This is a genomic window from Pseudogemmobacter humi (genome assembly GCF_900609055.1).
Lineage (GTDB): Bacteria > Pseudomonadota > Alphaproteobacteria > Rhodobacterales > Rhodobacteraceae > Pseudogemmobacter > Pseudogemmobacter humi.
In genome coordinates, this window is the sequence record NZ_UXAW01000119.1 from 1 (window position 1) to 51359 (window position 51359).

The window sequence follows — 51359 nt, forward strand, 5'->3', positions numbered from 1 at the left end:
CACGAAGGTGATCACGATGAACAGAAGCAACGGAAGAACAAGAAGAAACGCGCGGCGGCGTGAACGCGACTGCGCCCGCGAAAGCGCAAGACGCAGAGGCACATCTTGTTCCGGGGCCATGCTGCGTGGAACCGCGGTGGCAGTGAGGTCAGCCATCTGAGTCTCCGGGCGAAAATGAAGGCAAGGCCGGAGGGAAGCCCCCTCCGGCCGGTCCGGCTCAGTTCAGGACAAGCCAGGCGTTGAGGCGCTCATTCAGTTCGGCGTCGCGATCGACCCAGAACTCCAGCGAGGTTTCCAGCGCATTGGTCCGGTTTTCAGGCGCGGTCGGCAGGTTCGGCCCCATAACGGTGCTGCCGTCCTTGTAAATGATCTCCACCGCATTCGAGGAATGACGCGGCGGGCCGTAGGAGATGTATTTCGCCTGGGCGGCCAACCCTTCGGTAGAGGTCGCGTATTTGATGAATTCGAGCGCCTCTTCCAGATTGGGTGCGCCTTTCGGAATGACATAGGTGTTGAGTTCCGAGATCTGGCCGTCCCAGATGATCTCGAAAGGCTTGCCTTCATCGATCCGGGCGTTGAAGATCCGGCCATTATAGGCCGTGGTCATCACCACCTCGCCATCCGCAAGCAGTTGCGGCGGTTGTGCGCCGGCTTCCCACCAGACGATATCCTTCTTGATCGTATCCAGTTTGGCGAAGGCGCGGTCCTGGCCCTCGGCGGTTTCCAGCAGCGCATAGACCTCATCCGCCGGCACACCATCGGCCATCAGCGCAAGTTCCAGGACCGCCTTGGCGCTTTTCTTCAGCCCGCGCTTGCCGGGGAATTTCTCGGTGTCGAAGAAATCCGCCGCTTTCGAGGGCTTTTCGCCGGTATATCTGGAACCGTCGAAGGCGATGACATTCGCCCAGAGATCGGTCCCCACGGCGCAGGCCGTCAGGCCGCCCGGAAAGAAATCCCCGGCCGCAGGCGTGCCGTCTGCGCCGTCGGGCAGGATCGCCGGGTCGATCGGCTCCAGAAGCCCTTCATCGCAAAGGCGGATCGCATCGGCGAGTTCGACCGAGGCCACGTCGATGGTGATGTTCCCCGCTTCGACCTGGGCCTTGATCGGGCCGGCGGCATTGTCGGTATCGACCATCACCGTCCTGATGCCGGTCTTTTCGGTGAAGGGCTTCAGATGGGCCTCGTTCTGTGCGAAGCCATAGGCTCCGCCCCAGGACATGACCGTCACATCTGCCTGGGCGGCAAAGGCCGCACAACCCAAAGCGGTGGCAAGCGCCAGTTTCTGCATTGCTGGTTTCCCTGTTTTATTGGTTTGAGTTATGATCGTCCGCGCCCGGACGGATCGGCGCAGCGGCTGGTGGTCATATCGCGTCGAGCGCACGCGCATCCTGGGGATGCCAGCCGATCTGAATCTGTTCGCCGGGTGTGAAGCGCCGCTGGTCAAGAGAATTGCGGCATTTCACCACGAAATCGTCGGTGCCGGCGACGCGCATCCGGGTGCGCAGGATGTCGCCCATATAGATGACCTCCAGCACCTCGGCCTCCAGCGTATGGGCGCCCGCGGGCATCAGTTCGGGCTTGAACTCCACCCGCTCGGGGCGGATCGAGACCAGCGTCTTCTGGCCCTTTTCCGTCACATTCACCGGCGTCGCGTCGATCAGCTCGCCGGTCGCAAGCCGCACCAGCGCCTTGCCGCCCGACAGGTCCTCGATCGTGCCCGGCAGCTTGTTGTTCTCGCCGATGAACTGCGCGACGAAGCTGTTCCCGGGCCGCTCATAGAGATCGGCGGGCGGGGCAAGCTGCTGGATCCGGCCGTCGTTGAACACCGCCACGCGGTCCGACATGGTGAGCGCCTCGCCCTGGTCGTGGGTCACGTAAACCACGGTAATCCCAAGGCTTTCGTGCAGGTGCTTGATCTCGAACTGCATATGTTCGCGCAGTTGCTTGTCGAGCGCGCCGAGCGGCTCGTCCATCAGCACGAGCTTCGGATCGAAGACCAGCGCCCGGGCGAGCGCGATCCGCTGCTGCTGCCCGCCCGAGAGCTGCGCCGGACGGCGGCTGAGGAAAGCGCCCATCTGCACCATGTCGAGCGCGCGCCGGATCCGCGTCTCGCGCTCGTCCCGGCCCATGCCGCGCACTTCCAGCGGAAAGGCGAGATTCTCGCCCACCGTCATATGCGGGAACAGCGCGTAATTCTGGAACACCATGCCGATGCCGCGCTTGTGCGGCGGAACCTGGTTGATCGGACGACCGTCCAGCCGGATCTCGCCATGCGTCGCCGTCTCAAAACCGGCAAGCATCATGAGCGATGTCGTTTTACCGGAACCCGAAGGCCCCAGCATGGTGAGGAATTCGCCCCGACCGACCGTGAGATTCAGATCTTTGACAACCAGCGTTTCTCCGTCATAGCTTTTCTGGACGCTGTCGAAAGTCACATAGTCATTGTGCTGAAAGGATGCATTCATCCGATATCTCCCTGTTCTCCCGGCTTTTCGCCGTTGTATTGTTTCAGTGCCGCGCCGAAGAAAATAAACTGCCGCTCCATTTCCTTCCCGCAGTCATGAAATCACCCGAGATGCTCAGGCTTTTTTAAAGAAGGTGGCCTTGCCGGGACGGGCAGCAGCTTTTCCGCCCAAAGCGCATGGGAAAGAAGTTTCTCATCCTGATTCAGCCCCGCCAGCAACTGGATACCGACCGGCATTCCGGCCGGGCCGGTAAATCCGGGCAGGGTGATCGTGGGCAGATGCAGCAGACTCCAGAGCCGGCTGAAGATCGGATCGCCGGTTGCGTCCAGACCTGCCGGAGCCTCGCCCGGCGCGGCGGGGGCGAGCAGAAGATCGTATCGGTCGAAGACACCGGCAATGCGGTCGCGCAGATCCGCCGCCTGCCGCAGGTTCTGCCGGTGGTCGGCGCGATCGGTTTTCATACCCGAGGCGAGCATCGCGCGAAGAACCGGGCTCAGGCCCTCGGGCTGCGTGGCCAGCTCGGCTGCGAGCGTCTGCGCCGCTTCAAAGGCCATGATCCCGGCATGAAGCCGCGCCCCTTCGGCAAAGGCGGACAGATCGATGGTTTCGACCAGGGCGCCGGCCGAAAAAGCCTTTTCTGCCAGCGTCATGACATCCCGCGTTGCAGGCTGGGCCTGGTCCCACCACGGCGTTTGGCACAAGCCGATCCTGAGGGGTGGTTGTGCCCCGGAAACCGGCGCTGCGGGCACCGGACCTGCCAAAACCGAATGAATCGCCGCCGCTGTGGTGACATCCTTGCTCAACACCCCCAGGGTATCGAACGAGGGCGCGAGGCCACCAGCGCCTGCAAGGCTGTAGCTGCCGAAGCTCGGTTTGAATCCCACTACGCCACAATATGAGGCAGGCCGGGTGATCGAGGCAGCGGTCTGCGAACCGAGCCCGGCGTCGATGAAACCCGCCGCCACGGCCGCGGCCGAGCCGCTGGAGGATCCGCCCGGGGTGCGGGCCGGATCATGCGGGTTGCGGGTCGGGCCGGGCGAGAAGAAGGCGAATTCCGTGGTGACGGTCTTGCCCATGACCACCGCGCCCGCAGCGCGCAATTGCGCCACCGCCGCGGCATCCCGCGCCGGCCGCGTGCCGCGGTGCAAAGGCGATCCGCTGCCGGTCGGATAGGGCAAGGCGTCGATGATATCCTTTACCCCGAGCGCAAGCCCGGCCAGCGGCGTCTTTTCCGATGTCTCGCCGATGCGGGAGAGCTGTTCGTGCACATCTTCAGCGTCATATGCCGCGAAAGCGCGGATATCCGGCTCGTATTCCGCAATACGGCTGATATATTCCCGGATATGCCGATATGCAGACTGGCTGGCGCAGCTCATGATTGCGGATCTTTCGCTATATTCTGCATGTGATTTACATCTTGCGAGACGTGCCGAAATAATTCCGTCAGCACTGCGGAGCGGGATTTGACTACCAGTTCCCGGTATTGGGCATTGAAATCCACGGCTCGGCCGGGGGCAGTTTTTCGCCTCTTTGCAGAAGCTCGATGGAAATGCCGTCGGGCGAGCGGATGAAGGCCATATATCCGTCGCGCGGCGGCCGGTTTATCGTCACGCCCGCCGCGGATATCCTGCGGCAGGTCTCGTAGATATCGGCGACCTCGAAGGCGAGATGGCCGAAATTGCGTCCGCCGCTATAAGTCTCGGGATCCCAGTTCCAGGTCAGTTCCAGGATCGGCGCATTGCTCTGGCGCGCCGCGTCCAGATCCTCGGGCGCGGCGAGGTAGACGAGCGTGAAGCGCCCCTCGGCCGAGTCGCGGCGGCGGACCTCTTGCAGGCCGAGGATGCCGCACCAGAACCGCAGCGCCTCGTCGAGGCTGGCGACCCGGACCATCGTGTGCAGATAGCGCATGGCGTTCTCCCTCAGCGGCCCGTGGTGAAATCGGCGGCGCTGGTCGCCACGCAGCCGCCGCCGACGCGGCCATGGCGGCCAGAGCCGTCGATCATCCCCAGGAGGATCACCGGACCCTGGCCGGTGGCCTGCACGCGGGCGGCGTCGGTCGCGGCGGGGCTGCCGAAGCCGTCCAGCGGGCCGTGCAGGAACTGCGCAGGGCGGGTGAGTGCATCGGGCGGCAGATGGGCGGCCAGCGCCGCGCGCACCGGGGCTGCGCTGGCGAGGATCTGCCCGCCGAGCCCCATCACATCCACGATGGCGCTGTCACCAAGGGCTGGCAGCGGCGCGGCATCCGTGAGGCGCGGATCGGTATCGCCGCGGATCGCCGGGGCGGGGGCCAGGTGCCAGCGGCCGGGATCGCCGGCGAGGCGGAAGCCGAACTGCACGCCGTTGCCGCCGGCATGGGTGACGAGCGTCGCGTCCGGCACCCCCTCGGCGGCGCCCGCGATCAGCCCGCACATCGCCATCCAGACGTTCAGCGCGAAGGCGGGGGCTGCGGCCAGGAACGCCGTCACCGCCTCATCCGCCGCGCCGCGCTGCAACAGCGCCGCGACCAGCAGCTCCGAGCCCGCGAGCGTGCGCGAATGGCAATCGTCCTCGCGGGCGATGGCCTCGCGCAGCAGCGGAAACAGCGGCAAAGGCGATGCGGCCAGCCGGTCCGCGATCCAGGGCGCGAGCTCCTCGTCCAGCCAGCGCAGATGGCGCGGCAGATCGGGGTGCAGGATGCCAAGCCTCGTGCAAAGCGCCATGCCCTCGTTCAGCGGGCTGTAAGCCGCCCGCCCGGTGGTGCGGTCCCCGACGGCGATCAGCTGCGCCGAAGGGCCCGCCGCGCCCGCCAGCGGGATGAAGACGGCATGATCCTGCGCGGGCTCGATGGCGATCCCGCCTTTGGCCAGCAGATCCAGCGCGCTGGCTTCATCGGGCGCCCAGCCTTCCCGCAGCACCACATTCACCAGCGAATTGCGCACCGCGACCGGGATCGCGTCGAAGGCGGTATGGGCAGGGCCGGCGTGCAGGATGACCCGGCGCTCCAGCCCCGGCAGGCTGCCGAGGCGGCACATCCCGGCCCAGACCGGATCGACCGCATTCATCCTGCGAAAGGCGGTCTCGTTCGGATTTGGCTGTGACATCGGATGTCCCCTGGCTGGTTTGCTGCGGGTGGGTGCGTCAGGCGCGGATCCAGGACTCGCTGTGCGCGAGCGCGGCGGATTGCGCGCGGCGGTCGAAGAAGTCGCGCTCGACCGTGGCGCCGGGCAGCGGCCTGCCATCGAAGGTGATCGAGGCCGAAGTGGCGGGCTGGAACACCGAGAACATCTCGTGCCGTCCGGTCTGGCTGTCCTGCGGGGGCTGGGCGACGGCGAACATCTCCTGAAGGCCGGACCAGCGCATTTCGACCCGATGGCCGTCGAACTGAGCCACTTCGGTGACGTGGCGGGGATAATCCGCCTCGACCGAGAAGACCGCGCCGGAGACGATTTCCAGCGCGTCGATCGCGGCATGGGCCGGGCGGAACAGACCGAATTTGCGCACGAAATCGTCCAGCAGATACCGGGCGAGCGGCGCGTTGTCGGTGCAGCACAGCCGGATCGGATTGGCCACGCCCCGGTCATAGGGGTCTTCCAGCACCAGGGTCATGTGACCCCGGCCAAGGTCCGAGCCGTTGATGCGGAAGAACAGCGCCAGCGTGGACCACTCGCCCTGCGGGTCGGTCTTGAGATAGATCGGGGGGTTGTCGCCGGTCCAGTCGACCTTGCCGGTTCTGACGTAATCCATGCTTACACCTTTTCCATATCGTCGTGCCGGGTTGCGGCATGGGCCGCGCGCAACTGCGCGAAATCCGAACCGGGCGCCCAGCCGAGCAGCCTGCGCGCCTTCGCGTTGCTGAAGACCGAGGCGCGCGGATCGGATTTGTAACGCGCGCGGTCGAGCGTTTCCGGCAGCGCGCCGAGGATCCGGGCGGCCCAGTCCAGCGTCGGCTGCGGGTGCGAGCTGTCGTCGGCGCCGATGTAAAAGCTTTCGCCGCTGATCCCCGGCACTTCGGCCGCGGCGCGGAAGGCGCGGGCCAGATCGCCTGCGGTGACGTAGTAGAACAGCCAGTTGCGGCCCGGCGCATCGACGAAGTCGATATATTGCCCCAGCGTCTCGGGCAGCACGACCGCGAGCGGGCGCAGGCTGACCACCTCGATGGTGCCGCGGCGGGCGAAGCTCTGGCCCATCAGCTCGGCGATCTGCTTGCTGACGCCATAGGCATAGACCGGGCGGTTCTCGTGGCGTTCATCCACCGGCAGGCTTTGCGGCTTCCAGTCGGGCCGCATCTCCTGCAAGCCGCAGATCGAGATCGAGGAGCACAGCACCACCCGGCGGACGCCCGCCTCCTCGGCGGCCTGAAGCACATGCCAGCTGCCGCGGGTGTTGACGTTGATATAGGCCTCGTCCGGGCAGCCCCAGTCGTAATCCAGGCCCGCCAGATGGATCACCACATCGGCGCCGCGGAAGGCCTGGCGCAGATCGTCCATCTGCATGATGTCGGCGCGGATATAAGTCGCCCCGCAGGCGGGCGCGTCTTCGGCGGGCGGCGCGAGATCGGCGTTGATCACCTCATGGCCCGAGGCGAGGCAGGTGATGACATGGCGCCCCACCCGGCCCGAGCCCCCCGTCACGACGATTTTCAGTCTTTCCATATCCGCTGTCCCTAGATGTCGAGTTCGAGAACGTCGCCGCAGGCGCGCGAGACGCAGACCATCATGTAGTCGCCCTCCTCGCGCTCTTCGGCGCTCAGCACGCTGTCGCGGTGGTCGGGCGTGCCCGCCAGGACCCGGGTCTCGCAGGTGCCGCAAACCCCGTCGCGGCAGGAGCTTTCCACCTTGATCCCGGCCTGACGCAGCACCTGAAGAAGGCTCATGTCCGCGGGCACATGCAGCCGCTTGCCGCTGGCGCGGCAGATCACGTCGAACGGCCGGTTCGCGGATGCCGGGGCCTGGGGCGCGGCGGAGAAACGCTCGATCCGAAGCTGCCAGGGCGCGCCCTCGTTCAGCTTTTGCAGCGCATCGAGCAACGGCCCTGGCCCGCAGGAGTAAACCGTGGTCTGCGCCCCGAGGAACGACAGCAGCTTCGGCAGATCCAGCATCCCCGCCTCGTCATCGCAGTGACAGCGGATGCGGTCTTGCGGCAGGGCGGCCAGTTCGGCCAGGAACGGCAGCCGCCCCCGATTGCGCGCCGCGACGATCAGTTGCCAGTCGCGACCTTCAGCCTGTGCACGGTGCGCCATCGGCAGAACCGGCGTGATGCCGATCCCCCCGGCGATGAACAGGGTCTTCTCTCCCGGGGTGAAGGGAAAATGGTTCCGCGGCGCGCTGACCGCGATCTCGTCTCCAACCTGAAGCCGGTCGTGGATCCAGGCCGAGCCGCCGCGGCCATCCGGCTCGCGCAGAATGCCGAAGCGGTATTCCGTCAGGTCCGCCGGATCGCCGCAAAGCGAATATTGCCGGATCAGCGGCTCACCGTCCCGCCCGGTGCCGGGCAGGATCAGATCGACATGGGCGCCCGGCTCCCAGGCGGGGAAACACTCGCCACCGGCGGGCACCAGCACCAGCCGGAGGATGCCGTCTCCGGCTGCCTCCAGCCGGGCGACCCGGGCAGCGATATGTTGCGTCGCGCCCATCATTCTGCCGCTTGGACCGTCGCGCGGGCCCGGGCCTCTTCGGCCGCATATTTGCGCACGAGCCAGGTCTGAAGGCGCTTGATCACCTCTTCCTCGGGCGCCAGCGGGCCGCGCGCCGAGAAGCTGGAGTTGTAGCCCTGCTGGCAGCTGCGCCAGGCGTAGAGATCTTCCTCCATCACCGGGCCCAGATCCTTCACCTCACGCTCGTAATTCTCGCGGAAATCTTCGCGGGCGAGGGTGGATTCGGGATACATCCAGCTGACCGCATAGAGCGATTTCTGCGCCCCCACCGGCAGCCAGAGGAAGTATTTCACCTTGTCGGGCATGGCGACGATCAACAGGTTCGGCGCCACCGTCACATAGCTGAGCTGGGTGCGCTCCTGATCGCTCAGCCCCGCGATCGGCGGCTGGAGGATCGTTTTGGTATGGGTGGGCGCCGCATCGCGATGCGTGCTGCACAGGTTGTAGGAAATGACCCCCTTGTCGAGATCGTTGAACTCGACCGCCTCGTCCAGGGTCTGGCCGCGGCTGAGTTCATACATATCTCCCCAGGAACTGGAGTGGAGATACATGCAGTGGTAGCATTCGTCGTTGAAGATCTTCCAGTTCCAGTCGAATTCTTCGAGATGGAGCGGAGCTGCCCCGCGCAGCGAGGCCATATCGTAATTGCGCAGCTGCTGACCCAGCTTCGCCAGCCGCTCGCCAACCGGCGGCAGGCTTTCATCCATGGTGATGAACACGAAACCTTCCCAGATCTCGGTGCGGATGCGCGGGATGCAGACATGGGCGACGGATTCGCCATCCGCCCCGCCATCGGTCAGCCCCGGAGCCCCGATCAGCTTGCCCGACAGATCATAGGTCCAGGCATGAAGCGGGCAGCGCAGGCGGCGCAGATTGCCGCGCCCCTCGACAAGGATCATCCCGCGATGCTGACAGACATTGGCCAGAACCTGGACCTTCCGGTCCCGGTCGCGCAGCACGATCAGCGGATCCTTCCCGACCCGGATCGTATAGTAATCCCCCGGGTTCGGAATCTCGTTGGCGTGGCCCACGCAGAACCATTCATGCCGCCATACGGCGTTCATTTCAAAGTCGAAAAATTCACTGCTGGAAAAGACGCTGGCTGGCAACGCAATGACAGTCTCCGCGTCCAGCGTGCTGGAATGCAGGTCTTCAAGCGGGACGGGAGAGGTGAGAAGAGGCTGATTCATATGAAAACCCTCATGGCTATGTCACTGGACGACCTGTTCGCTTGAGGTATGACTACAAGTCAGATGCATCTTTGAGAAACATCGATAATTCAGCGATAGATGAGATTTTCTCACCGATCTTCACATCCGGGCGCTTGCGATGCCGCCGCGGCGCAGGCAGGATGATGCGGGATCGGACCAGATGCGCCGCCTATGGCGGCCGGGCAGGAAACGGGGCAACGGGATGGCGGCGGGCAACCTCATGCACCTGAACGGGCTGCGGGTCTTCACGATCGCCGCGACCCATCTGAATTTCGTGCTCGCCGCGAAAGAGCTGAATGTCTCACCCTCGGCGGTCAGCCATCAGATCCGCACGCTGGAAGAATATCTCGGAACGAAGCTGTTCCTGCGCGAAGCGAGGCAACTGGCGCTGACCCAGGAAGGGGCGCATCTCTACCAGCGCCTGAGCGGCCCGTTCCGCGATATCGGCTCGGCGATCGAACAGATCCGTCAGCAGAGCAATTCGCGTCAGGTCACGCTGATCTGCCGGCCATTCTTCTCCAGCTTCTGGCTTGCTTCGCGGCTGCAATCCTTCTGGGCCGAGCATCCCCGGATCTCGCTGAATCTTATCCATCAGAACTTTCTCGCGCCGCACGACTTCGATCGCGCCGAACTGGCGGTGGTCTGGGGCAAGACGCCGCTGGACAGCATGTCTTACGTTCCCCTGGTCGTGGGCGGGCTGTCACCCATCATGCATGTCTCCCTGGCGGGGCGGATGGGTGTGCCGCAAACCCCGGAAGACCTGAGGAACTTCACGCTGCTGCATGAGGAAAACCGGCTGGGCTGGACGGAATGGTTCGAATACGCCGGGGTCTCGAAAACAGAGGGAATGCAATCCTATCTGATCGACGACACCAACGTCCGCTACCAGAGCATGATCAGCGGCCAGGGAATCATGCTGGGTGCCGCGCGGCTGTTGCGGCCGCAGATCGAATCGGGCGAACTCATCCAGCCCTTCGATATCGTGCTGTCGGACTACCGATACTGGCTCGTCTGGCCAGAGGGCCGGGCCCTGAGCACGCGCTGCCGGCAACTGATCGACTGGCTGCAAAAGGAGGCAGCCATGACAGGCGTCCGGGGCGCGCCATAGTTTGCGACAGACCACGCGGGCGGCGGCCTTTGCTTCCTCAGCGCCCGCCTTCCCCGAGCGCGGCGAAGTAGCTGATCGCATGATCGGTGAACCGCCGGGTTATCGGTCCGCGATGCATGCCATCGCGCGACGCCAGCACGATGCGCAGGGGGCGAATGTCATTTTCGATGCGCAGGGCACGGATCTCGCGGCGATCGTAGGTCAGGTTCGAGGGGGGCTGCATCACCAGCAGGGTGAAACCAAAGCCCGAGGCGACCGCACTGCGCACGGCCTCCATCGAGGTCGATACATAAGAGATTTGCGGCGTAATCCCGCCCTCGGCCAACAACTCCACAAAGTAGCTGCGGCTGCCCGGCCCATCCAGCAAGACATAGGGTTCGTCCGCAAGGTCATGTAAATTCACGGATTCGCGCGCGGCAAGGGGATGATCCGCCGCGAGCACGACCATCGGCTTCGGGGCGGCAAGTTCGATCAGCGCCATGTCGCTCAGTTCGGCGCCGCGCTCATAGGTCAATGCAAAGTCTATGGTGCCGTCGCGCAATGTATCTGCAAGGCTGACCAGCGACATTTCCTGATGCCGGACCACGATACCCGGCAAAATTGTGTGGAAACTGCGGATCAGCCCGGCGGCATAGAAGGGAGACAGGGTCCAGAATACGCCCAGCCGGATCTCACCCGCCCTTTCCGCGGCCAGGGCTGCGGCCTCGCGCTCAACCTGTTCAGCCTGCTGTAGCAGACCCTCGACATGCTTCAGGAACATCCGCCCTTGCAATGTCAGGCTCAGCCCCCTGGCATGGTGCCGGTCGAACAGCATGAGGCCGGTCATATGCTCAAGCTTTTCAATGGCCTGGGCGACGGAAGGTTGCGATATGTTCAGGATTCTCGCCGCTTGTGCGATGCCGCCATGTTCCGCCACGGCGCGGAAATAGGCACATTGACGAAGGGTGAAGCGAACCATATTTTTCCTTCTTTAATCCCCATATATATGAGTTTTCATATTTCCTCAGAGCAGTTCAAGCTGCTTCTTGTCACGACCTGCGGCAGACGCCGCATTCCTGGCAATAAGATGGATCTGAGAGTCAGCGATGTCGCCAGCCCAATCCCCAGCCGAACTGTTCACTGCTGCGAGCCGCCGCCCCTGGGGCCCGCGGATGTGGCGGTTGCCCGTCTCCGCAAACTCACGTCTCGCCGCCCTCCCGACGGGGCCGGCTTCTCCGATGAGTGCGGTCGCCTTTGCAGACCGGGACCGCCTCCGCCCGGCCCGGAAGGCCGGCTGCCTGGATCGGATCTGGGGCCCGGGGCATGATCTGACCGTTCGGCCTCTCGAACCGGATGGATTGCAGACTGATCAGCCCGACTGACCGGGTCTTCTGCAACGGCGCTCTTTGCATCACTCCGGGCCGGGATTCGCCCCCTGCAACTTTAAACATGATTCCGCCGATCAGACTTCGGGTTTGATCGCTCTGTCGTCTGCACCATGGAGAATCGCGATGGCCTTTGAACAGGTGCCGATGGCGCCATGGTCACCCAGGTGGCCTTTCCCGATCACAGCGGAGCGGGGGTGGGTGCCGGTTGCGCGCCGGATCATATCCTGCGCGATCTGACCGAAATCCGGTCGCTGACCTAGCGCGCGCCCCAGGTGTCCGAGAGCCGGTAACCGCCGGGCCAGGGGTCTGACGGGTCCAGCATGTGCTGATGGATCCCGGTGATCCAGCCGCGGCCCGAAATCTCGGGCCGGATCGCCGGGATCTCGCCCACCGTGGTGGTGCCGAGGATGCGGCCGGTGAACTCCGACCCGATCAGCGACACCGCCGTCAGCCGGTCGGCCTCGGTCATCTGCCCGCGCGCGTGCAGCACCGCCATCCGGGCCGAAAGCGCGGTGCCGGTGGGCGAGCGGTCGACCTTGCCGGGCCGGATCGCCACCGCTGCGCCCGCGCGCAGATCGTTGCCCTGGCGGGCGACCGGCCCGGCGAACAGGCAAAAGGAATAATGCGTCCAGTCCGGGTTGGTCGGGTGGCGAAAGCCAAGCTGTTCGGTCCCGGCGTCCGAGATCCTGACGCCGAGCTTCGCGATGTCATGCGCCTCGTCCGGCGTCAGCGAGAACCCCAGGCTGCGCGCATCGACGAAGACGAAACTGTCGCCGCCCCAGGCGGTGTCCACCGTCAGGGTGCCCAGCCCCTCGACCTCGATCCTCGCGTCCAGCCGTTCGGCGAAGCTCGGCAGGTTTTCGACGAAGATCCGCTCGGCCTTGCCGTTCCGGCATTCCGCGCGCACCCGCACCAGCCCGCCGGGGGCCTCCAGCACCATGCGGGTTTCGGGCTCCTGCATCGGCACGATGCCGCTGTCGAGCAGCACGGTCGAGACGCAGATCGAGTTCGAGCCCGACATCGGCGGCGTGTCCTCGGGTTCCATGATGATCCAGGCGGCGTCGGCCTCGGGGTGTTTCGGCGGCACCAGCAGGTTGACGTGGCGGAACACGCCCCCGCGCGGCTCGTTCAGCACGAAATTGCGCAGGGTGTTGTCTTCGGCGATCCAGCGCGACTGTTCCCAGATCGTGTCCCCGGGCGGTGGGCGGACGCCGCCGACGATCACGTCGCCGACCTCGCCCTCGGCATGGGCGGAAATCACATGGATCGTCTTGACGCTGCGCATGGGGTCACTCCAGCCAGGGGGGAAGGGTCTTTGCGGCGTGGCCGCTGAGCGCGGTCCGGGCGCAGTCGGCCAGGCTGCCGAAGCGCAACGCGCGCCCGGAGAGCCCCGGCCCGTAATGGGCGTATTTGCCGGAATTGGTCATCAGCGCCCTTGTGGCGGTCGGGAACACCGGCTCCGAGATCGAGCACCAGCACAGATCGGGCAGCACCTGGACACCGAACTGCTCCAGCCGCGCGAGCGTGCCGTCCGCGCGCAGCCCGGCGATCACCTGGCGGCCGGCGGTGATGATGGTGGGGATCGCGACCGGCCCCGCCAGCAGACCCGCGAAGGCGCGGCATTCCTGGTGCGAGGCATGGGGGCTGCCGATGGCGATCAGCTCCACCTCTTCCGGCCCCTCGTTCAGGATGCGCCAGGCCTCAGCCATATCGTCGCGGGTGATCCGGGCATGGTCGGCATCTTCGCGGATCAGATGCGCCTCGGGGGTCACGCCTTCCACATGCAGCATCGGCGCCGCCGAAGTGGTGCCGAAGGCCGCGCAAAGCGCCTTCAGCGCCTCGGGATCAGGGGCGGCCTGCGCCAGCCCACGGAGCAGCGGAATCCGGTCGGGTGAGGCCCGCCCCGCCAGCCAGCCGATCAGAGGCCAAAAGGCGTCATCCGCGCCCTCGGGCATCCCGATGTCGATCACCCGCGCGGCGCGGCGGTGCTCATCCAGATAGACCCCCGCGAGCGGCGCGCGGCCCGTCACCGCGATGCAGAGGTCGAGGAAATCCGGGTGTTTCGCCGTGCGCGCGCCCAGCACGGTATTGGCATAGATCACCGCGTTCGATTCCGCCCAGGCGATGGTCTCGCCCTCGGCCGGCGCCGTGTCCAGCAGATAGGGTGAGCAGGTAAAGCTGTTCCTGCACCCCATCCGCACATAGGCATCGGCCAGCCGCGCCGCGGGGCCGCCGAACGAAGGCGGCACGCCCTGCGCCTGCCAGTTCTCGCGGTCGACCGAGATCGCGTTCATCGTGGTCGGCACCCGCACCTTTGCCCCCAGATCCGCCATCTTTTCGGCGAAGGTCAGGTTGGCGGGGCTGGCGTAGATGCAGCCGTCGATATGGGCCTGGGTCACGTCGATCAGCCGCGCGGCGCCCTGATTGGCCGCCATCGCCACGATGATCCGCATCGCCTGGCGGGTGGCCTCGCCCTCGGCGCCATTCAGCATGGCGCGGTCCGCTTCGGTCAGCTCCAGGTCTGACGCTTCCGGCGGGGCGACCGGCAGGGTCAGACCGGGGGCCTCGATGGCCGCCGGGCTGACGGCTGCCTCGGGTTCCTGCGCCAGCCGCTGCCAGTCGCCGGGCTCCAGCCGCAGGACCGGCAGGGGTTTCCCGAACATCTCCGCCGCGATCAGCGCGCCCAAAGTCACCACATCCTCGGGCTGCGAGAAGATGATCGCCGCCGGCGCCCGCCCGTTCAGCGCCAGATCGAGGATCACCCCCGATCCGGTGCACGACCCCCGGGTCGAGGGCATCATCAGGACCGATCCGGCGATGCTTTTCCCGTGCAGAGGGTGATGCACGTCGATCACCCTGCCGGTCGCGGGATCGACACCGCCCCAGAAGCTGAGCGGCTCTTCGGTCGCCAGCACCGGCCCCCGCGCGCTGCCGGTCAGGATGCTGCGCGCGGCGCTCATTTCACCACGAATCCATGGGCATAGGGGTCGCGGTCGTCGATGAAGATGGTGTTGATCCCGGTCTGCCGCGCCCATCCTCCGATGGAGGGAATGATCGCAGCTTTCCCGCCGACCTCGGCCGCCGCCTCGACCCGGCCTTTGAAGATCGAGCCGATGATCGATTCATGCCAGAACTCATCCCCGACCTTCAGCTTCCCCTTCGCCGCCAGCTGCGCCATCCGCGCCGAGGTGCCAGTGCCGCAGGGCGAGCGGTCGATGGCCTTGTCGCCGTAGAACACCGCGTTGCGGGCATGCGCCCCCTCGACGGTCGGCGCGCCGGTCCACTGGATATGCGACAGCCCGTTGATCCGCGCATCGCCCGGGTGGGTGAAGTCGTATTTCTCGTTCAGCGCCCGGCGCAGCTTCGGCGAGAAGCCGATCAGCTCTCCGGCGGTGAAATCGGCCATGTCGCGGAAGTTCTTCTGCGGCTCAACAATCGCGTAGAAATTGCCGCCATAGGCCACATCCACCACGATCTCGCCCAGACCCTCGACCTCGGCCGTCATCCCCTCGGCGTAGAGGAACGAGGGCACGTTGGTCAGCCGCACTTCCTCTACGAAGCGGCCGTTCTGTCGGTATTCGATATCGACCTTGCCGGCAGGGGCGTCGATCGACAGCTTCCCCGGCTCGCGCGGCTGGATCAGCCCGTTCTCGATGCCCATGGTGATGGTGCCGATGGTGCCGTGACCGCACATCGGCAGGCAGCCCGAGGTCTCGATGAACAAGACCGCCACGTCGCAATCCGCCCGCGTCGGCGGGTAGAGGATACTGCCCGACATCATGTCATGGCCGCGCGGCTCGAACATCAGCCCGGTGCGGATCCAGTCGAACTCGCGCAGGAAATGGGCGCGTTTCTCCAGCATGTCGCGGCCCTCAAGCCGCGGGCCGCCGCCCGAGACGAGGCGCACCGGATTGCCGCAGGTATGGCCGTCGAGGCAGGAAAACGTATGGTTGGCCATGGGTCAGAACCTCTGCGGAGAGAACGGGGTCAGGTCGATTGCGGGCGCGGTGCCGGTCACCAGATCGGCGACCAGACGCGCGGTGCCCGCCGATTGCGTCAGGCCGAGATGGCCGTGGCCGAAGGCATGGATCACCCGGGGGGACGCTTTGGAGCGCCCGATGGCGGGCAGGCTGTCCGGGAGCGAGGGGCGGAAGCCCATCCACTGCACGCCTCCCTCGGGGTTCAGCCCCGGCAGGAAGGCGCGGGCCTTCTTCAGCATCGCTTCGGAGCGTTTGTAGTTCGGCGGCAGGTTCAGCCCGCCCAGCTCCACCGCACCCCCCACCCGGATGCCGGTGGACAGCCGGGAGATCACGAACCCATGGCCGCCGAAGGTGACCTGGGTGCGCAGATCGAAGGCGTTCTGCGGCAGGGTGGTGTTGTAGCCGCGTTCGGTCTCCAGCGGGATGCGGTCGCCCACCGAGCGGGCGATCCGGTGCGAGAAGGCCCCGGCGCAGATCACCGCATGAGCGGCGCGCAGGCTGCGGATCCCCGCCACCGCCTCGACCCCCTCGGGCCCGGCGTTCAGCGCGGTGATCTCCGCGGTCTCGATCCGGCCGCCATTCGCGCGGAACCGCTCGGCCAGCGCGAGCGTGTAGAGCTTCGGGTCGCTGATCGAATACCAGCCGGGGGTGAAGGTGCCATGGGTGAACCGCGGCGACAGGCCCGGTTGCAGCTCGGCCATTTCCCCGGCCCGCAGATGGCGAAACTCGATCCCGTGTTCCGCCCGCGCCTGCCAGCCGGGCAGCGAGGCGTTGAGTTCCGCCTCGCTCTCATAGACCTGGAGATTGCCCTTCTTCTCCAGCATGTCTGAGGTGCCGGTGGCGGCCAGAAACGGCTCCAGCTCGGCTTTCGACAGATCCATCAGCGCGGTCTGCGCCGTGGTGGACTGCGCCACCCGCGCGGGCGAGCAGGCGCGCCAGAACCGGAACATCCAGGGCGCGATCTTCAGCGCATAGGCCGGCGGCACCGACAGCGGCCCGAGCGGGTCGAGCAGCCATTTCGGCGCCTTCTTCAGGATCCCGGGCGAGGCCAGCGGCAGGATATCGGTGAAGGCGAAGGCCCCGGCATTGCCGGCCGAGGCCCCGGCGGCCGGCCCTTCGCGGTCCACCACCGTGACTTTCAGCCCCCGCGCCTGCAACGCGAGAGCCGCGGAAAGCCCGACGACCCCCGCCCCGATGACGATCACATCGCTCATCATGCCCTCAATGCGTCGCGGCCAGGAACTGCCGCAGTTCGGGATCTTTCGGCGCGTCGAACAGCTCTTCGGGCGGGGCGATCTCGGCCATCACGCCCTTGTGGAAGAACGCCACCCGGTCCGAGACCTCGCGCGCGAACTTCATCTCATGGGTGACGCAGATCATCGTCATGCCTTCCGAGGCCAGCATCCGCAGCGTGTCCAGCACCTCGCCCACCAGCTGCGGGTCGAGCGCCGAGGTCACCTCGTCGAACAGCATGTAATCGGGCGACATCGCCAGCGCGCGGGCAATCGCCATGCGCTGCTGCTGACCGCCCGACAGGCGCGAAGGATAGACCGAGAGCTTGTCGCCCAGCCCGACATGTTTCAGTTGCTTCTCGGCTTCGGCCCCCGCCTCGGCTTTCGAGCGTTTCAGGACCTTGACCTGCGCCAGCATCACGTTTTCCAGCACCGTCAGATGCGGGAAGGCGTTCCATTGCTGGAACACGATGCCGATCTTCTGGCGCAGCTTGTTCAGATCGGTGCTTTTGGCGTGGACCTCGATCCCGTCGACCAGGATCTTGCCGGAATCGATAGGCTCCAGCCCGTTGATGCAGGTCAGCAGCGTCGATTTCCCCGAGCCCGAGCCGCCGATCACGGTCAGCACCTCGCCCCTGGGCACCGTCAGGTTGATGCCCTTGAGGACTTCCAGCGGGCCAAAGCTTTTGCGGACGTTTTCGATCTCAATCATTGGACCACCGTTTTTCCAGATAGCCGCCGAAACGGGCAATGGGGAAGGAGATGACGAAGTAGAACATCCCGCAGATCATCAGCAGGAACAGCGGTTCCTGAAGGCGGGTGATCAGGATCTGCGTGGATTTCAGCAGCTCCACCACCTGGACGATATAGACCAGCGCCGAATCCTTCATCACCCCGAGCGCGAGCCCGATCCAGGACGGCAGCGCCACCCGGGTCGCCAGCGGCAGAACGATGTTGCGCATGTCCTGGCCCCAGCTCATGCCCAGCGACCGCGCGGCGCGGCGCAGGGTCAGCGGCACCGATTCGATGCCGCCGCGCACGATCTCGGCGCAATAGGCGGCGGTGTAGAGCGAGAGCACCCCGCAGGCCACGGCAAAGCCCGACATCTTCAGTTTCAGCACCGCGGTCAGGAAGGCATTGGCCAGCACAAGCTGGATCAAGAGCGGAATCGAGCGGAAGATATCCAGCACGAAGGTCATCGGCGCGGCCCACCACGGGCCGATCTGATAGCGCACCACCCCGAAGACGATGCCGAGGATGGTGCCGAAAAAGACCGAGATCGCGGTCACGAGGAGCGTCATCCCCGCGCCTTTGGCGAGAAGGATCAGGTCGTTGACGGTCAGAGCGGTATCGAACATCGCGGGCCCCCTCAGTAACGGAACAGCCGGGCCGCCAGCAGGCGGGCCGAGAGGGTGATCGCTTTGGTGAGCAGGTAGAAGATCACCGCCGCGATGGCGAAAAGCTCGAAGGTGCGGAAGCTGCGCGCGTTCAGTTCGCTGGTCACTCCGTAGAGGTCGGTGTTCATCGCCACCACCGCGCCCAGCGAGGTCATCAGGATCGCCCAGACCATCTGGTTGGTCATCGGCAGGAAGGCGATGCGCAGCATCTGCGGCATCACCACATTGGTGAAGGCCTGGCCCGAGGACATGCCAAGCGACCGCGCCGCGCGGGTCTGGGTGTCGGGAATGGCTTTCAGCGCGCCGCGGAAATTCTCGGCCAGGTAGCCTGCGTTGTTGAAGGCGATGCCGATCAGCAGCGACATATAGGGCGACAGGTGGATGCCGAAGCCGCCCAGCCCGAAATGCACCATATAGATCTGGAACAGGGCGGGGGTGTTGCGCGCGATCTCGACCCAGGTGGTGGCGATCGCCGAAAGGAAGCGGTTGCCCGACAGGCGGAAAACGGTAAGCGTGATCGCCACGGTGATGCCGATCATCATCGACAGCACGGCGATCTCGATGGTCACCAGCGCCCCCTCCAGCATCTGCGGAAGCGAGTTGAACGCCTGATTCCAGCGGAAATTGTAGTTGAACATGACCGCCTCACATCTCGAAAACGGAGAAGCGGCGCGGGGGCGTTACCCCTCGCGCCGCAGGGAAGGCGGAAGGTTCAGCGGTAGACGCCCGGGATCGACAGGTTGGCGGGCTCGCCGTCGCCGACCCATTTCTTGTAAAGCTCGGCGTAGCGGCCGGTGCGGACCTGCTGGTTGATGAACAGATCCATGTAGTTGATCAGGCCGTATTCCTCGCGGAGCGTGATCAGCGCGACGTAATCGGGCACCATCGGCGCCTTGTCGGCGATCGAGATGCCGGGGAAATTGCCCGATTTCACGTTGGCCTCGGCCACTTCCATGGTCGAGACGGTGGCGTCGAGCTGGCCCTGCGACAGGGCAAGGAACACGTCGGCCTGGTTCTGGTAGGGACGGAACTCGCCCTCGCCCCATTCCTTGACCTTGCCTTCCAGCCAGATCGCCTCATAGGTGCCGGCGGTGGCGCCGACGGTCTTGCCCTTCATGTCTTCCCAGCCGGTCAGCCCGGCCTTCTCGCTGGTGACCACGGCGTTCTCGAAGGCGTAATAGGGGATCGAGAAGCCGACGGTCTTGGCGCGCTCCAGCGTGTCCGAGGTCGAGGCGACGGCCACATCGACATTGCCGGACATCAGCGCCGGGATGCGCTCGGGGAAGGTGGTCTCGACGATCTCGGCGGTGACGCCGAGCGCGGCGGCCAGATCGTTGCAATAGTCGACATCGAAGCCGACCGGATTGTTGTCGGCATCGCGCGAGCCCATCGGCGGGAAGTCCAGCACCACGGCGCAGCGCAGCTTGCCCGAGGCGATGATGTCATCGAGTTTGTCGGCCAGTGCGGGGCCTGCCATCACGGTGGCGGCCGACAGGCCGAAGGCAAGGATTCCGGTTTTCATTCCACTCTCTCCCTGAGCTGATGCTGGACGTCGATTCACGTCGCTTCACTATCCGGTGTCAAGCGCGCTGACGCAAATCAAAAATACAATTAGTATACAAGCGACCTGAATCCATGGCGATTAAAAGGCGGATTGGCTGCCATATGGCGCCGTTCGGGCGATATTCCTGCATGCTTTCGTCGCATGATCGGTGAATGGCAGGGTTTTTCCGTGTTCTGCGGTCCGAATGACTTCGCGTCACCCCCGCCCCGGGCGGGGTTTCGCCGTGGCTGCGGCAGAATCGTCTGTGCCGCGGCCGGGGTGGTTGACCATCCGCAGGCCCTGGAGGCATGTCATTGGGGGAACAGTCAGAGGAGGGGCCGCGGATGTCGGGCACCACATATAGCGTCGCGGAACTTGAGGCCCGGATCGGGGCGATTTTCCGGGGCGTCGGGATGAACGGGGTGCAGGCCGGCGCGATGGCCCGGGTGCTGACCGCGGGCGAGCGCGATCATTGCAAATCGCATGGTGTCTACCGGATCGAGGGCACCCTGCGCACGGTGAAGGCGGGCAAGGTCAACCCGCAGGCGATGCCGGTGCTGGCGCCCGACGACGGCAGCGCGCTGGTGCGGGTCGATGCGCAGGGCGGTTTCGCCAATGCGGCCTTTGAACTGGCGCTGCCCGCCCTGGCGGCGCGGGCGGACAAGCTGGGCATGGCGGCGATGGTGATCAACGACTGCACCCATCTGGCCGCGCTCTGGCCCGAGGTCGAGGCCGTGACCGCCCATGGCCTGGCCGCGATGGTGATGTGCCCGAGCTATGCCACGGTTGCGCCGACCGGCGGCACCGAACCGCTTCTGGGCACCAACCCCTTCGCCTTCGGCTGGCCGCGCGCGGACGCGGATCCCTACGTCTTCGACTTCGCCACCTCGGTCGCGGCACGGGGCGAGGTGGAACTGCACCGCCGCGCCGGGAAGGAACTGCCCGAGGGCTGGGCGCTGGATGCCGAAGGCCGCCCCACCACCGACCCCGAGGCGGCGCTTGCCGGAGCGATGCTGCCCTTCGGCGGCCACAAGGGCTCGGCGATCTCGACCATGATCGAACTGCTCTCCGGCATCATGATCGGCGATCTGACCAGCCCCGAGGTGCTGGATTACCTCGGCTCCACCACGCTGGCGCCGCGCCATGGCGAGCTGATCCTCGCCTTCTCGCCGCGGGCCTTTGCGCGTGGCCGCGACGGCGATCCCTTCGCCCGCGCCGAGGTTCTGTTCGGGGCGATCCTCGGCCAGGGCGCGCGGCTGCCGTCGCAGCGCCGGTTCCGGGCGCGGGCGGAAGCCGCGGCGCAGGGCATTACGCTGAGTGCCGGGGAAGTGGCGATGCTGGACCGCTTCCTCGAACAGGGTCTGGCGGCGGTCTGAGCCGCGTCTGACTGCGCGGAGACACTCAGGCCGCGCCGGGAAAGCCCGCCCAAAGCGGAGCATATCCCTGATACCGGAAACTGTGAGGCGCTCATTCCGCCCCACGGATCGGCATCGTCTGATCCGCGCAGGGATCAGAGCGCGCAATGGTCGCCCGGGCTTCCTCAGAAAATCCGGCAGCGGTTTACGTGCAGGGGGAAAACTGGTCGGCAATGACTTTACCGAACCGAAGATCGGCCGTAGATTCGCGACGATCAGGTGCTCAGGCATATTAATGCATTGTCTTTCAGACGGATGGAGTTGTGATGATCCGGTTTTTCCTTGCCGCGCTTGCAATAGCGGCACCCTTCATGGCGCAGGCGCAGAGCCTTTCGGCGCAGGACATTCTGGCCCAGGTGGACAAGAAGGTGGCCTCGGGCAACGAATATCAGGCGTTGCTGGCCGATCCTGATCCCGCGCGGGCGCTGGCGGCGATGCAGATCATGCTGGCCTCGGGCGACGCCGACCTGGTGCGGATCGCGCTGAACGCCGGGCTTTACAGCCCCAATCCGACCGTGCAGCGCACCGCCTTCGAGGCTTTTATCCAGACGGCTCCGGTTATCAACATCTATGTCGACGGAAAATCGGCTGGGGATGCTGATCGCTTTCGCGGCTGGATCGAATACTATTCCGGCACGGTGAACGACAAATCCGTTGGTTTCATAAGCCAGAAAGTGAGCGACTACGACAAGTACGGTTCCTGCTATACTTATTCGGGATCCAACGCATGCCTGTTCAGGATCTCGGATGATGGCATCAGCATCAGGATGTGGGATTCGTGGAACATTCTACGCCTCAACGATCAGGGCGAATTAGCTGGACTTGTTAAGGTATCTGATATCGCGGCACCGCTGCCGATCCGTATTCCGGTGACGAACTAAGCCACTAACGAAGCCGCACCTTCTCCGGTGCGGCATCTTCCCTCAATGGAAACTCACCGCGTCGATCCCGACCGGGGCCTCGTCCCAGGCGCTGCGGATGGTGACATAGACCCAGCGGGCGCTGGTGGCGGCGCCGGTCAGTTCCAGCGTGCCGTCCGGCCCCATCACCCCCATGGCGAAGGGCCGCGCGCGCTGGCCCGCGCCGTCGGCGGCGACCTCGACGGTGATGTCGCGCGGGACGGCGAAGCCCTCCTCGTCTGTCGCCCGGATGCGCACCCGGCTGAGGATCGCCGCCGCCTCGCCCCGGACCCGGAAGGCGATACGGTTCGGACGGCTGAGGCTGAAAGCATAGAGGCCGGGGCCGGTCAGATTGGCCTCGCCCTGGTCCGGGGTCAGCGGTGGCAGGATCGCCGAGACCGCCTCAAAGGCGAGGCCGACGCTGTCGGGCGCCTCCGGCGCAGACACCGCGCCCCCGCCCGCCGCGACGGGCGCGGCCTGGCGCGAGATGCGGCGGGCGATATTCTGGCCGATCTCCTCGATGCGGATGAAACGGCCCTCGGTCGGGGTCAGCGCCTCGGTGATCATGCCGATCGGGCGGTCGCCCTCGAACAGGAAGGCGCCGCTGCTGCCCTTGAACAGTTCTTCGCCGGGTTTCGTCACCATCGCCTCCAGCGTCAGGTAGTCGGTGCGGGTGATCTGCATCGGGATGCGCTCGACCTCGCCCGAACTGCGCAGGCGTTGCAGATGAACCTCTCCGCCTGTCCCGGCCCTGACCTCGCCCGAGATCAGCGGCAGGCCGGCGGTGCAGCGCTCTTCCACCGCGCCGCGCAACTGGCCGATGGCAAGGTCCATACCCTCCCAGAACGGTGTTTCGATCAGGGCGGGGGAATGGACGACCGGCGCGCCGGAAAAGACGGTCACCCGGCGGCTGTCGCCCGCGACATGGCGCGGCAGGATCACCCAGCACAGGCCGGCATGGTGGATGAGGAAGCCATGCCCGGTCTCGCCCGCGCTTTCGATCCGCACGGTCTGGGCAGCAATAAAGGTTCCATTGCCGGCGGCGGCGGCTACTGTCACAACCAGCAGGCAGGTTCGGAGGATGCGCATGTCGGCGAAGGGGCTCCCGTTTTTCATTCTGCTGCCATTTGCGGCGCTCGCGCAGGAGGTTAGCCCGGTCGCGCTGACCTCTCAACCTTTCGACGAAATCTGGCGCCCTGCGGCCGAGATTTCCGGCGCGGTCGTGGTCGGCTTTGCCGCCGCAGCCGCCCCTTTCGCGGGCGAAAGCGATCTGAGCGTCAGCGCGATGATCCCGGGCGACTGGCGCGGCACGGATCTGTGCCTGCGGGTGACCAGCGCCGATGGCCGCTATGAATCGCGCAACAGCTACCACGTCAGCGAAGACTGGCAGGGCGGCGCCATCCCGCTGCCCTATCCCAGCCCCGATCCCGCGCGCCTGATCGACCTGCCCCCGGGCGAGGTGACGGCCGCGCTCTGGCAGGGCGATTGCGACGGGAGCAGCCTGGAAATCGCGCTGGTCCGGTGGCGGGGCGGCACCGAGCCCTTGCTGATGCTGAACACCTCGCGCGCCGATGAGACCTTCCTTCTGTTCACCAGCCATCCCGACTGGCCGGAGGTGACCTGTCTGCCCTCGGCGGCGGCGGGGCGCATCGCGTTCGACACGGTTTGCCCGCTGCCTGTGGGCGCGCTCGAACAGCCGAAGCTCGATGTGGTGGTGATCCCGTTCCGGGGCGGCGAGATGGGGCGCGAAATCGCGCTGACCCTGCGCGGCCCGGCGGGCTGAGATGGAGCGCCTCACCAACCGGATCCTGCCCTTGGCGGGGCTGTTGTTGCCGCTGGCGACGATTGGCCTGCTGGCGGTGCTGCTGGCGGATCCGTTCCGCGCCCGGCGCAGTTTCCTGATCGAGGCCGATACGCTGGCCGCCGTGATCACCTTCGAGGGCGGTACGAGCCACTGGGATCTGGGCGAAGCGATGCTCTGCCGTCCGCTGGAGCGCATCGATCTGCGCGCCGCGCCCGGCAGCGGCCCATGCGACAGCCGCCGCTTTGCCGGCAGCGTCGGGCCGGTCGCCCTCGCCTGGAATGACGGGGCGACGGTGGCGATCACCGATCGCGGCGCGCGCGGCCTTACGCTGCGGATCACCGGGCTTGCCGGGCTGCCGGATGGCAGCCTGGTCGTGCTCAGCCATGAGCGGCTGGCGGAACTGGGGGCGCTCAGTTTCGCAGGCCATCTGGTTCTGGGGCGCAGCGCCCTTTCGGGCGAGAGCGGCCTGCTGCTCTCGGGCAGCTACGAGGCCCGCGAACGCCCGCTGCTGAGTTCTCAGACCGAGACGGTGAAGAGCGGCGTTCTGCGCAGCGGCGACAGTGTGCGGATTCTGGAAGACGGGGAGTCCGCGCTGACCTATGGTCATCTGACGCTGCCCGAAGACCCCGATCAGCGCGGGCTTCACCTTGTCGGCGTTTCGGCGCCGGGGCGCACGGCGCTTGAGGTCAGTTATTTTGGCGGTCGCGCGCCGAACCTGATCCGGCCGAACTGGGTGGATCGTGCCCTGACGAGCCCCTTGCTGATCGCGGGCCTTTTCCTGATCTCGGCAGGGGCCGGACAGATCCAGCTTCTGATCGCCAGCGTGGCCCGGCTGACCGGCGCAAAAGGCATCGCCGGACAGCAAGCGGCCCGGTCCCCCGCGCGCCCGGCACGGCGGCCCCGGAAGAAAGGCCGCCTGCGCCGGTGGAGACAGTGAAGATCATCGGCCGGTCACGGGACGGCAGGCCCGCTCTTTGCTTCAGCGCTGAGATTGCCTTGCGCAGCCTGGGCCAATCCCGGGAACTGCGGCATGTCCTGTTCCAGGCGGCACGGGTCGCCGCCTGTCATGATCCCGTCCGGCGGATGAACCCGGTTGCCCCGGCATGGCAATCCGCCTGCGGACCTGCCCCGGTGGCCCGCTAAAGGTCACCGCTCAGCGGGAGGGTATTTCGGTGAACCCCGGTCAGATGCGCGCGCAGGAGCTTTGTCGCCCGCTCCGCGTCGCGTGACTGGATGGCCTCGTTGATCTGCTCATGCTCGGCCTGGTAATGCGCCCATTTCTCGGGCGAGAAGCTGCTTGCCTTCAGCATCTGCCAGGCGCGCTGCGAGCGCAGCAGCAGGATCTGCTGCCCCAGGCTGCGAAACATCTGATTGCCGGTGCAATCGAAAAGCAGGCCATGGAACCGGGCATCCGCCGCCTCGGCGCCGATCCAGTCGCGCACCTCACGCCCTGCGATCACCGCATCCGCCAGCCGCTGAAGATCTGCATTGGTGGCCGCGAAAGAAACCAGCCCCACGATTGCGGGTTCGATCACGACACGAAACCCCACCAGCTCGGCCGGTGAGCAATCGGTCAGAGGCCAGCCCTGCGACCGATCCGGCAGGGCGGGCAGAGCAGCCGGGCCATCGCCGGCCCCCGCCGCCGCGATATAGGTGCCGCGGCCGACATGACGGGTCAGGATCCCGCGCCGCTCCAGCTCGGCCAGGGTGTCGCGCACGGCGCCGCGCGACAGGCCGCTTTCTTCGGCCAGCCTGCGCTCATTGGGCAGCCGGTCGCCGGGGCGCAGCCTGTGATCGGCAAGGGCGCTGGTGAACTGCAAAAGCAGCGCCGCCTTGTCCAGGACAGCCTCGGGCAGCCAGGTCACCTCCGGCGTTCCGAACGCTTCTTCCTTATGATCGCTTGTGATCAAGATATACCTTTCGGACCAATATGCTTTTGCAAGACGCTTAAAATTACCCCTTTACGGAGATTTTCATTGGTGTTTAGCCTGAAGTCAACAGATTCTGGTGGACTATAGCTTAAAATGGCGAACCAATAAGTCCAAGTTTCATGCAATAGTCCGACCAAAAACGCCGGGTCGCAGACGCGATCATACCCTTGCAGGAGTGGAGATGTCAGCTTTGCCCAAAATCCCCGCCGCCGAATTTGCTGCCCGCCGCGCGGCTGCCCGAAACCTCTGCAAGGCCGCCGGGCTTGACGCGCTGCTGGTCTGCGCGCGCGGCGGCGGCACCGTCGACCGTTATGCCGATGTGATGTATCTGGCGAATTATTACACCTCGTTCCCCTATACGCCCGACCATCCCGGCGAATGGTCGGGGCGCGCGCATACGTTCATCGTCCTGCCGGTAGAGGGGCGGCCGCGGCTGATCATCGACCTGCCCGATGACGGCTCGGCGCAGTTCGACGATGGTGAGGTGATCTATACCGATTTCGTCATCGAGGCGGTGATCCAGGCCCTGAAGGACAGCGGGCTGGAAAACGCGCGGATCGGTCTTTGCGGCGAGGATGTGCTGCCGGTGCGCTACTGGCGCCAGATCACCGGCGCCATGCCTGCGATGACATGCGAGCCCGCGGATCACATCCTGACCGGATTGCGCTCGGTCAAGTCGCCGGCCGAGGTCGACATGCTGCGCCATGCGTCGAAAATCGGTTCGCGGATGCTGGATGCGATGCTGGTCGCGGCGGTGCCGGGGGCGACCCATGGCGAGATCCTCAGCGCGGGGATGCAGCTTTTGCTGCCCGAGCGCGGCATTCTCTACAATTCGTTCATGGCCTCGGGGCGCGGCGGTGACGAGCCGACCAATTCGCGCAGCAATTTTCCGACCTGGGCCTCTCCCGAACCGCTGCGCGAGGGCGACTGGTTCCGCGCCGGAATCTCGGGGATGCTGGGGGGCTATGTGTTCGACCTCTCGCGCTCCTGCCCGGTGGGGGCGCCGACCAACCGGCAGATCGACATGTTCGAGGCGGCGATCTCCTGCGTCGAGGCCGCGGTGGAGGCGACCCGGCCCGGTGCCCTCGCGGGCGATCTCGCCGATGCGGGCCTTGGCAAACAGCGCGCGCTTGGCTTCGGGCTCGACAGTGTTTTCTCGGGGATGGGCCATGGGATCGGGCTGGGCTGGGATGCGCCCTGGCTGACGCCGGGAGAGCCGACCGAACTGGTGCCGGGCATGGTGCTGTGCCTTGAGCGCACGGTCAGCCAGGACGGCTATCTGGGCGATTTCGAGGAAACGGTGCTGGTGACGCCCGACGGGTTCGAGCGGCTGACCGATGCCCGCACCCGCTATTGGTAGGCATGGCCGCAGGCTGTGGTCGCAAAGGACAGGAATATGATGACTGGTGCCCGGCCCTATGACGAAAGCCTCTGGCGTAAAGAGGCGCGGACGCCCGCATTCGCCGCGCCGCCCTTTGCCGCCGGGCAGGCGGATGTGGCGATTGTCGGCGGCGGCTTCACCGGGCTGAGCGCCGCGCTGCATCTGGCGGAACTCGGGCGTGAGGTGGTGCTGCTGGAGGCGGCGGATATCGGCTTCGGGGCCTCGGGGCGCAATGGCGGCCAGGTCAATCCGGGGCTGAAATACGATCTGCCCGCGCTTGAGGCGAAGTTCGGCACCGAGGCCGGCTCTGCCTTCTGGCGCATGGGGCAGGAGGCGCCGGATTTCCTGGCGGCGATGATCCGCCGGCTGAACCTCGACTGCGATCTTGAGGAAAACGGCCTGTTGCGGCTGGCCCACAATAAAGCCGCGATGGCGGCGATGTGGAAAGCCGCCGATGCGCTGGAAGCGGGCGGCCTTCCGGTGCGTCGCCTGGCTGACCGCAGGGCCGTCGAGGCGGAAACCGGAACCGCCCGCTACGAGGCGGGGTTCGTCGACCCGCGCGGGCGTTCGGTGCGCCCCCAGGACCTGGCCTCGGAACTTGCGCGCGCCGCCGCCCGCGCCGGGGTCCGCATCCATTGCCAGAGCCCGGTGATACGCCTGAACCAGAACGGCAAAGGCTGGGAGGTTGCGACCGCGCAAGGGGTGATCCGCGCGCGCGAGGTCATCGTCGCCACGAATGGCTATACGGATGGCCTTGTCCCGGGCCTCGCCCCGAGCCTTTTGCCGGTGAACAGTTTCCAGATCGCCACCGCCCGCCTCGACGAGGATCTGTCGCGCCGGATCCTGCCCGGGCGGCAGACCGTATACGACAGCCGGCGCCTGATCCTCTATTTCCGCAAAACCAGCGACAACCGCGTTATGATCGGGGGCCGCGCCTCCTTCTCCTCCAGCCGCAAGGCGGGAGGGCGCAGCCCGGATTACTCAAGGATAGAGCGGGTGCTGCACGGCATTTTCCCGCAACTTGCGGGGCTGCCCGTCGAAATGCGATGGGCCGGGCTGGTCTGCATCACCCGCGATTTCCTGCCGCATTATCATGTGCCCGCGCCCGGCCTGCATGTCGTGACCGGCTATAACGGGCGCGGCGTCGCACTCGCGAACCGGGCGGGCGCATGGATCGCGCGCCATTTGTGCCAGGCCCCCGATACGGTGGCGATGCCGGTGGTTCCGATCACGCCGGTTCCCTTCCACCGCTGGCGCGAGCCTTTGCTCAATATTGCGATGAAGGGCCAGTATCTTCTGGATCTGGCGGGGCGCTAGTGTTCAGGAAAATTGAAATTACCTTCAGAACATTGAGATTGTTTTACAATGTCGCCGGACGCTTAATTCTTCTGTGCGGGAGCGAACCCGGCGTCACAACGTCGCTGGCTCACCCCCCGGAGCAAGCAAAAAACGGAGAGACGAATGTTTTTCGCCGATGGTCTGAACTGCAGCAATTTCGACCGCGCTGTCTTTCAGGAACTGGTCGATGGCGGGCTGGGCTGTGTCACGGTCTGTCTTGGCTTCTGGGAGGATGCGGTCGCCTCGATGGATGCGCTTGGCCGGTTCCGCGACCTTGTGCGCGCTAACAAGGATCTGGTCGCCATCGCCCGGACCGGCGCGGAAATCGAGGCCATCGCGGGCTCGGGGCGCTGCGCGCTGGTGATCGGCTACCAGAACACGGCGGTGCTGAACGGCAATATCCGCTTTCCCGAACTCTTCGCGGATATGGGGCTGCGGGTTCTGCAACTGACCTATAACAACCAGAACGAATTCGGCGGCAGCTGCTATGAGCCGCAGGACAGCGGCATCAGCCGTTTCGGCCGCGAGATGATCCCCGAGCTGAACCGCTGCGGCATCCTGATCGACCTTTCGCATGTTGGCGAACGGACCTCGCTGGATGTGGTGGAGCTGTCGGAGCATCCGGTCGCGATCACCCATGCCAACCCGGCGACGCTGGTGCCGCATCTGCGCAACAAGAGCGATACGCTGATCAGGGCGCTGGCGGCCAGGCGCGGGGTGATCGGCCTTGCGACCTATGCCAATATCTGCGGCGAATACGGGGCCTCGCCGTCGAAATGGGCCGATATGGTGGCCTGGACCGTGGATCTTGCCGGGATTGGACATGTCGCCATCGGCACCGATCACGGGCGCAACGTGGGCATGCCGGATCTGACCTGGATGCGCCAGGGCAACTGGTCGCGCATCATCAATTACGGCGCCGGCAATGCGGCGCGTCCGGGCAAGGTGGCCGAGCCGGGCTGGATCGACACGATGAAAAGCTTCGGTGCCATTGCCACCGCCCTGGCGGCGCGCGGCTTCTCGCAAGACGAGACCGCCCTTCTGATGGGTGGCAACTGGCTGCGCCTTTACACCGAGGTGTTTGGCGAAACCGACGCGCAGAAACAACTCGCGGCGTGACCCTGATCACCCTGCGGGCCAGGGCCATGATCCGCAGCGGGCAACGAAAATGGCCCCCATAAAAACGACCAACAGTGGAGAATGAACATGAACGGGATTCCGAAAGACAAGACGCCAGGCGGTCTTCTCACCCGCCGCGGCCTGCTGTCTGGTGCGGCGGCGGCGGGCGGGGTGGCGCTTGCCGCCCCTTACTACATCCGCCCTGCCGGTGCACAATCCGCGGGCCGGGTGATTTACGCCACCTGGGGCGGCTCGTGGGAGGAGGCGATCCGCAAGGCCTGGTTCGAGCCCTTTACCGCTGCAACCGGGATCGAGGTGGTCACGGCGCAGGACAATACCTATGGCAAGTTCCAGTCGATGGTCGAAAGCGGCACCACCGAATGGGATGTGGTCGAGGTCAACCCGGATTTCACCTTCATCGGCGCGAAGCGCGGACTGCTGGAGCCGCTGGATTTCACGGTGATCAACCGCGAGCCGATCATGGAGGGCGAAGGCTTCGTCACCGAATATTCGGTGCCGCAGGTGCTGTGGTCCTATGTGCTGGGCTATAATACCGATCTTCTGAAAACCGCGCCTTCGGGGGCGGTCGACATGTTCAACCTGACCGATTTCGCGGGCAAGCGGTCGATCTACAGCAATCCGAACTCCTCTGCTCTGGAAACGGCATTGCTGGCCGATGGCGTCGCGCCGGGCGATCTCTATCCGATGGATATCGACCGCGCGCTGGCGAAACTCGACGAGATCCGCAGCGATCTGATTTTCTACGAAACCAATGCCCAGGCCCAGCAATATGTCAGCGACGGCACCGCCGCCATGCTGATAATGCCCGATGGCCGCGCGATGTCGGCAATCGAAAGCGGCGCTCCGGTTGCGATCCAGTACAATCAGAGCTTCATGACCTGGTCCTCGATGGTGGCGCCGAAGGGCTGCCCGAACCGCGAGAATGCGATGAAGCTTCTGGCCTGGACCATGACCCCCGAAGCCCAGGCGGCGATCGCCAATGCCTATACCTATGGGCCCGTCGTGCCCGCCGCTTTCGATATGATCGACGAGGCGCGCGCGAATATCCTCTCGGGCGGGCCGCAGCAGCAGGGCAAGTTCATCATGCTCAATGCCGAATGGTGGGCCGAGAACTACGAGGATGCGACCGAGCGCCTGACCGAATGGCGCCTGATGTAAGACCCTGTGACCCGAGGCCAGAGCCTTGTTCACATCCTGGCGGCGGGTCCGGTCCCGCCGCCTGCCCCCGTTCCGGCTGCGCCCGCGCGCCCGTAAGGAGCAGTTCATGGCCTCAGGCTTCCTGCGACGTCATTCCGCCAGCCTGATGCTGGCCCCCGCAATGCTGCTGCTTGCGGTGTTTTTCCTCTGGCCGGTGCTTGACCTGGTGCGCGGCAGCTTTGCCCATCCCGATGGCAGCCTTGGCCAGTATGAGCGCGTGTTCAGCCGCCCGGCCTATGTGCTGGTCTTGCAGCGCACCTTCCTGATCAGCGGGCTGACCGTGCTGATCTGCGCGGTGATCGCCTATCCGGTGGCCTACCGGCTGGCGACGGCCAGCACCACGGGAAAACTGGTGATCCTTGCGGTGATCCTGATCCCGTTCTGGACCAATCTCCTGGTGCTTTGCTACGGCTGGCTGATCATCCTCAGCCCGACCGGCACCCTGAACAAGGCCCTGACCGGGATCGGCCTGATCGACAATCCGCTGCCGCTGAGCGGCAATATGGCCGGTGTCCTGATCGGGATGGTGCAGACGATGCTGCCCTATATGGTGCTGCCGGTCGCCGCCAACATGGCCCGGATCGACCCGCGCATCCCTCAGGCCGCCCGCAGCCTCGGCGCGCCGCCATTGCAGGTTTTCCTGCGCACCTGGCTGCCGCTGACCATGTCCGGCGTCATCGCCGGGGGGCTTCTGGTCTTCATCATGAGCATCGGCTTTTTCATCATCCCCGCGATCCTCGGGGGAACCAAGGACATCTTCATCGCCCAGCTGATCGAGATGAACATCAACAAGGTCCTGAACTGGGGCTTCGCCGCGGCGCTGTCCACCGTGGTGCTGGTCACGACGCTGGTGCTTTACGGCGTGGGCGTGCGCTGGTTCGGGGTCGACGCACTCTGGGGGCGGCAGTGAAACAGGCACGCGGACTGAATTTCGCCATCACGCTGAGCGTCATCTTCGCCGCCGTCATGATGATCCTGCCCAATGCGGTCATCATCCCGGCCTCGTTCAACGGCGAGAATTACATCACATTCCCGCCAACCTCGCTCAGCACCCGCTGGTATGAGACCTTTCTGACCGATCCGGTCTGGCGCGGCGCCACCTGGAACAGCCTTGTGGTCGCCGTGCTGACCGCGATGGTCGCAACGGTGCTGGGCACGCTGGCGGCGCTTGGGCTGATGCGGCTTTCGGTGCGCGCGCGCAGCCTGCTGGTCAGCCTGTTCCTGCTGCCGACCATCGTGCCGACCATCATCAGCGCGGTGGCGCTTTACGGTCTGCTCGCGCAGATGGGCGGCCGCGGCGGGCTTCTCGGCATCATCATCGGCCATACGATCATCACGCTTCCCTTCGTGGTGGTGAATGTGGTGGCGGCGCTTCAGCAGATGGATGTGCGGATGGAACATGCCGCGCGCAGCCTCGGGGCTTCGCCGCTTCGCGCCTTCTGGCATGTGACGCTGCCGGTGATCTGGCCCGGCATCGCCGCCGGCGCGGTCTTTGCCTTCCTGTGTTCCTTCTCCGAGATCGTCATGTCGCTGTTTCTCAGCGGAGCCGGCTCGATGACCCTGCCGGTCCAGATGTGGAGCGGTATCCGTTTCGAGATCAACCCAACGGTCGCTGCCGCTTCGTCGGTTTTCGTGGTCCTCTCCTGTGCCATCGTGGCGCTGATGGGCTTTTTGCGGCGCAAGCAGGGGAAGGCGATGAAATCATGAGCGCGCTTCTGCGGCAGAATGATCGGGCCCTTGTGGGGGCCTCCCCGATTTTTGAGGAAAGAGAGGCAGGCATGAACGGCCCCGGGGTCAGCACGAAACCGAAAATGGGCGCCGGAATCACGGTGCGCAATCTCTCACGGCACTACGGCACGACAAAGGCGGTGGATGACGTTTCCTTCAGTGTAGAGGCGGGCGAGTTCCTGACCCTGCTCGGCTCGTCGGGATCGGGGAAATCGACCACGCTGATGATGATCGCGGGCCTTGTGGAGCCAAGCGCCGGGCAGATCCTGATCGACGGCAAGGATGTCTCGCAGCTGGTGCCCGAAAAGCGCAATCTCGGCGTGGTGTTCCAGTCATATGCGCTGTTCCCGCATATGAATGTCTTCGACAATGTGGCCTTTCCTCTGAAAATGCGGGGGATTTCGCGCGCCGAGATCGAGCGCCGCGTGAAGGCCACGCTTGAGATGGTCGAACTGGACAGCCGCCGTGGCTACCGGGTCGGCCAGCTTTCCGGCGGCCAGCAGCAGCGGATCGCACTGGCGCGCGCGCTGGTGTTCGAGCCGCCGGTTCTTTTGATGGATGAACCGATGGGCGCGCTTGACCGGCGGCTGCGCGAACAGCTTCAGCGCGAGGTCAAAGAGATCCAGCAAAGCCTTGGCATCACGGTGATCTATGTCACCCACGACCAGGAAGAGGCCATGCTGATGTCGGACCGTGTCGGCATCATGGCCGAGGGCCGCATGCAGCAGATCGGTGCGCCGCGTGAGATTTATGAGGCCCCGCGCACGCCCTTTGTCGCGGCTTTTCTCGGGGAATCGAATTTCCTCCGGGTGCGCCAGACCGCCACGGGGTGGGAGGTTTGCCCCGATGGCGCCGCGAACAGCGCGGGCAGCCTGGAGGCGATGGTCCGCCCCGAGGATCTGCATCTTCTGTCCCCGGGCCAGACGGCCGCGCTCTCGCTTGAGGGGGTTGTGCGGTATGTGGAGTTCCCGGGCGGGGCGATGCGGCTTCTGACCGACACACCGGCGGGCCCGGTCGAGGTGAGGCTGCACCGCCACGAGGCCGGCACCCTGCGCGAGGGCGAGCGGGTCACCCTGGGCTGGTCCGACCGCGATATGGTTCTCTTCGGCGCCGAAGGCAGGGCTCGCCAGGAGACGGCGCCATGAACCGCCGTGCAGATCCCGCAGGCCAGCCGGTGGCGGTTGCCCTGCGCCCCCCTGCCGAGGTCATGCACCTGTCGCGCCTTGCCTCGACGCATCTGTCGCGTCTGAGTTTCTCGCGCAGCCTGATCCGCACCGCGCGCGCCGGCGGCTGGAAGATCGACCGCATCGCCTTTGACCTTGATGGCGAGGGCTATGGCCATGCGATCTACCGCGTCGATATGGCGGGGCATGTCGTCAGCCTTGTCGCTTTCTCGCATTATCTGCCCGCGGATCAGCGCATCGACCGGGTGATCGCCACCGCCTGGGATACCAGCTATGTGCTTTATGACGGCGTGCCCGACGCAGACGAAATCGCGCGGCTGAATGCTGCGGTCCCCCGCCAGGAGGCGGGCCGCTACACCGCGCGCGAGCTGATCCTCGCGCGGGCCAACCGCAGCGTGCGGGTCTTCTCGGAAACCGTGGATGCGCTGGCGGCGGGACGGCAGCCCGACCAGACCATGATCCGCGAGATCGGTTATTTCCTGCGCACCAGCGCGGTTTACGGCAACGGCAAATTCGGCATCGCCGACCGCGCGCAGGTCGCCGCCATTCCCGGGCTTGAGACCGCTTTCGCGGCCGAGATGCTTGCTGTCTGGCTGATCCGCGCCTTCTCGGCCGATCTGGTGGAACATTGCGCCAAAGCGCGCGCGCCGGAAACCGCGGTGGCGCTTGACGCCGGGCTTCGGCGCGACATCGGCATCGGCAATTCAACCGGGCTTGGCATGGCGCCCTTCCTGATCCGCCATCCGGTGTTGCTGGATGCCTGGATCCGGGCGCGCGAAACCGCACTGGCGCTGATCAGGGCGCAGCCCGCCCTCTCGGATACCGCGCGCGCCGCACTGCTGAAATATGCGGCACTGTCGCAGCAGAAGGCAGGTTTCTGGGTGACATCGGACCCTGCGCAGCAGGCGGCGATCCTGGGCCTGCGCGCCGATCTCGACCGGCTGATGGTGATGATTGCCAGCGCCCCCTCGCCCGAGGCCCTGTTTCAGAGCGCCAGCCGCGAGCTTGGCACCGAAGCCGCCGAACTGACGATCTCGCTTCTGATCGACGCCCATCCGGCGCTTTCCGACGATCTGCCGCCGACGATGGCCGTGCCCGAAGAGGATGCCATGGCGCTGCCCGGCGCGATGACCGTCGCGGGCGCCCTCGACCTGATCAGCGCGCGCTTCGCCTGGGCGCTGGCCCTCGATTTCTCGGACCCGCGTGAACATGCGCGCTTTTGGTATGTGTCCGAGGAAAAGCTGGAGCCGCGCATCGGCTGGCGGGGCGATGACGAGGGCGAGGCGCTGGCGCAGCCGCTCGGGGTCGGCTGGGAGATCCGCCAGCTTGCCGACCGTCTGGCCAGACTGCCTGCCGACCAGCCGCTCTGGCAGGTGGCCCGCGATCACCCGGATCTGCGCCACAGCCTGCGCCGGGTCGCCATCGCGGCAAGCCATCCTTACGGTGAATTGCAGGACAATCTGCTGGGGGCGACGCTCAGGCCCTCTGATCTGATGCGCTGCAAACTGGCCTTCCTTGGCTGCGAATTCTTCGATCCCGCGTCGGACCTCAGCGTGAAGGTGCGGTTTTTCCATGGCGCGCCTTTCCCCGACGATTTCTCCCAGGAGGCTGGCGATGGACAGTGGTGACATGCTCGACCTCTCGCTCAACGAGGTCGAAAACCTTGCGATGAAGGCCGCGCGCGGCGCCGGGCTGAGCTGGGGTCAGGCCGAGGATCTGGGGCGCGCCGCGCGCTGGCTGGCCGGGGAAGGCTGTGACTGGGCGTCGGATCTGCTGGCGCTGCTGGAAAGCCCCGATCTGCATGATCCGGACCGATGCGCGGCCACCGCCGGGCTGGGCCTTGCCGACCGCCTGCCCGCCCTTTCGCCGGGTGAGGTGATCCGGACCGGGCCGCTGTCGATGCCACGCTGGCTTTTGCCGACGCTGGCCCATGCCGCGATCGCCCATGGGGCAACGCTTTCGGGCGAAGTGGGAGACCTGGCCTTCAGTTGCGACGCGGGCGGGCTGCGGCTTTCGGCGCCGCTCGCCAGCCTGCCGCACGGCGTTTGCGAGGCCCGTCTCTGCCGGACGGCAAGGGCCGAACCGCTGGCGCATGGCCTGCTGCGCCAGCCGCGCAGTGCGACGCGGGCGTCGGTTCTCGCGCGGCTTGAGCACTATATTCACCGCACCTATGTTCCCAACAGTGAGAAATCCCGCCTGCGGGGCGCAGGAGCGCCCGGAGGAATTGCCGGTCAGGCTGCGGGTCTGCCCGCCGGTCAGAGCTGAGCGCCGGACCCGGACTGCGCGGACAGATGCTCCCCCCTCGTTTTCCGTCAGAAGCTGGCGCCTGGCTCGATATATTCGTATTCGAGCCTCTCCGCCCGCTCACGCACCACCTCGCGCATGAAGGCTGCGAAGTTGCGGGTGGCGCGCTGTTGCGGCCGGTTGCGGCGGCTCAGCATGCCGACCACCCGGAATGCGGTCGGATCGTCCACCGGAATGAACGACAATCCACTGGTGCCATGACGGCACAGCCGCGGCAGGACGCTGATCCCGACATTCTCGCGCACCATGCCGATCAGATTGGTGACGCTGGCGGCGACAATCGGAGAAGGCGTTGCGATCCCGAGAAAGGCAGGGGTGCGGATCGTGCCGTAGCTGTCGTTATGGATGAAACGCCAGGGGGCCAGGTCCTCCCATTTCAGCGGGCGGGGCAGGCTTTCCAGCGGATGGCCCTCGCAGCAGACCACGTCGAGGCGGTCGCGAAACAACGGCTGGAAATTCACCTCTTCGGGCGGGTTGAGCCAGGTGGCAAAGGCCAGATCCACCACGCCTTCAAGAATGGCCTGGTGCGAGCGGACCGAATCCATCTGGCGCAACTGGACGGTGAACCCCTGGAATGTGTCGCACATCCTGCGGATGGCCTCGGGCAAAAGCGCGACCGAAACCGAGGTCACCGCGCCGATCCGGCTATGGCCGACAAGACGCTTTGCGAAAGCATGCATCGCGGCCGAGGCACCATCGAAATGGATGAGCACCTCGCGGGCCTGTTCCAGCACCAGCTCTCCCAGCTCGGTCAGCACATTCTTGCGGTCGCCGATGAAAAGCGGTGCGCCCAGCTCCTCCTCAAGCTGTTTGAGCGACATGGAAACCGCCGAGGGCGTGCGGTTCAGCCGCTCGGCCGCGGGCCGGATACCGCCGCATTCCGCCGCCGTCACAAAAACCCTGAGCGCGTGCAGGCTGAGCATCCGTCTCTCCATTCGCGGGATCAGAGCGCCGCCGCCAGCGGGGCGGCAACCGGCGCAAGGCACCGCAGCACCATCGTCAGCCGGGCGTCGGCTGTAAAGCCCCGCAAGGGGTGGCATCGTGCGAACGGGTCCGCTGCACCCGCGCGCCGCAGAGGAAGGATCCCGCGATGACAGCAGATTTTCCGGATGGAACGCGCCGGGTGACGCATGCCGGTGAGGCGATGATCGCCACCTCGCATCCGCTTGCCAGCGCCTCCGGGCTGCGGGTTCTCAGCGAGGGCGGCAGTGCGGCGGATGCGGCGATTGCGGCCTGCGCGGTGCAATGCGTGGCCGATCCGCTGATGACCGGGATCGGCGGCGATTGCTTTGCGCTTTACGCGCCCGCGGGCGGGCCGGTGCGGGCGCTGAACGGCTCTGGCCGCGCGCCCGCCGCTGCCGATCCCGAGGCGCTGATCGCCGCGGGCCTGACCGAAATCCCGCGCCGCAGCCCGCATGCGGTGACCATTCCCGGCGCCCTTTCGGCCTGGGCGCTTTTGCACCGCGATCATGGCAGGCTGCCGTTCGACCGCCTCTTGCGCGATGCGATTGGCTATGCCGCGGATGGCTATCCGGTGGCGCCGCGTGTGGCATGGGACTGGGCCCGCAATGCGGCCTTCATCGGCGAGGATCCCTGCGCTGCATCGGTCTATCTGCCCGGCGGGGCGCCCCCGGGGGCGGGTAGCCGCCACAGCCAGCCTGCGCTGGCGCATACGCTGCGACGGGTCGCGCAGGAAGGGGTGGCGGGCTTTTACGAGGGGGAAGCCGCCGCCTCGATGGTGCGCTTTCTGCAAGGGATCGGCGGGGTCCAGACCGAGGCGGATTTCGCCGCCGCCCGCGATGCCGCCTTTTGGGACAGCCCGATATCCACCCTCTATCGCGGTTATGAGGTGCTGGAATGCCCGCCGAACGGACAGGGGCTGGCGGCCCTGATGATCCTGCGCATTCTCGACGGGTTCGACCTTTCGCCCGATCTGCCGCCCGCGGCCCGGATCCATCTGCATGCCGAGGCAACCAAACTCGCCTATCATCACCGCGATGCGCTGCTGGCCGATCCGGCCGCCTCTGCGGGGCTTGCAGACAAGCTGCTCTCCGATCCGGTGATCGCGGCCTTGCGCGCCCGCATTGATCCGTCCCGCGCAGGCCGTCCCGCGCTCTGGTCCGAACCCGAGCACCGCGACACGATCTGCCTTGCCGTTGTCGACCGCGACGGCAATGCGATCTCCTTCATCAACTCGATCTTCAACCCGTTCGGCTCGGGCCTGCTGGATCCCGGCAGCGGGGTGTTGTTCCACAATCGCGGCTGTTCGTTCCGCCTGGCCGGGGGGCATCCGAATCGCCTCGCCCCCGGCAAGCGCCCGATGCATACGATCATCCCCGGCATGCTGCGCGACAGGGGCGAGGTGATCATGCCCTTCGGGGTGATGGGCGGGCATTACCAGGCAGCGGGCCATGCGGCCTTTCTCTCGGGCATGATCGACTGCGGGCTCGATCCGCAGGAGGCGATCAACCAGCCCCGCAGCTTTGCTTTTGGCGGCGTGCTGGAGGTCGAGGCCGCGATCCCGGCGGGGGTGCGGGCGGACCTCGGCGCGATGGGGCACCGGACCCGGCTTGCGCCCGCCCCGATCGGCGGCGCGCAGGCGATCCTGATCGACCGCCGGCAGGGTGTTTTGCTGGGCGGATCCGACGGCCGCAAGGATGGGCTGGCGCTTGGCTGGTAACGCAGGTGTTCAGCTTTGCTTAATAACGCTTCACATCTTCTGGTTTGACTGAACAGAGCTGTCTTTGCCACCCTGGGAAGGACAGCGTGCCCGCTCTGACAGCCATGCCCCGCGGGGCGCGATCCTGACGGCGGGAAATGACAACAGGATAAAGACGATGATACTCGACAAATTCTACATCGACGGGGCATGGGTCCCGGCCCGCGCGTCGGAGACCGCCCCGATCCTGAACCCCGCGACCGAGGCTGTGATCGGCACCCTCGCCATGGGAGGGGTGGAAGATGTCGATCTGGCCGTCGCGGCGGCGCGGCGCGCTTTTACCGGCTTCTCGCGCAGTTCACGCGAAGAACGCATCGCGATGCTGCGCCGGATCGAGACCGCCTATGCCGCGCGCCAGGATGAGATGGGCGATCTGATCTCGCAGGAAATGGGCGCGCCCCTGGCCTTTGCCCGTGCCTCTCAGGCGGGTTCGGGCCTGTCGCATCTGAGCAATATGATCCGCCATCTCGAAAGCTACGCCTTTGAGACCCCGCGCGGCACCACCATGGTGCGGCGCGAGGCCATCGGCGTGGTCGGGCTGATCACGCCCTGGAACTGGCCGATGAACCAGATCGCCTGCAAGGTGTTTCCGGCGCTTGCGGCGGGCTGCACCATGGTTCTCAAACCCAGCGAGCTTTCCCCGCTGAGCGCGCAGCTTTTCGCGGAAATCCTGGGCGAGGCGGGGCTGCCGAAAGGCGTGTTCAACATGGTGCAGGGCGCGGGGCCGGTGGTCGGTCATGCGCTTGCGGCGCATCCGGGTATCGAGATGATCTCGCTGACCGGCTCGACCCGCGCCGGGATCGCGGTCTCTGAGACGGCCGCGCGCAATGTGAAGCGGGTCGCGCTGGAACTTGGCGGCAAGGCCCCCAACATCCTCTTGCCCGATGCCGATTTCGAGACCGCCGTTGCGCGCGGCACCGAGGCCTGCATGCGCAATGCGGGCCAGTCCTGCTCGGCGCCGACCCGGATGCTGGTGCCGAAGGCCGAAATGGACCGCTGCGCGGGTATCGCCGCGCGCGCGGCAAACGGGCTGAAGGTCGGCGCCCCCGAGGCCGAGGATACCAATATCGGCCCGGTGATCAGCGCGGCGCAATTCGACAAGGTCCAGCGGCTGATCCGTTCCGGCATCGACGAAGGCGCACGCCTCGTTGCGGGCGGCCCGGATCGCCCCGACGGGCTGACGGCGGGCTGGTTTGTCCGCCCCACCGTTTTCGCGGATGTGACGCCCGGGATGACGATTGAGCGCGAAGAGATCTTCGGCCCCGTCCTCTCGATGATCGGCTATGATACGGTCGAAGAGGCGATTGAGATCGCCAATGACACCGATTACGGGCTGACGGCCTATGTGCAGTCTCAGGACATCGGGGCCGCGCGCGATGTCGCCCGCCAGCTGCGCGCCGGCAGCGTGCTGATCAACTATGCGCCGGTGGATATCGATGGCCCCTTCGGCGGGTTCAAACAATCCGGCAATGGTCGCGAATATGGCCTGTTCGGGCTGGAGGAGTTCCTCGAAGTGAAAGGCATGGTCGGCTACGGCTGAGCCTTTCCGCCTCTTAATGTGATATGGGCTGCCCGTGCCTTGATATACTTGGCCGGGCGGCCTCGCCCGAAGCCCTGTCCGTACTGCTTCAGATCTGAGCCCGCCCCTTGGCCCGGGGCGGCGTCACTGTTCAAATCACTGCTCTTCGCTGTGCCTGCATAGCCGCCCGAGCCGTGCCGGCCAACGCCGCGATTGCAGGCCCGGATGTCTTTAAACGAGGCAGTCCGCAAGCCCGGCTTCCAGCGCCGGACGATCCAGGTTGCGGCCGATGAACACGATCAGGCTTTCTCGCGGCCCCTTGGGCCAGGGGCCGACCACATCGCCTTCGGCCAGACCCTGCACACCGTGGAAGGCGAATTTGCGGTCCTCGCCCTCCAGCCAGAGCACCCCCTTGATGCGCAGGAGATCCTCGCCGCTGACCGCCATCAGCCGCCGGATCAGCCTGGAGAATGCGGTGAAATCGAAGGCCCGGGCATAGCGGAAGCTCAGCGAGACGATGCCGGCGTCGTGCCGGGGCGGCGGAGCGTAGCGGATTCGCGCGGGAAGACCGCCGATCTGCCAGGCCTCCAGCCCCGTCAGATGACGGTGGGATGGCGAGTCCGCCGACGAGGTGAGGAAGTCGGCCTGGGGGTTCAGCCGGCGCAGATCGGCAAGCAGGCCGTCCGTCTCGCCGGGCGGAACAAGGTCGGTCTTGGTCAGGATCAGCCGGTCGGCCAGCGCGATCTGCCGCAGCGCGATCTCCTCGCGCGCGATCTGCCCGCGGATATGGACCGCATCGGCGAGGCAGACGATGCCGTCCAGCCGGAACGCCTCGGCCGGGCCGTCGCCGATCAGGAAGCTCTGGGCCACCGGAGCGGGATCAGCAAGGCCGCTGGTCTCGATCAGCAGCCAGTCGAATTCGGCGCGCCGCGTGGCGAGGCGGGCGCAGGTCTCGATCAGATCGCCGCGCACGTTGCAGCACAGGCAGCCGTTGGAGAGCTGGATCACATCGTCCTGCGAACTGGCGATCAGCCCCCCGTCGACCCCGAGCGCGCCGAATTCGTTCACGATCACCGCAAAGCGCCGCGCCCGGTCGGACCGGATCAACGCATTGACGAGGCTGGTTTTTCCTGAACCCAGGAAGCCGGTCAGAACCGTGACGGGACATTTCTGCTGATCGTTCATCGCGTCTTTTCCTCTGGGCCGCCGCCGGCGCGCGGGCCTTCCTCCGTTTGAAACCATACATTTCAAAAATACCTATTGACAGACATAAATCGTCCAATAGTGTATTCCATATGTCATATTAAGCACTAATAATGTGACATATGGACGGAATCAGATCACGGGGTGGCGAACCATCCCTTCCATATCGACGGGGAGTCGAAACATGAACCTGCGCTTTGCCGCGGTGCTGCTGGGCAGCGCCATGAGTTTTGCCGTGCCTGCCGCAGCCGAGGACTGGTTTCCGGTCCAGGTCACCAGGACCACCGACGGGGGCAGCGAGCCCGCGGAGTTCACCCCCGTCGCAAAGGCCGGCGAGCCCTGGGATATCTGCGCCAGCCTGCCCCATGTGAAAGACGCCTATTGGGTGGCGGTGAACTATGGTCTCGTCGAGGAGGCGCGCCGGCTGGGTGTGCGGCTGACCGTCTACGAGGCCGGCGGCTACACCAACCTGAACAAGCAGATCTCGCAGATCGAGGATTGCGTCACCGCGGGCGCCGATGCGGTGCTGATCGGCGCGATCTCGGGGGCCGGGCTGAACAATCTGATCGCCGACATTTCCTCGCAGGGGGTGAAGGTGATCGACTTCATGAACGGGGTCAGCTCGGACAAGGTGGATGGCCGTTCGCTGGTTTCCTTCGATCAGATGGGCCATTTCGCCGGGAAATATCTGGCCGACAAGCATCCCGCGGGCGGCGAGGGGGTGAAGGTCGCCTGGTTCCCGGGGCCGGCGGGGGCAAGCTGGGTCGAATCCGGTAATACCGGCTTCCGGGCGGCGATCGAAGGAAGCGGGATCGAACTGCTCGACACCCGTTACGGCGACACCGGCAAGGAGGTGCAGCTGAAGCTGGTCGAGGATGCGCTCCAGACCTATCCCGACCTGGACTATATCGTCGGCACCGCACCCACGGCCGAGGCCGCGGTCCAGGCGCTCCAGGCGCGCGGATTGCAGGACCGGGTGAAGATCATCTCCTATTACAGCACGCCCGAGGTGCTGAGCCTGCTCGGCTCGGGCGCGATCGAGGCGGCGCCGACCGACAAGCCGGTGATCCAGGCCCGGATCGCGCTGGATCTGGCGGTGGCGGCGCTTCAGGGCGACGGCGAGGCGCAGCATCTGGGGCCGGTGCCCGAGGTGATCACCGCTGAGACTGTGGCCGGCTTCGACGCCTCCTCGACCGTGGCGCCGGGCGGTTTCTCGCCGGTCTTCTCGGTGGAGCCCTGAGCCGGTGCAAGACGGATCGGAAACCGCCCCCGAGGTGCTGCGGCTGGACCGGATCACCCGGACCTTTCCGGGCGTGACGGCGCTGAAGGATTTCTCCTTCACGCTGCGCGCCGGAGAGGTGCATGTCCTCCTGGGCGAGAACGGCGCGGGGAAATCGACGCTGATCTCGGTGGTTTCGGGCGTGTTGCCGCCCAGTTCGGGCGAGATCCGGCTGGATGGCCGGCCGGTCAGCTTCGACTCGGTGGCGGCGGCCGGAAGGGCCGGGATCAGCGCGATCTATCAGGAATTCTCGCTGATCCCGGAACTGACCGTGGCGCAGAACATCTTCCTGGGCCGCGAGAGGCGCCGCCGCTTCGGCCTCGCCCATGGCGAGATGCGGCGCGAGGCGGCGCGGATCCTGGCGGATCTGGGCTTCGACGTGGACCCGGATGCGCGGATCTCGACGCTGAGCCGCGCACGCCAGCAGATGGTGGAAATCGCCAAGGGCCTGCGCGAGGACCAGCGCGTCATCATCTTCGACGAGCCGACCGCCTCGCTCACCGACAGCGAAAGCGAGCGGCTGTTCCAGCTGATCGCCCGGCTGCGCGACCGTGGCGTGGGGGTGATCTACATCACCCACCGCATGGCCGAGATCGAACGGCTGGCCGACCGGGTGACCATCATGCGCGACGGGCTGCATATCGCCACCGTGGGCCGCGAGATGCCGCAGCGCGAGATGATCGCGCTGATGGCCGGGCGCGACGTGTCGCAGCTTTATCCCGATCTGCCCGGCAGCCCGGGCGAGGAAGTGCTGCGGGTCGAGAACCTGTCCGGGCCGGGCCTGCGCGATGTCTCGCTTTCGCTGCGCGCGGGCGAGATCCTCGGCATCGCCGGGCTGGTGGGCTGCGGTAAGGGCGATATCGGCCGGGCGGTGGTCGGGCTGACCCGTCCCTCGGCGGGGCGGATCCTGTTTCGCGGCAAGGACATCGCCCGGATGCCGCTGGCGGCCCGGATGCGCGCGGGGATCTATTACCTGCCCTCGGACCGCAAGACCGAAGGGCTGGTGATGGGTCAGGGCGCGCGGTTCAACGTCTCGATCCGGGCCGGCAATGCCGAGGGCGCGGGCCATGCGGGCTTCGTCAGCGCCCGGCGCGAGCGCGGCATGGCCCGGCGGGTGACCGGGCGCGTCGATCTGCGCCCCGCCGATACCGAGCGCGCGATGCTGTTCTTTTCGGGCGGCAATCAGCAGAAGGTGCTGTTCGCCAAGGCCCTGAGCGGCGATCTGCGGCTTTTGATCCTCGACGAGCCGACGGTCGGCGTGGATGTGAATGCGCGCGCCGCGATCTACCGGCTGATCGCCGATCTGGCCGCCGAGGGGGTGGCCGTCCTGCTGATCTCGTCGGAACTGTCGGAGATCACCCATCTGAGCAACCGCGTCCAGATCATGTGCGAGGGCCGGATCTCGCCGCCGCTGAGCGGGGACGCGATCACCGATCAGAACGTGCTGAGCCATATGTTCCCCACCCGCCCCGCGGCGGGCGGATATCCCGGAAAGTGAGACAGACCTTATGGAACTCCTTCAACGGATCTTTCTGCGCATCGGGGTGCTTCCCTTCCTGATGCTGCTGGCGATCTGCATCTTCGGCTTCATCTCGGGCCAGTTCCTGAGCGAGCGCAACCTGCTGAACGTGGCCCGCCAGGCCAGCTATCTGGTCATGGCCTCGCTGGGCCAGTTCCTCGTGCTGCTGGTGGCGGGGATAGATCTTTCGGTCGGCACGATCACCGCGGCCTCGTCGGTCGCCAGCGCGATGACGATGATCGCGCTCGGCCAGGCCCTGCCCGAGGCGGTCTGGCTGGCCATTCCGGCCGGGATGCTGGCCGGGGTTCTGGTGGCCATGGCGCTTGGCGCGGTCAACGGGATCGGGGTCTCGCTGCTGAACGTGCAGCCCTTCATGATGACGCTGGGCATGACCTCGGTCGGCTTCGGGCTGGCGCTTTTCGCCACCAGCGGAATGCCGGTCATGGGCCTGCCCGAAGCCTTCGGCCAGAGCTTCGGCTACGGCACCATCCTCGGCCTGCCGCTGCCGATCTGCGTGGCGCTGGTGCTGGCCGGGCTTACCGGACTCGTCCTCGGCCATACCGGCTACGGCCGCCATCTTTATGCGATCGGCGGCAATGCGCGCGCCGCGCGGCTTTCCGGCATATCGGTGCGGCGGCTGACCTTCTCGGCCTATGTGCTGGGGGCGGCGCTCTGCGGCGTGACCGGCGTGATGCTGACCGCCCGCATGTCGAGCGGCGAGGCCAATATCGGTGCCACCCTGCCGCTGGAGACCATCGCCGCCTGCGTGATCGGCGGCGTCAGCCTGAACGGCGGCACCGGCCGGGTCTGGGGCGTGGTGCTGGGGGCGCTGTTCATCACCCTCGTCCAGAACGGGATGAACCTCGCCCGGGTGGACAGTTACCTTCAGATGGTCGTGATCGGGCTGATCCTGATCCTCGCCATCATCGCCGACAACATCCGCTCGCGGATGCTCAACGCGCGGCGCTGAACGCGCCTGCTGCCCGCGCCCTCGGCCGGGTTTCTCAAACGACGGAGTGATAAGATGCATGTCGAAATCGCAGGCGGCGGGATCGGCGGACTGACCGCCGCGGCCGCCCTGGCGCAAAGGGGGCACAGCGTCACCGTGCATGAGCGCAACCCCGAGCTGCGCGAAATCGGGGCCGGGCTTTTCGTCTGGGAAAACGCGCTGCGCACGCTGGAGGCGCTCGGCGCTTATGAGGAGGTCGCGGCCACCAGCGAATGGAACCAGAACTGGCAGATCCGCGACCACCGCAACCGCCTCCTGCAATCGGACTGGCTGATGAAGGACAGCCGCCTGATCACCGCCGAGCGCCAGACGCTGCATATGGCGCTGGCCAACCAGGCGATCCGCGCCGGGGTCGAGATCCGCACCTCGTCGGAGGTGGTCTCGGCCACGCCCGCAGGCGAGCTGGAACTGGCGGATGGCAGCCGGCGCAAGGCCGATCTGGTGCTGGGAGTCGAAGGGGTGACCTCGCGGATCCGCGACCTGCTGCCCGGGCGCAAGCAGGTGGTGCGCCTGCGCGACGGCGGCGCGCGCTATCTGATCCGCCGCCGCGAGGACGACCACGAGGTGAAGAACAGCTCCATCGAATGCTGGAGCGGCGGCCGCCGGGTGGGGGTGATTCCGGTCAGCCCCGAACATATCTACCTCTATCTCTGCTGTCCGGTCGCGGACACGCGCGGCGCCCGCACCCCCCCCGATATCGACAGCTGGGTGCGCTCTTTCCCGCAGCTGGAGACCTATCTGCGGCGGCTGGAGGACAACGGCAAATATGTCGAGTTCCGCGACATCCGCTGCGAGAACTGGCACCACGGGCGGATGGCGATCCTGGGTGATGCGGCTCATGCCATGTCGCCCAACCTCGGCCAGGCGGCCTGCATTACGGTGCAATCGGCCTATCTGCTGGCGCGCTGCGTGCATGAGGCGCCCAGCATCGACCAGGGGCTGCGCGACTGGGAAACCAAGTTCCGCCCCGTGGCCGAGGCGACGCAGCGGCTCTCGCGCTTTTACGGCAGGGTCGGCACCCGCTGGCCGGTGCTGCTCCAGGATGCGCGCTCGCTGATGGTCGCGGCCATGGGCCGCTCGGCGCGGCTTCAGCACCGCATCAACGTGGCGGTGCGCACCGATGTGACCGCCCCGGTTCCGGTTCTGTAAACGGTGGCCGCGCTGCGCGACGCCCGCAACCCGCCGCAACGGGCTGGACAGCGGTCCGGCAGCGTGATCCGTTTCACGCGGCCCGGCCGGCTGCTGCCGGGCTTCACGCCGCATTTCGGCGCAAGGGATGACGATGCTCTACATTCTTCCTCTGGACACCTGCGGGATGGACGGGATCGACGAGACGGATCTCCGGCTGATCCGCCTGCTTCAGATCAACGGCCGCACGCCCTTTTCCCAGCTTGCCCAGCAGACCGGCCTGCCCGAGCGGCAGGTCGCCCGCAAGGTGGCCCAGCTTGCCGGCGACGGGGTGATCCAGATCGCGCCGGTCTGCAATCCTTCGGTTCTGGGGCTGCGCTCGGTCGCCATGGTGGCGATCCGGCTGAACGGAGACAGCGATGCCGGCGCTTTCGCGGTGGAACTCCTGGCCCGGGACTGCATCGATTATGTTGCTGTGACGCTTGGGAACTTCGACCTTCTGGTCGAGGTTCTCGCCGGGGACGATACCAGTCTGCGCCGTCTGATCCAGGAGCATATCCGCAGCCGGCCCGAGGTCGAAGCCGTCGAGGTCCACCCCTATATCGGTCTTTCCTATCAGCAGCCGGTCTGGGACGAGACCCAGGACAAGATCGGCGCGGGGGTCGGCGTCTATCAGGTCGAGGACAAGGAACTGGACCCGATAGACCGCAGGCTGGTCGCGCTTCTGGGGGCGGATGGCCGCGCCACCTTCCAGGGGCTTGCGGCGGAACTGGGGGTTTCCGAAAGCTATGTCCGCAAGCGCTTTGCCGCGCTGACCGCCCGGCAGGACTTCGGGGTCCATGCGCTGACCAACCCGCGGAGCCTCGGCTTTCGCACCACCTGCTGGGTGTTCCTCAAGATCGCCCAGGGCGCTTCGACCGATGGGCTGATCCGGGCGCTGGCGCGGATGGAGCGGGTGGCCTATGTCGCGCTCTGCACCGGCACCGCGGATCTGCTGGTCGAGGTGGTCTGCCGCAACAAGGACGAGCTGCGCGACTGGTTCAGCGAGCGGCTCGGCCAGGTCGAGGGCGTGCATCAGATCCGCAGCCTGCTCTGCACCGACATCTACTACCGCAGCGTCAATTACGCGCCGGGCGGCTGAGCCCGTCCGCCGCCGCGCTCTGCGCTGCCGTAACGGGGCCATTCCGGCGCCCGCTCAGAAGGATTGCCTCATGACGAACCATGCCGAAACCGTGGTCCTGGGCCAGCGGGTCATCACCATGGAGCCGGGCGCGCGGCGCGACTGGCAGGGCGTCGCCATCCGCGACGGCCGCATAACCCGCCTGATCCGGCGTTCGGAACTGGCAGAGGTGGCCGGGCCGCATACCGTCGTGCATGATCTGGGCGAGCGGGTGCTGATGCCGGGCTTCGTCGATGTCCACGCCCATTCCGAGGTGATGTGCCGCACCGGCCGCACCACCATCGACTGCCGCGCGCCGGGCTGCGGATCGGTGGCCGATGTGCAGGAGATCCTGTCCCAGGGCCTGGCCGGACGCGCGCCGGGCGAATGGATCGTCGGCCAGGCCAACCTGTTCTTCGACCGCAAGCTGGCCGGGGGCCGCCTGCCCACCCGGGCCGAACTCGACCGGGTGTCGTGCGATCATCCGATCGCGCTGCGGGCGGGCGGGCATATCACGGTCCTGAACTCGAAGGCGCTGGAAGTCTCCGGGATCGACCGCAACTATGTGCCCCCGGCCTTCTCGACCACCGGCCCGCCGCAGGTGGAGCGCGATGCGGGGGGCGAGCCCACCGGCGTCGTCAAGGAAATGGACATGCTGCTGCCGCTGCCCACGGTCGCCGCCGACGATCTGAAGCCCGCGCTGGAGGCCGGGATTCGCGAGTCCTTCACCCGCTACGGCGTGACCTGCATCGGCGAGATTTCGGAAACCACCGAAGGGATGCAGGCGTTCTCGGAGCTGGCCGAGGAGGGCCGCCTGCCCGCGGCGATGCGCTTCTATATCTGGGCGCCCGGCACGATGAAGCTGGAACATGCCGCCCGCTGGCGCGAGCATTTCGCGCTCGGCGCGGATCCGGCGGATGTGCGGGTGCAGGGGATCAAGCTGTTCGCCGACGGCGGCTTTTCCGCCCGCAGCGCCGCCGTGACCTGCCCCTATCTGGGCACCGACAGTTGCGGCGAGATCGCTTTCTCGAAATATTTCTTCCGGCGCGCGGTGGAGCTGACGGCGGGCAGCGGGCTTCAGCTTTCGGTCCATGCCAATGGCGACCGCGCCCAGCAATGGCTCTGCGCGCGGCTGCTGGAACTTGGCGGCGCGACCAGCGGGCCCACGCGGATGCGGATCGAACATGCCGCCAATCTGATGCCGGACATCGAGACGATGGAATGGTGGGCGCGCGCCGGGATCATCCCCTCGCCCCAGGCGGTGTTCATTTACACATTTGGCGAATACTTCGCCGATTATCTGGGAGATTTCGGCCGCCGGGGGCTGTTTCCGTTCCGCAGCCTCATGGAGCAGGGCTGGCGGCTGAACGCCTCTTCGGATGTCTGGGTGGGATCCGAGCCCGAAGCGACCAACCCCTTCTTCTCGATCTGGTGCAGCCTGAAACGCCAGGCCTGGTCGGGCGCGATCCTCGCCGCCGAAGAGGCGATCCCGCTGGAAGAGGCGCTGCGGATGCACACGCTCGACGGCGCCGCCACCCTGGGAGAGGCGGATGTCCGCGGCTCGCTCGCGCCGGGGAAATATGCCGATATCATTGCCCCTTCGGCCGATCCTTTCGCGGTCCCGATCGACGCGCTGCGGCATCTGGAAGCTGATTTCGTTATGGCGCGCGGCAGATGCGTACTGGACCGGAACGGGACCGTGTCGGCAGCCGGAGCCGCGTGAGAGGGCGCTCATGTGCGCAATGGTCACCTATAACCATCAGACAGAACGGGATCACGGCGTTGCTGAACAGAGGTGGCCGGCCATTTTGACCAGCGTTCCGCGCGCGCCGGGCCATATCCTTGTCCGGCCAGATCAGCAGAAACCCTCGACGCCGCAGAGCGTCCTTGCAGGGCTTCCAGTTCGTCGTGCGGTAGCGGGCAGGATCGGGTCGGGTCAGGACAGACCATTAACCCCATGGATTTCCAATGTGAATCCGGTGCGCCGAGGGCTGCTGGAAATACGCCCTTCCTTTAACTGAACTGCTGCCGGTTTCATGGACCCGCTGAGCTGATCACCATCCCCGCCAGCGGCTTCTGAAAATTGCCGCGCATACAGGCCTGACAGAAGACCGCACCCGATCACCTGCCCCAGGGAGAGGAGGTCTTGCGCAATGGGCGGCCTCCACAGAAGCTGCCAGGTAACCAGGCACAAGTCCTCTGGTGTGGGCAAGAGAGACATCTTGCAGTTGTCCTAACCTGCGATCACAAGTCAAACTGGGCCATATGGGTGGGGAACGTTCCCTTGGTTTTCCCCGCTGGACAGAGAGCCTTTGCCTGGGGCCTGAGCCCGTTCTGTGAGTTCATTTTGACGGAAACGATGTGACAACTCGACCTCTGCCATACGTTCTGCCGCAGCAATATTTCGTCCGACATTGCTGAAGGTCAGGCGAAAGTATTCGAACATCTCGCAATCGAGCAGATTCAGTGCCTTGATGACGGCGCAGGCCATTCAGATTGGCTGAACATGGTTTTCAGCGAGCCGGGGGACCTCACCGTGGTTTGCGATAGTGATGCTTTTCCCATAGCGCGAGCAGCCTGTATCCGGTTTCTGGAACCCATATTCTCTGGCGCGGTGGTTGGGTTGGATCAGGTTGCCAATCTGACGGAAAGGAAAGGGTGATGGCGGATCAGGCCGACAGGCGTGCGCGGGAGGCCGGAGCCTGGCCGATTTTCGTCGTCAGCCTTGCAGACGCATACGCGCGTCGTGAAAATATACGTGCGCAACTACAGGAATTTGGGCTGACTGCGGAGATCACCGACGCGGTCGATGGCCGCCAGGGTCTTTCTGCCGAGTCGGAAGCTCTGATCGACCGCGAAGGGGCTGCAGCGCGTGTCGGGCGCAGGGTGTCAGGCGCGGAGTTCGCCTGTGCGCTGTCCCATCAGAAGCTCTATCAGACGATCATTGATCGCGGCCTGGCCGGCGCCATAATTCTGGAGGATGATGCGATCCTGACCAAAGGGTTTGCAGAATTCGTCGCAGGCTCGGGCTTTCTGTCTGCCGATCTGGTGCAACTGGATCATCTGGACGCGCGCATATGGCCAAAAGAGCGTAAGATATTCGCGCCCGGATTGACGTTTTTTCGCTTGGCAGAAAATGCCGGCCTCACCACAGGATACAGCATTTCGGCAAAGGCGGCCGGCTATATTCTTGAACACAGCCGGCCGCTTGCAGGCCTTGCAGACTGGCCTTGTGATGTCATGCCGTTATCACCGCTTGTGACCCTTCCGCGCATCGTGGATCACCCCGATATTGTGGTTTCAGATTCTGCGCTGGAGCGCGAGCGCGACGCCTCAAGAAAATCGGCAGCCTCCTCTGCATCTCCACGCGCCCTGCGTTTCTTTCGCACAAAATATTGGCGAAGGTGGTGGCTCAAGCGCCGCACGAAGAAGATTTCCTAGGTCATGTTGACAAATAGCGGAGCCAGGTGGCTTTTTTGAGCTATTCGGATTGATGCCGGACTTGTCCCTTTCCCAGATATTTTCAGCGCATGCGGACGGTCTCTGGCGTCCCGAGTGATGTGAAGCG

The 51359-nt window shown here is 65.9% G+C and carries 45 protein-coding genes and 1 pseudogene; 23 read left to right on the plus strand and 23 right to left on the minus strand.

What is annotated here, in order from left to right:
• Window positions 1-217: 217 nt before the first annotated feature.
• The 9 genes from XINFAN_RS19670 to XINFAN_RS19710 all read right to left on the minus strand — a co-directional run bounded on the left by XINFAN_RS19670 (window position 218) and on the right by XINFAN_RS19710 (window position 9161).
• A complete protein-coding gene (locus XINFAN_RS19670) occupies window positions 218-1288 on the minus strand; it encodes an ABC transporter substrate-binding protein (protein WP_124088563.1) in 1071 nt (356 codons plus the stop codon).
• A gap of 73 nt (window positions 1289-1361) precedes the next feature.
• Window positions 1362-2465: an ABC transporter ATP-binding protein gene (locus tag XINFAN_RS19675; protein ID WP_124088564.1), complete on the minus strand. Its 1104-nt coding sequence runs from the start codon at window positions 2463-2465 to the stop codon at window positions 1362-1364.
• Window positions 2466-2566: 101 nt separating this feature from the next.
• A complete protein-coding gene (locus XINFAN_RS19680; protein WP_124088565.1) occupies window positions 2567-3841 on the minus strand; it encodes an amidase in 1275 nt (424 codons plus the stop codon).
• A gap of 91 nt (window positions 3842-3932) precedes the next feature.
• On the minus strand, window positions 3933-4373 hold the full coding sequence (locus XINFAN_RS19685; protein ID WP_124088566.1) for a VOC family protein: 441 nt from the start codon (window positions 4371-4373) through the stop codon (window positions 3933-3935).
• Window positions 4374-4384: 11 nt separating this feature from the next.
• Window positions 4385-5545, minus strand: coding sequence for an oxamate carbamoyltransferase subunit AllG family protein (locus tag XINFAN_RS19690; RefSeq protein ID WP_160144675.1), 1161 nt, complete (start codon window positions 5543-5545; stop codon window positions 4385-4387).
• Window positions 5546-5582: 37 nt separating this feature from the next.
• Window positions 5583-6188, minus strand: coding sequence for an NAD-dependent dehydratase (locus XINFAN_RS19695; RefSeq protein WP_124088568.1), 606 nt, complete (start codon window positions 6186-6188; stop codon window positions 5583-5585).
• Between the two features lie 2 nt (window positions 6189-6190).
• Window positions 6191-7096, minus strand: a complete 906-nt coding sequence (locus XINFAN_RS19700) for an NAD-dependent epimerase/dehydratase family protein (protein WP_124088569.1) — start codon at window positions 7094-7096, stop codon at window positions 6191-6193.
• A gap of 11 nt (window positions 7097-7107) precedes the next feature.
• Window positions 7108-8076 (minus strand): PDR/VanB family oxidoreductase, encoded by a 969-nt coding sequence (locus XINFAN_RS19705; RefSeq protein WP_124088570.1) that lies wholly within the window; start codon window positions 8074-8076, stop codon window positions 7108-7110.
• Complete coding sequence (locus tag XINFAN_RS19710; protein WP_199286475.1) at window positions 8076-9161, minus strand: aromatic ring-hydroxylating oxygenase subunit alpha; 1086 nt, start codon at window positions 9159-9161, stop codon at window positions 8076-8078. Before XINFAN_RS19710 ends, XINFAN_RS19705 begins: the two co-directional genes overlap by 1 nt.
• 349 nt (window positions 9162-9510) lie before the next feature.
• Between XINFAN_RS19710 and XINFAN_RS19715 the strand changes: the two genes are divergently transcribed.
• The gene (locus tag XINFAN_RS19715; protein WP_160144676.1) at window positions 9511-10416 is read left to right on the plus strand and encodes a LysR substrate-binding domain-containing protein; all 906 of its coding nucleotides are present in this window, start codon (window positions 9511-9513) and stop codon (window positions 10414-10416) included.
• A 37-nt stretch (window positions 10417-10453) separates the two neighbouring features.
• On the opposite strand, the gene XINFAN_RS19720 is transcribed toward XINFAN_RS19715, so the two are convergent.
• The 9 genes from XINFAN_RS19720 to XINFAN_RS19760 all read right to left on the minus strand — a co-directional run bounded on the left by XINFAN_RS19720 (window position 10454) and on the right by XINFAN_RS19760 (window position 19914).
• The gene (locus XINFAN_RS19720; RefSeq protein ID WP_124088573.1) at window positions 10454-11374 is read right to left on the minus strand and encodes a LysR family transcriptional regulator; all 921 of its coding nucleotides are present in this window, start codon (window positions 11372-11374) and stop codon (window positions 10454-10456) included.
• A gap of 665 nt (window positions 11375-12039) precedes the next feature.
• Entirely contained in the window at window positions 12040-13068 is a 1029-nt protein-coding gene (locus XINFAN_RS19725) for a trans-3-hydroxy-L-proline dehydratase (RefSeq protein ID WP_124088574.1), read from the minus strand.
• Between the two features lie 4 nt (window positions 13069-13072).
• Window positions 13073-14743 carry a cis-3-hydroxy-L-proline dehydratase gene (gene lhpI / locus XINFAN_RS19730; RefSeq protein WP_124088575.1) on the minus strand — a complete coding sequence of 557 codons (1671 nt, stop codon included), beginning with the start codon at window positions 14741-14743 and terminating at the stop codon, window positions 13073-13075.
• Window positions 14740-15741, minus strand: coding sequence for a 4-hydroxyproline epimerase (locus XINFAN_RS19735; protein ID WP_124088576.1), 1002 nt, complete (start codon window positions 15739-15741; stop codon window positions 14740-14742). The genes lhpI and XINFAN_RS19735 overlap by 4 nt, the downstream gene beginning before the upstream one ends.
• Window positions 15742-15744: 3 nt before the next feature.
• The gene (locus XINFAN_RS19740) at window positions 15745-16980 is read right to left on the minus strand and encodes an NAD(P)/FAD-dependent oxidoreductase (protein ID WP_199286476.1); all 1236 of its coding nucleotides are present in this window, start codon (window positions 16978-16980) and stop codon (window positions 15745-15747) included.
• 4 nt (window positions 16981-16984) lie between these two features.
• Window positions 16985-17707, minus strand: coding sequence for an amino acid ABC transporter ATP-binding protein (locus XINFAN_RS19745; protein WP_124088578.1), 723 nt, complete (start codon window positions 17705-17707; stop codon window positions 16985-16987).
• Complete coding sequence (locus XINFAN_RS19750; RefSeq protein WP_124088579.1) at window positions 17700-18353, minus strand: amino acid ABC transporter permease; 654 nt, start codon at window positions 18351-18353, stop codon at window positions 17700-17702. The genes XINFAN_RS19745 and XINFAN_RS19750 overlap by 8 nt, the downstream gene beginning before the upstream one ends.
• An 11-nt stretch (window positions 18354-18364) precedes the next feature.
• On the minus strand, window positions 18365-19030 hold the full coding sequence (locus tag XINFAN_RS19755) for an amino acid ABC transporter permease (protein ID WP_124088580.1): 666 nt from the start codon (window positions 19028-19030) through the stop codon (window positions 18365-18367).
• A 74-nt stretch (window positions 19031-19104) separates the two neighbouring features.
• Window positions 19105-19914, minus strand: a complete 810-nt coding sequence (locus tag XINFAN_RS19760) for an ABC transporter substrate-binding protein (protein WP_124088581.1) — start codon at window positions 19912-19914, stop codon at window positions 19105-19107.
• Between the two features lie 365 nt (window positions 19915-20279).
• On the opposite strand from XINFAN_RS19760, the gene XINFAN_RS19765 reads away from it, so the two are divergent.
• Window positions 20280-21311, plus strand: coding sequence for an Ldh family oxidoreductase (locus tag XINFAN_RS19765; RefSeq protein ID WP_124088582.1), 1032 nt, complete (start codon window positions 20280-20282; stop codon window positions 21309-21311).
• A gap of 305 nt (window positions 21312-21616) precedes the next feature.
• On the plus strand, window positions 21617-22231 hold the full coding sequence (locus XINFAN_RS19770; protein ID WP_124088583.1) for a hypothetical protein: 615 nt from the start codon (window positions 21617-21619) through the stop codon (window positions 22229-22231).
• A gap of 42 nt (window positions 22232-22273) precedes the next feature.
• Here XINFAN_RS19770 and XINFAN_RS19775 read toward each other — a convergent pair whose 3' ends face one another.
• Entirely contained in the window at window positions 22274-23338 is a 1065-nt protein-coding gene (locus XINFAN_RS19775) for a hypothetical protein (protein WP_124088584.1), read from the minus strand.
• Between XINFAN_RS19775 and XINFAN_RS19780 the strand changes: the two genes are divergently transcribed.
• Entirely contained in the window at window positions 23337-24032 is a 696-nt protein-coding gene (locus XINFAN_RS19780; protein ID WP_124088585.1) for a hypothetical protein, read from the plus strand. The genes XINFAN_RS19775 and XINFAN_RS19780 overlap by 2 nt on opposite strands.
• A 1-nt stretch (window position 24033) precedes the next feature.
• Window positions 24034-24990, plus strand: coding sequence for a hypothetical protein (locus XINFAN_RS19785; protein WP_124088586.1), 957 nt, complete (start codon window positions 24034-24036; stop codon window positions 24988-24990).
• Between the two features lie 202 nt (window positions 24991-25192).
• Here XINFAN_RS19785 and XINFAN_RS19790 read toward each other — a convergent pair whose 3' ends face one another.
• Window positions 25193-25918, minus strand: a complete 726-nt coding sequence (locus tag XINFAN_RS19790; RefSeq protein ID WP_124088587.1) for a FadR/GntR family transcriptional regulator — start codon at window positions 25916-25918, stop codon at window positions 25193-25195.
• A 247-nt stretch (window positions 25919-26165) separates the two neighbouring features.
• Here XINFAN_RS19790 and XINFAN_RS19795 point away from each other — a divergent pair, with 247 nt between their 5' ends.
• The 9 genes from XINFAN_RS19795 (at window position 26166) to XINFAN_RS19835 (ending at window position 36217) form a co-directional block, all read left to right on the plus strand.
• Complete coding sequence (locus XINFAN_RS19795) at window positions 26166-27344, plus strand: M24 family metallopeptidase (protein ID WP_124088588.1); 1179 nt, start codon at window positions 26166-26168, stop codon at window positions 27342-27344.
• A gap of 36 nt (window positions 27345-27380) precedes the next feature.
• Window positions 27381-28682 carry an NAD(P)/FAD-dependent oxidoreductase gene (locus XINFAN_RS19800; RefSeq protein WP_124088589.1) on the plus strand — a complete coding sequence of 434 codons (1302 nt, stop codon included), beginning with the start codon at window positions 27381-27383 and terminating at the stop codon, window positions 28680-28682.
• Window positions 28683-28826: 144 nt separating this feature from the next.
• Window positions 28827-29822, plus strand: a complete 996-nt coding sequence (locus XINFAN_RS19805; RefSeq protein ID WP_124088590.1) for a dipeptidase — start codon at window positions 28827-28829, stop codon at window positions 29820-29822.
• Between the two features lie 87 nt (window positions 29823-29909).
• Window positions 29910-31001: an ABC transporter substrate-binding protein gene (locus XINFAN_RS19810; RefSeq protein ID WP_160144677.1), complete on the plus strand. Its 1092-nt coding sequence runs from the start codon at window positions 29910-29912 to the stop codon at window positions 30999-31001.
• A 106-nt stretch (window positions 31002-31107) separates the two neighbouring features.
• Entirely contained in the window at window positions 31108-31950 is an 843-nt protein-coding gene (locus tag XINFAN_RS19815) for an ABC transporter permease (protein WP_124088592.1), read from the plus strand.
• Window positions 31947-32747, plus strand: a complete 801-nt coding sequence (locus XINFAN_RS19820; RefSeq protein ID WP_124088593.1) for an ABC transporter permease — start codon at window positions 31947-31949, stop codon at window positions 32745-32747. The genes XINFAN_RS19815 and XINFAN_RS19820 overlap by 4 nt, the downstream gene beginning before the upstream one ends.
• A 71-nt stretch (window positions 32748-32818) precedes the next feature.
• Window positions 32819-33913, plus strand: coding sequence for an ABC transporter ATP-binding protein (locus XINFAN_RS19825; RefSeq protein WP_124088594.1), 1095 nt, complete (start codon window positions 32819-32821; stop codon window positions 33911-33913).
• Window positions 33910-35580: a hypothetical protein gene (locus XINFAN_RS19830; RefSeq protein ID WP_124088595.1), complete on the plus strand. Its 1671-nt coding sequence runs from the start codon at window positions 33910-33912 to the stop codon at window positions 35578-35580. The genes XINFAN_RS19825 and XINFAN_RS19830 overlap by 4 nt, the downstream gene beginning before the upstream one ends.
• Window positions 35567-36217 carry a DUF3726 domain-containing protein gene (locus XINFAN_RS19835; RefSeq protein ID WP_160144678.1) on the plus strand — a complete coding sequence of 217 codons (651 nt, stop codon included), beginning with the start codon at window positions 35567-35569 and terminating at the stop codon, window positions 36215-36217. Before XINFAN_RS19830 ends, XINFAN_RS19835 begins: the two co-directional genes overlap by 14 nt.
• Window positions 36218-36264: 47 nt before the next feature.
• On the opposite strand, the gene XINFAN_RS19840 is transcribed toward XINFAN_RS19835, so the two are convergent.
• Window positions 36265-37179, minus strand: a complete 915-nt coding sequence (locus XINFAN_RS19840) for a LysR family transcriptional regulator (RefSeq protein WP_160144679.1) — start codon at window positions 37177-37179, stop codon at window positions 36265-36267.
• A gap of 167 nt (window positions 37180-37346) precedes the next feature.
• On the opposite strand from XINFAN_RS19840, the gene XINFAN_RS19845 reads away from it, so the two are divergent.
• Both XINFAN_RS19845 and XINFAN_RS19850 read left to right on the plus strand, forming a co-directional pair.
• Entirely contained in the window at window positions 37347-38936 is a 1590-nt protein-coding gene (locus XINFAN_RS19845; RefSeq protein WP_233352412.1) for a gamma-glutamyltransferase family protein, read from the plus strand.
• A 157-nt stretch (window positions 38937-39093) separates the two neighbouring features.
• On the plus strand, window positions 39094-40515 hold the full coding sequence (locus tag XINFAN_RS19850; protein WP_124088598.1) for an aldehyde dehydrogenase family protein: 1422 nt from the start codon (window positions 39094-39096) through the stop codon (window positions 40513-40515).
• 210 nt (window positions 40516-40725) lie between these two features.
• Here XINFAN_RS19850 and XINFAN_RS19855 read toward each other — a convergent pair whose 3' ends face one another.
• A complete protein-coding gene (locus tag XINFAN_RS19855; protein ID WP_160144680.1) occupies window positions 40726-41679 on the minus strand; it encodes a CobW family GTP-binding protein in 954 nt (317 codons plus the stop codon).
• A 202-nt stretch (window positions 41680-41881) separates the two neighbouring features.
• On the opposite strand from XINFAN_RS19855, the gene torT reads away from it, so the two are divergent.
• The 6 genes from torT to XINFAN_RS19885 all read left to right on the plus strand — a co-directional run bounded on the left by torT (window position 41882) and on the right by XINFAN_RS19885 (window position 49514).
• On the plus strand, window positions 41882-42937 hold the full coding sequence (torT, locus tag XINFAN_RS19860; protein WP_124088600.1) for a TMAO reductase system periplasmic protein TorT: 1056 nt from the start codon (window positions 41882-41884) through the stop codon (window positions 42935-42937).
• Between the two features lie 4 nt (window positions 42938-42941).
• On the plus strand, window positions 42942-44474 hold the full coding sequence (locus XINFAN_RS19865; RefSeq protein ID WP_124088601.1) for a sugar ABC transporter ATP-binding protein: 1533 nt from the start codon (window positions 42942-42944) through the stop codon (window positions 44472-44474).
• Window positions 44475-44484: 10 nt separating this feature from the next.
• Window positions 44485-45465, plus strand: coding sequence for an ABC transporter permease (locus tag XINFAN_RS19870; protein WP_124088602.1), 981 nt, complete (start codon window positions 44485-44487; stop codon window positions 45463-45465).
• Between the two features lie 54 nt (window positions 45466-45519).
• Complete coding sequence (locus XINFAN_RS19875) at window positions 45520-46653, plus strand: FAD-dependent oxidoreductase (protein WP_124088603.1); 1134 nt, start codon at window positions 45520-45522, stop codon at window positions 46651-46653.
• A gap of 133 nt (window positions 46654-46786) precedes the next feature.
• The gene (locus tag XINFAN_RS19880; protein ID WP_160144681.1) at window positions 46787-47773 is read left to right on the plus strand and encodes an Lrp/AsnC family transcriptional regulator; all 987 of its coding nucleotides are present in this window, start codon (window positions 46787-46789) and stop codon (window positions 47771-47773) included.
• 70 nt (window positions 47774-47843) lie between these two features.
• Window positions 47844-49514: an amidohydrolase gene (locus tag XINFAN_RS19885; protein ID WP_124088605.1), complete on the plus strand. Its 1671-nt coding sequence runs from the start codon at window positions 47844-47846 to the stop codon at window positions 49512-49514.
• A gap of 31 nt (window positions 49515-49545) precedes the next feature.
• On the opposite strand, the pseudogene XINFAN_RS22340 reads toward XINFAN_RS19885, so the two are convergent.
• A pseudogene (locus XINFAN_RS22340) lies at window positions 49546-49731 on the minus strand (transposase); the annotation flags it as partial.
• 721 nt (window positions 49732-50452) lie between these two features.
• Here XINFAN_RS22340 and XINFAN_RS19900 point away from each other — a divergent pair.
• Window positions 50453-51232, plus strand: a complete 780-nt coding sequence (locus XINFAN_RS19900; RefSeq protein WP_124088607.1) for a glycosyltransferase family 25 protein — start codon at window positions 50453-50455, stop codon at window positions 51230-51232.
• Window positions 51233-51359 lie beyond the last annotated feature (127 nt).

Excerpts from the sequence above, each read along its gene's own strand:
- XINFAN_RS19680 (WP_124088565.1), bottom strand. The coding sequence starts at position 3,841 with ATGAGCTGCGCCAGCCAGTCTGCATATCGGCATATCCGGGAATATATC.
- XINFAN_RS19840 (WP_160144679.1), bottom strand. The coding sequence starts at position 37,179 with ATGCTCAGCCTGCACGCGCTCAGGGTTTTTGTGACGGCGGCGGAATGC.
- XINFAN_RS19760 (WP_124088581.1), bottom strand. The coding sequence starts at position 19,914 with ATGAAAACCGGAATCCTTGCCTTCGGCCTGTCGGCCGCCACCGTGATG.
- XINFAN_RS19785 (WP_124088586.1), top strand. The coding sequence starts at position 24,034 with ATGGAGCGCCTCACCAACCGGATCCTGCCCTTGGCGGGGCTGTTGTTG.
- torT (WP_124088600.1), top strand. The coding sequence starts at position 41,882 with ATGAACCTGCGCTTTGCCGCGGTGCTGCTGGGCAGCGCCATGAGTTTT.
- XINFAN_RS19700 (WP_124088569.1), bottom strand. The coding sequence starts at position 7,096 with ATGGAAAGACTGAAAATCGTCGTGACGGGGGGCTCGGGCCGGGTGGGG.
- XINFAN_RS19690 (WP_160144675.1), bottom strand. The coding sequence starts at position 5,545 with ATGTCACAGCCAAATCCGAACGAGACCGCCTTTCGCAGGATGAATGCG.
- XINFAN_RS19675 (WP_124088564.1), bottom strand. The coding sequence starts at position 2,465 with ATGAATGCATCCTTTCAGCACAATGACTATGTGACTTTCGACAGCGTC.
- XINFAN_RS19900 (WP_124088607.1), top strand. The coding sequence starts at position 50,453 with ATGGCGGATCAGGCCGACAGGCGTGCGCGGGAGGCCGGAGCCTGGCCG.
- XINFAN_RS19875 (WP_124088603.1), top strand. The coding sequence starts at position 45,520 with ATGCATGTCGAAATCGCAGGCGGCGGGATCGGCGGACTGACCGCCGCG.
- XINFAN_RS19815 (WP_124088592.1), top strand. The coding sequence starts at position 31,108 with ATGGCCTCAGGCTTCCTGCGACGTCATTCCGCCAGCCTGATGCTGGCC.
- XINFAN_RS19825 (WP_124088594.1), top strand. The coding sequence starts at position 32,819 with ATGAACGGCCCCGGGGTCAGCACGAAACCGAAAATGGGCGCCGGAATC.
- XINFAN_RS19745 (WP_124088578.1), bottom strand. The coding sequence starts at position 17,707 with ATGATTGAGATCGAAAACGTCCGCAAAAGCTTTGGCCCGCTGGAAGTC.
- lhpI (WP_124088575.1), bottom strand. The coding sequence starts at position 14,743 with ATGAGCGCCGCGCGCAGCATCCTGACCGGCAGCGCGCGGGGGCCGGTG.
- XINFAN_RS19880 (WP_160144681.1), top strand. The coding sequence starts at position 46,787 with ATGCTCTACATTCTTCCTCTGGACACCTGCGGGATGGACGGGATCGAC.
- XINFAN_RS19795 (WP_124088588.1), top strand. The coding sequence starts at position 26,166 with ATGTCAGCTTTGCCCAAAATCCCCGCCGCCGAATTTGCTGCCCGCCGC.
- XINFAN_RS19765 (WP_124088582.1), top strand. The coding sequence starts at position 20,280 with ATGTCGGGCACCACATATAGCGTCGCGGAACTTGAGGCCCGGATCGGG.
- XINFAN_RS19770 (WP_124088583.1), top strand. The coding sequence starts at position 21,617 with ATGATCCGGTTTTTCCTTGCCGCGCTTGCAATAGCGGCACCCTTCATG.
- XINFAN_RS19720 (WP_124088573.1), bottom strand. The coding sequence starts at position 11,374 with ATGGTTCGCTTCACCCTTCGTCAATGTGCCTATTTCCGCGCCGTGGCG.
- XINFAN_RS19710 (WP_199286475.1), bottom strand. The coding sequence starts at position 9,161 with ATGAACGCCGTATGGCGGCATGAATGGTTCTGCGTGGGCCACGCCAAC.
- XINFAN_RS19800 (WP_124088589.1), top strand. The coding sequence starts at position 27,381 with ATGATGACTGGTGCCCGGCCCTATGACGAAAGCCTCTGGCGTAAAGAG.
- XINFAN_RS19670 (WP_124088563.1), bottom strand. The coding sequence starts at position 1,288 with ATGCAGAAACTGGCGCTTGCCACCGCTTTGGGTTGTGCGGCCTTTGCC.
- XINFAN_RS19725 (WP_124088574.1), bottom strand. The coding sequence starts at position 13,068 with ATGCGCAGCGTCAAGACGATCCATGTGATTTCCGCCCATGCCGAGGGC.
- XINFAN_RS19850 (WP_124088598.1), top strand. The coding sequence starts at position 39,094 with ATGATACTCGACAAATTCTACATCGACGGGGCATGGGTCCCGGCCCGC.
- XINFAN_RS19685 (WP_124088566.1), bottom strand. The coding sequence starts at position 4,373 with ATGCGCTATCTGCACACGATGGTCCGGGTCGCCAGCCTCGACGAGGCG.
- XINFAN_RS19740 (WP_199286476.1), bottom strand. The coding sequence starts at position 16,980 with ATGATGAGCGATGTGATCGTCATCGGGGCGGGGGTCGTCGGGCTTTCC.
- XINFAN_RS19735 (WP_124088576.1), bottom strand. The coding sequence starts at position 15,741 with ATGGCCAACCATACGTTTTCCTGCCTCGACGGCCATACCTGCGGCAAT.
- XINFAN_RS19715 (WP_160144676.1), top strand. The coding sequence starts at position 9,511 with ATGGCGGCGGGCAACCTCATGCACCTGAACGGGCTGCGGGTCTTCACG.
- XINFAN_RS19855 (WP_160144680.1), bottom strand. The coding sequence starts at position 41,679 with ATGAACGATCAGCAGAAATGTCCCGTCACGGTTCTGACCGGCTTCCTG.
- XINFAN_RS19810 (WP_160144677.1), top strand. The coding sequence starts at position 29,910 with ATGAACGGGATTCCGAAAGACAAGACGCCAGGCGGTCTTCTCACCCGC.
- XINFAN_RS19835 (WP_160144678.1), top strand. The coding sequence starts at position 35,567 with ATGGACAGTGGTGACATGCTCGACCTCTCGCTCAACGAGGTCGAAAAC.
- XINFAN_RS19750 (WP_124088579.1), bottom strand. The coding sequence starts at position 18,353 with ATGTTCGATACCGCTCTGACCGTCAACGACCTGATCCTTCTCGCCAAA.
- XINFAN_RS19780 (WP_124088585.1), top strand. The coding sequence starts at position 23,337 with ATGTCGGCGAAGGGGCTCCCGTTTTTCATTCTGCTGCCATTTGCGGCG.
- XINFAN_RS19885 (WP_124088605.1), top strand. The coding sequence starts at position 47,844 with ATGACGAACCATGCCGAAACCGTGGTCCTGGGCCAGCGGGTCATCACC.
- XINFAN_RS19705 (WP_124088570.1), bottom strand. The coding sequence starts at position 8,076 with ATGGGCGCGACGCAACATATCGCTGCCCGGGTCGCCCGGCTGGAGGCA.
- XINFAN_RS19775 (WP_124088584.1), bottom strand. The coding sequence starts at position 23,338 with ATGCGCATCCTCCGAACCTGCCTGCTGGTTGTGACAGTAGCCGCCGCC.
- XINFAN_RS19805 (WP_124088590.1), top strand. The coding sequence starts at position 28,827 with ATGTTTTTCGCCGATGGTCTGAACTGCAGCAATTTCGACCGCGCTGTC.
- XINFAN_RS19830 (WP_124088595.1), top strand. The coding sequence starts at position 33,910 with ATGAACCGCCGTGCAGATCCCGCAGGCCAGCCGGTGGCGGTTGCCCTG.
- XINFAN_RS19755 (WP_124088580.1), bottom strand. The coding sequence starts at position 19,030 with ATGTTCAACTACAATTTCCGCTGGAATCAGGCGTTCAACTCGCTTCCG.
- XINFAN_RS19695 (WP_124088568.1), bottom strand. The coding sequence starts at position 6,188 with ATGGATTACGTCAGAACCGGCAAGGTCGACTGGACCGGCGACAACCCC.
- XINFAN_RS19845 (WP_233352412.1), top strand. The coding sequence starts at position 37,347 with ATGACAGCAGATTTTCCGGATGGAACGCGCCGGGTGACGCATGCCGGT.
- XINFAN_RS19870 (WP_124088602.1), top strand. The coding sequence starts at position 44,485 with ATGGAACTCCTTCAACGGATCTTTCTGCGCATCGGGGTGCTTCCCTTC.